52 protein-coding genes (1 of these 52 running past the window's edge) are annotated in these 55,937 nt (G+C 73.0%); 18 read left to right on the forward strand and 34 right to left on the reverse strand.

Going from position 1 to position 55,937, the window contains the following annotated elements; all coding sequences use genetic code 11:
- Positions 1-33 precede the first annotated feature (33 nt).
- The 7 genes from ACFVVA_RS23590 to ACFVVA_RS23620 form a co-directional block, all read right to left on the reverse strand.
- The gene (locus ACFVVA_RS23590; protein ID WP_387692311.1) at positions 34-1,026 is read right to left on the reverse strand and encodes a hypothetical protein; all 993 of its coding nucleotides are present in this window, start codon (positions 1,024-1,026) and stop codon (positions 34-36) included.
- Positions 1,023-2,558, reverse strand: coding sequence for a phenylacetate--CoA ligase family protein (locus ACFVVA_RS23595; RefSeq protein ID WP_387692313.1), 1,536 nt, complete (start codon positions 2,556-2,558; stop codon positions 1,023-1,025). Before ACFVVA_RS23595 ends, ACFVVA_RS23590 begins: the two co-directional genes overlap by 4 nt.
- Positions 2,559-2,872: 314 nt before the next feature.
- Complete coding sequence (locus tag ACFVVA_RS23600) at positions 2,873-3,883, reverse strand: 3-oxoacyl-ACP synthase III family protein (RefSeq protein ID WP_387692315.1); 1,011 nt, start codon at positions 3,881-3,883, stop codon at positions 2,873-2,875.
- 199 nt (positions 3,884-4,082) lie between these two features.
- Complete coding sequence (locus ACFVVA_RS23605; RefSeq protein ID WP_387692317.1) at positions 4,083-5,195, reverse strand: hypothetical protein; 1,113 nt, start codon at positions 5,193-5,195, stop codon at positions 4,083-4,085.
- Positions 5,196-5,295: 100 nt separating this feature from the next.
- Entirely contained in the window at positions 5,296-5,727 is a 432-nt protein-coding gene (locus ACFVVA_RS23610; protein ID WP_387692319.1) for an SRPBCC family protein, read from the reverse strand.
- Positions 5,728-5,769: 42 nt separating this feature from the next.
- Positions 5,770-6,780, reverse strand: a complete 1,011-nt coding sequence (locus ACFVVA_RS23615) for an aldo/keto reductase (RefSeq protein ID WP_387692320.1) — start codon at positions 6,778-6,780, stop codon at positions 5,770-5,772.
- A 269-nt stretch (positions 6,781-7,049) separates the two neighbouring features.
- The gene (locus ACFVVA_RS23620; protein ID WP_387692322.1) at positions 7,050-8,603 is read right to left on the reverse strand and encodes an alkaline phosphatase family protein; all 1,554 of its coding nucleotides are present in this window, start codon (positions 8,601-8,603) and stop codon (positions 7,050-7,052) included.
- Between the two features lie 198 nt (positions 8,604-8,801).
- On the opposite strand from ACFVVA_RS23620, the gene ACFVVA_RS23625 reads away from it, so the two are divergent.
- A complete protein-coding gene (locus ACFVVA_RS23625) occupies positions 8,802-9,614 on the forward strand; it encodes a GntR family transcriptional regulator (protein ID WP_387692324.1) in 813 nt (270 codons plus the stop codon).
- 93 nt (positions 9,615-9,707) lie between these two features.
- Here ACFVVA_RS23625 and ACFVVA_RS23630 read toward each other — a convergent pair whose 3' ends face one another.
- The gene (locus ACFVVA_RS23630) at positions 9,708-10,229 is read right to left on the reverse strand and encodes a hypothetical protein (protein ID WP_387692326.1); all 522 of its coding nucleotides are present in this window, start codon (positions 10,227-10,229) and stop codon (positions 9,708-9,710) included.
- 325 nt (positions 10,230-10,554) lie between these two features.
- On the opposite strand from ACFVVA_RS23630, the gene ACFVVA_RS23635 reads away from it, so the two are divergent.
- A complete protein-coding gene (locus tag ACFVVA_RS23635; protein ID WP_387692329.1) occupies positions 10,555-11,586 on the forward strand; it encodes a helix-turn-helix domain-containing protein in 1,032 nt (343 codons plus the stop codon).
- Between the two features lie 448 nt (positions 11,587-12,034).
- Here ACFVVA_RS23635 and ACFVVA_RS23640 read toward each other — a convergent pair whose 3' ends face one another.
- Together ACFVVA_RS23640 and ACFVVA_RS23645 are read right to left on the reverse strand one after the other, a co-directional pair.
- Entirely contained in the window at positions 12,035-12,838 is an 804-nt protein-coding gene (locus tag ACFVVA_RS23640) for a hypothetical protein (protein ID WP_387692330.1), read from the reverse strand.
- Between the two features lie 59 nt (positions 12,839-12,897).
- Positions 12,898-13,962 (reverse strand): DUF4232 domain-containing protein, encoded by a 1,065-nt coding sequence (locus tag ACFVVA_RS23645; protein WP_387692332.1) that lies wholly within the window; start codon positions 13,960-13,962, stop codon positions 12,898-12,900.
- Between the two features lie 237 nt (positions 13,963-14,199).
- Here ACFVVA_RS23645 and ACFVVA_RS23650 point away from each other — a divergent pair, with 237 nt between their 5' ends.
- Positions 14,200-14,841: a hypothetical protein gene (locus ACFVVA_RS23650; RefSeq protein WP_387692334.1), complete on the forward strand. Its 642-nt coding sequence runs from the start codon at positions 14,200-14,202 to the stop codon at positions 14,839-14,841.
- A 131-nt stretch (positions 14,842-14,972) separates the two neighbouring features.
- On the opposite strand, the gene ACFVVA_RS23655 is transcribed toward ACFVVA_RS23650, so the two are convergent.
- The gene (locus ACFVVA_RS23655) at positions 14,973-16,991 is read right to left on the reverse strand and encodes a ricin-type beta-trefoil lectin domain protein (RefSeq protein WP_387692336.1); all 2,019 of its coding nucleotides are present in this window, start codon (positions 16,989-16,991) and stop codon (positions 14,973-14,975) included.
- A gap of 196 nt (positions 16,992-17,187) precedes the next feature.
- Between ACFVVA_RS23655 and ACFVVA_RS23660 the strand changes: the two genes are divergently transcribed.
- On the forward strand, positions 17,188-17,394 hold the full coding sequence (locus ACFVVA_RS23660) for a DivIVA domain-containing protein (protein WP_387692339.1): 207 nt from the start codon (positions 17,188-17,190) through the stop codon (positions 17,392-17,394).
- Between the two features lie 139 nt (positions 17,395-17,533).
- On the opposite strand, the gene ACFVVA_RS23665 is transcribed toward ACFVVA_RS23660, so the two are convergent.
- From ACFVVA_RS23665 to ACFVVA_RS23700, 8 genes are all read right to left on the reverse strand, one after another.
- Entirely contained in the window at positions 17,534-17,857 is a 324-nt protein-coding gene (locus ACFVVA_RS23665; RefSeq protein ID WP_387692341.1) for an NUDIX hydrolase, read from the reverse strand.
- Positions 17,785-18,078: a hypothetical protein gene (locus ACFVVA_RS23670; protein WP_387692343.1), complete on the reverse strand. Its 294-nt coding sequence runs from the start codon at positions 18,076-18,078 to the stop codon at positions 17,785-17,787. Before ACFVVA_RS23670 ends, ACFVVA_RS23665 begins: the two co-directional genes overlap by 73 nt.
- Positions 18,079-18,178: 100 nt before the next feature.
- Complete coding sequence (gene tgmC, locus ACFVVA_RS23675) at positions 18,179-19,321, reverse strand: ATP-grasp peptide maturase system methyltransferase (RefSeq protein ID WP_387692345.1); 1,143 nt, start codon at positions 19,319-19,321, stop codon at positions 18,179-18,181.
- Positions 19,318-20,043: a class I SAM-dependent methyltransferase gene (locus tag ACFVVA_RS23680; RefSeq protein ID WP_387692347.1), complete on the reverse strand. Its 726-nt coding sequence runs from the start codon at positions 20,041-20,043 to the stop codon at positions 19,318-19,320. Before ACFVVA_RS23680 ends, tgmC begins: the two co-directional genes overlap by 4 nt.
- 107 nt (positions 20,044-20,150) lie before the next feature.
- Positions 20,151-20,606, reverse strand: coding sequence for a hypothetical protein (locus tag ACFVVA_RS23685; protein ID WP_387692349.1), 456 nt, complete (start codon positions 20,604-20,606; stop codon positions 20,151-20,153).
- A gap of 117 nt (positions 20,607-20,723) precedes the next feature.
- Positions 20,724-21,572, reverse strand: a complete 849-nt coding sequence (locus tag ACFVVA_RS23690) for a helix-turn-helix domain-containing protein (protein ID WP_387692350.1) — start codon at positions 21,570-21,572, stop codon at positions 20,724-20,726.
- Between the two features lie 28 nt (positions 21,573-21,600).
- Positions 21,601-22,125, reverse strand: coding sequence for a DUF6879 family protein (locus ACFVVA_RS23695; RefSeq protein WP_387692352.1), 525 nt, complete (start codon positions 22,123-22,125; stop codon positions 21,601-21,603).
- A complete protein-coding gene (locus ACFVVA_RS23700; RefSeq protein ID WP_387692354.1) occupies positions 22,097-22,339 on the reverse strand; it encodes a hypothetical protein in 243 nt (80 codons plus the stop codon). Before ACFVVA_RS23700 ends, ACFVVA_RS23695 begins: the two co-directional genes overlap by 29 nt.
- 496 nt (positions 22,340-22,835) lie before the next feature.
- Between ACFVVA_RS23700 and ACFVVA_RS23705 the strand changes: the two genes are divergently transcribed.
- Positions 22,836-23,711, forward strand: a complete 876-nt coding sequence (locus ACFVVA_RS23705) for a hypothetical protein (protein WP_387692356.1) — start codon at positions 22,836-22,838, stop codon at positions 23,709-23,711.
- Positions 23,712-23,725: 14 nt separating this feature from the next.
- On the opposite strand, the gene ACFVVA_RS23710 is transcribed toward ACFVVA_RS23705, so the two are convergent.
- From ACFVVA_RS23710 to ACFVVA_RS23725, 4 genes are all read right to left on the reverse strand, one after another.
- Positions 23,726-24,598, reverse strand: a complete 873-nt coding sequence (locus ACFVVA_RS23710) for a TIR domain-containing protein (RefSeq protein WP_387692544.1) — start codon at positions 24,596-24,598, stop codon at positions 23,726-23,728.
- A 47-nt stretch (positions 24,599-24,645) separates the two neighbouring features.
- A complete protein-coding gene (locus ACFVVA_RS23715) occupies positions 24,646-25,203 on the reverse strand; it encodes a hypothetical protein (protein ID WP_387692358.1) in 558 nt (185 codons plus the stop codon).
- Between the two features lie 878 nt (positions 25,204-26,081).
- The gene (locus tag ACFVVA_RS23720; protein ID WP_387692359.1) at positions 26,082-26,324 is read right to left on the reverse strand and encodes a hypothetical protein; all 243 of its coding nucleotides are present in this window, start codon (positions 26,322-26,324) and stop codon (positions 26,082-26,084) included.
- Positions 26,324-26,686, reverse strand: a complete 363-nt coding sequence (locus ACFVVA_RS23725) for an ATP-binding protein (protein WP_387692361.1) — start codon at positions 26,684-26,686, stop codon at positions 26,324-26,326. The genes ACFVVA_RS23720 and ACFVVA_RS23725 overlap by 1 nt, the downstream gene beginning before the upstream one ends.
- 269 nt (positions 26,687-26,955) lie before the next feature.
- On the opposite strand from ACFVVA_RS23725, the gene ACFVVA_RS23730 reads away from it, so the two are divergent.
- The 3 genes from ACFVVA_RS23730 to ACFVVA_RS23740 all read left to right on the forward strand — a co-directional run bounded on the left by ACFVVA_RS23730 (position 26,956) and on the right by ACFVVA_RS23740 (position 28,645).
- Positions 26,956-27,819, forward strand: coding sequence for a helix-turn-helix domain-containing protein (locus ACFVVA_RS23730; protein ID WP_387692363.1), 864 nt, complete (start codon positions 26,956-26,958; stop codon positions 27,817-27,819).
- Entirely contained in the window at positions 27,812-28,003 is a 192-nt protein-coding gene (locus ACFVVA_RS23735; protein WP_387692365.1) for a DUF397 domain-containing protein, read from the forward strand. The genes ACFVVA_RS23730 and ACFVVA_RS23735 overlap by 8 nt, the downstream gene beginning before the upstream one ends.
- A gap of 297 nt (positions 28,004-28,300) precedes the next feature.
- A complete protein-coding gene (locus ACFVVA_RS23740; RefSeq protein ID WP_359906200.1) occupies positions 28,301-28,645 on the forward strand; it encodes a hypothetical protein in 345 nt (114 codons plus the stop codon).
- A gap of 66 nt (positions 28,646-28,711) precedes the next feature.
- On the opposite strand, the gene ACFVVA_RS23745 is transcribed toward ACFVVA_RS23740, so the two are convergent.
- From ACFVVA_RS23745 to ACFVVA_RS23775, 7 genes are all read right to left on the reverse strand, one after another.
- Entirely contained in the window at positions 28,712-29,842 is a 1,131-nt protein-coding gene (locus tag ACFVVA_RS23745) for a hypothetical protein (protein ID WP_387692367.1), read from the reverse strand.
- Complete coding sequence (locus tag ACFVVA_RS23750) at positions 29,839-30,492, reverse strand: GAP family protein (protein WP_359906195.1); 654 nt, start codon at positions 30,490-30,492, stop codon at positions 29,839-29,841. Before ACFVVA_RS23750 ends, ACFVVA_RS23745 begins: the two co-directional genes overlap by 4 nt.
- Positions 30,493-31,039: 547 nt before the next feature.
- Positions 31,040-32,149 (reverse strand): o-succinylbenzoate synthase, encoded by a 1,110-nt coding sequence (menC, locus tag ACFVVA_RS23755; RefSeq protein ID WP_387692369.1) that lies wholly within the window; start codon positions 32,147-32,149, stop codon positions 31,040-31,042.
- On the reverse strand, positions 32,146-33,012 hold the full coding sequence (locus ACFVVA_RS23760) for a GNAT family N-acetyltransferase (RefSeq protein ID WP_387692371.1): 867 nt from the start codon (positions 33,010-33,012) through the stop codon (positions 32,146-32,148). Before ACFVVA_RS23760 ends, menC begins: the two co-directional genes overlap by 4 nt.
- Positions 33,009-34,607 carry a PucR family transcriptional regulator gene (locus ACFVVA_RS23765; RefSeq protein WP_387692373.1) on the reverse strand — a complete coding sequence of 533 codons (1,599 nt, stop codon included), beginning with the start codon at positions 34,605-34,607 and terminating at the stop codon, positions 33,009-33,011. The genes ACFVVA_RS23760 and ACFVVA_RS23765 overlap by 4 nt, the downstream gene beginning before the upstream one ends.
- Positions 34,604-36,172, reverse strand: a complete 1,569-nt coding sequence (locus ACFVVA_RS23770; RefSeq protein ID WP_387692375.1) for a serine hydrolase domain-containing protein — start codon at positions 36,170-36,172, stop codon at positions 34,604-34,606. The genes ACFVVA_RS23765 and ACFVVA_RS23770 overlap by 4 nt, the downstream gene beginning before the upstream one ends.
- Before the next feature lie 342 nt (positions 36,173-36,514).
- Positions 36,515-37,570 carry an alpha/beta fold hydrolase gene (locus ACFVVA_RS23775; RefSeq protein WP_387692377.1) on the reverse strand — a complete coding sequence of 352 codons (1,056 nt, stop codon included), beginning with the start codon at positions 37,568-37,570 and terminating at the stop codon, positions 36,515-36,517.
- Positions 37,571-37,852: 282 nt separating this feature from the next.
- On the opposite strand from ACFVVA_RS23775, the gene ACFVVA_RS23780 reads away from it, so the two are divergent.
- A complete protein-coding gene (locus ACFVVA_RS23780) occupies positions 37,853-38,239 on the forward strand; it encodes a recombinase family protein (protein WP_387692379.1) in 387 nt (128 codons plus the stop codon).
- A gap of 218 nt (positions 38,240-38,457) precedes the next feature.
- Entirely contained in the window at positions 38,458-41,379 is a 2,922-nt protein-coding gene (locus ACFVVA_RS23785; protein ID WP_387692381.1) for an ATP-binding protein, read from the forward strand.
- A 119-nt stretch (positions 41,380-41,498) separates the two neighbouring features.
- Here the strand turns inward: ACFVVA_RS23785 and ACFVVA_RS23790 are convergent, their stop codons facing one another.
- Positions 41,499-41,669, reverse strand: a complete 171-nt coding sequence (locus ACFVVA_RS23790; protein ID WP_359915435.1) for a hypothetical protein — start codon at positions 41,667-41,669, stop codon at positions 41,499-41,501.
- A gap of 273 nt (positions 41,670-41,942) precedes the next feature.
- On the opposite strand from ACFVVA_RS23790, the gene ACFVVA_RS23795 reads away from it, so the two are divergent.
- A complete protein-coding gene (locus ACFVVA_RS23795; RefSeq protein WP_387692383.1) occupies positions 41,943-44,318 on the forward strand; it encodes an LPXTG cell wall anchor domain-containing protein in 2,376 nt (791 codons plus the stop codon).
- Positions 44,319-44,418: 100 nt separating this feature from the next.
- On the opposite strand, the gene ACFVVA_RS23800 is transcribed toward ACFVVA_RS23795, so the two are convergent.
- The 3 genes from ACFVVA_RS23800 to ACFVVA_RS23810 form a co-directional block, all read right to left on the reverse strand.
- A complete protein-coding gene (locus ACFVVA_RS23800) occupies positions 44,419-46,368 on the reverse strand; it encodes a glycerophosphodiester phosphodiesterase family protein (RefSeq protein WP_387692385.1) in 1,950 nt (649 codons plus the stop codon).
- Between the two features lie 275 nt (positions 46,369-46,643).
- Positions 46,644-47,741, reverse strand: a complete 1,098-nt coding sequence (locus ACFVVA_RS23805; RefSeq protein WP_387692387.1) for a chemotaxis protein — start codon at positions 47,739-47,741, stop codon at positions 46,644-46,646.
- A gap of 347 nt (positions 47,742-48,088) precedes the next feature.
- Positions 48,089-48,679: a lytic polysaccharide monooxygenase gene (locus ACFVVA_RS23810; protein WP_387692389.1), complete on the reverse strand. Its 591-nt coding sequence runs from the start codon at positions 48,677-48,679 to the stop codon at positions 48,089-48,091.
- Positions 48,680-49,045: 366 nt separating this feature from the next.
- Here ACFVVA_RS23810 and ACFVVA_RS23815 point away from each other — a divergent pair, with 366 nt between their 5' ends.
- The 7 genes from ACFVVA_RS23815 to ACFVVA_RS23845 form a co-directional block, all read left to right on the forward strand.
- The gene (locus ACFVVA_RS23815; RefSeq protein ID WP_387692391.1) at positions 49,046-49,513 is read left to right on the forward strand and encodes a MarR family winged helix-turn-helix transcriptional regulator; all 468 of its coding nucleotides are present in this window, start codon (positions 49,046-49,048) and stop codon (positions 49,511-49,513) included.
- A 256-nt stretch (positions 49,514-49,769) separates the two neighbouring features.
- A complete protein-coding gene (locus ACFVVA_RS23820; RefSeq protein ID WP_387692393.1) occupies positions 49,770-50,972 on the forward strand; it encodes an MFS transporter in 1,203 nt (400 codons plus the stop codon).
- Positions 50,973-51,024: 52 nt separating this feature from the next.
- Positions 51,025-51,450, forward strand: a complete 426-nt coding sequence (locus tag ACFVVA_RS23825; protein WP_387692395.1) for a heme-binding protein — start codon at positions 51,025-51,027, stop codon at positions 51,448-51,450.
- A gap of 62 nt (positions 51,451-51,512) precedes the next feature.
- Positions 51,513-52,349, forward strand: coding sequence for an aldo/keto reductase (locus ACFVVA_RS23830; protein ID WP_387692397.1), 837 nt, complete (start codon positions 51,513-51,515; stop codon positions 52,347-52,349).
- 94 nt (positions 52,350-52,443) lie between these two features.
- The gene (locus tag ACFVVA_RS23835) at positions 52,444-53,451 is read left to right on the forward strand and encodes a TIGR03571 family LLM class oxidoreductase (protein WP_387692399.1); all 1,008 of its coding nucleotides are present in this window, start codon (positions 52,444-52,446) and stop codon (positions 53,449-53,451) included.
- 179 nt (positions 53,452-53,630) lie between these two features.
- Positions 53,631-55,640 carry an NHL repeat-containing protein gene (locus tag ACFVVA_RS23840; protein ID WP_387692401.1) on the forward strand — a complete coding sequence of 670 codons (2,010 nt, stop codon included), beginning with the start codon at positions 53,631-53,633 and terminating at the stop codon, positions 55,638-55,640.
- 159 nt (positions 55,641-55,799) lie between these two features.
- Positions 55,800-55,937, forward strand: the start of a protein-coding gene (locus ACFVVA_RS23845; protein ID WP_387692403.1) for an MMPL family transporter. 2,085 nt of this gene lie beyond the right edge of the window; the window shows 138 of its 2,223 coding nt (coding positions 1-138); its start codon is at positions 55,800-55,802; its stop codon lies off the right edge, out of view.

Here is a 55,937-nt window from a genome sequence, read left to right on the forward strand (position 1 = left end):
AGGACCGCATGGTTCAACTTGATCGTCACATCGTCAAATGATGCCGCCCGTAACACTGCTGGTCACATCGCCGCCGCAATCACGCACCAGGTCGTAAGTGCCCGGGGGTGTGCCCTCGGGGAGGGGGGCGGCGAGGGCGGCGTCCGGCTCGGTGCCGGAGCGGGCGGGGAGCGGGAGCGGGTGGCCCTCGCGCCATTGGGCGGTGGTCCGCTCGCCGCCCGAGCGGCGCCGCCAGTACAGGTGCTGGGCGACGATGAGCGGGCCCAGCGCGGTGAGCAGCGGGAATCCGGTGGTGAGCCAGCCGAGGGCGAAGCAGGCGCTGACGGCGCTGGTGGTCAGCAGGCCGAGGAGGGCGGCGACGGCGGCGGCGGTGCGGCCGTGGGCCTTGGCGGCGACCAGCGGGTACAGGACGAGCAGCAGCAGGTCGCCGAGGCCGACGGCGACGGGGGCCGGGCCGCCGGTGAGGGCGAGCATCGGGGCGAAGGGGCGGTCCTGGACCTGTTCGAAGAAGCGGGCGGTGGTGTCGGTGAGGGTGGTGGCGGTGAGGTCGTAGGCGGTGAGGACGGCGGCCAGGGCGGCGGTGTGGACGGAGCGCAGGCCGCTCTGGGTCCAGAGGTTGGCGACGCCGACGACGGCGGCGGCGATCATCAGGTCGCTGCCGGCCCGGGCGGCGCCGGGGTGGCCGGTGAGGGCGGCGAGCGTGGTGGCGGCGGTGGCGGTGAGGGCGGCGGCCCAGGACCAGGGGGTGGCGCGCAGCCGGGTGGCGGCGAGCAGCGGGGCGAGGGTGAACTGGACGGCCAGGCAGCCGACGAGGCCGAAGACGGCGGAGACGGCGGCGCCGGGCAGGGCGGTGTAGAGCAGCGGGGCGAGGACGACGCCGGCGCACAGGACGGCGATGTCGCCGCCGGTGTAGACGCCGACCGGGGGGCGGGGCATCCGGATCCGGGCGAGGTACCAGGCGGCCAGGGCCAGTTCGGCGGCGACGGCGGCGCTCAGTGCGGCCAGGGCGGCGGGGCTGACGGTCATGCGGTTCCTCCCGCGGCCGGGGCCGTCGACGGTGCCGGGGGCGCCGGTGGTGTGCCGGGGGCGCCGGGGCCGGCGGTGTCGGGAGTGTCGAGGGTGTCGAAGGTGTGCTCGCGCAGGTCGGCGCGCAGGGGCGCGGTGGGCGGCATGGCGGCGCGGTCCTCGTACAGCACGATGTCGGACAGCCGCAGGCCGGCGGCGTGGGCGCGCTCCTCCAGGCGGCCGCGCAGGGCGGTGGCGGGCAGGCGGTCGACCAGCAGGTGCAGGCGGGCGGGTCCGTGGGGGCCGTCGGGGCCTTCGGTGAGGGCGTGGCGGGCGGGCAGCGGGACCTCCGGTTCGGCCTCGACCAGGTCGAGCACCTCGCGGGTGGTGACGGTGCGGCTGAGCGGCCCGTTCCAGCGGCCGAGGATCTCGGAGGTGGCGGGGAGGTGGGCGAGTTCGCAGGTGGGCGGCTCGGCGGGGAGGCGGACGAGGTCGCCGGTGGCGTAGCGCAGCAGCAGGGTGCAGTCGCGGTAGGGCACGTAGGGGGTGTGCACGACGGTGCCGGTGGCGCCGGGGGCGGTGGGTTGCCAGGTGAGCGGGTCGAGGACTTCGAGGTGCCCGAACTCGGTGGTGTGGTGGAGGTGGCCCCGGGTGCAGGGGGTGGCGCCGGAGGGCAGGATCTCGGTCATCAGGTAGGCGGAGGTGGCGGTGGCTCCGAACACCTCCTCGGCGCGGCGGCGCAGGGGCGCGGAGAGCACCTCGCCGCCGACGCTGATCGACCGCAGGCCGAAGTCGGTGCTGCGCCACTTGCGTTGTTCGGCTTCCTGGACGAGGGCGGCCAGGTAGGAGGCGGAGGTGGTCAGGTGGGTGATCCGGGGGTCCTTGCCGGGCAGGCCGAGCGGGGCGGCGAGGCGGTCGAGGGCCACGGCGGGGCCGACGGTGCCGAACTGGACGAACCCGGCGCCGGCGCGGGTGGCCGACTCCTCGGCGTTGACCAGCGGCAGGGTGGCGCGGGAGCAGCCGGCGTAGGCGACGGTGTGGCGGGGGCGCAGGCCGAGGCCGAGCACGGCGGAGATGGTGCTGAAGGCGACGGCGCACTCGAGTTCGGCGCGGGAGAACCACACCGCGGTGGGGGTGCCGCTGGTGCCGGTGGTGAGCGCCATCAGGACGGGGGTGGCGGCGTCCGAGACGAAGGCGGCGGGCAGGGCGCGCAGCGCCTGTTTGGGGGTGACGGGGACGCGCGACCAGTCCTCGGGCTCCAACCGGGCCGGGTCGAGGTCGAGTTCGGCGAACTGCCGGCGGTAGTGGGCGGTGTGCCGGGCCGCGGCGCGGGCGGTGGCGCGCAGGCTGCGCCGGGCCACCTCGCGCCGCACCTGCGGGTCGACGTGTCCGGCCCGGCCGGGCAGCAGGGCGGAGTCCTCGCCGGGCTCGCCGAACTCGGCGATGGTGGCGACCAGGTCCCGCGCGAGGCGTTCCAGGTCGTTCGGACGTATTCGACGGTTCGTCAGGATTGCTGCGCCGTAACGCAGTTGGCTCAGCGCGGTCGCGAACAAGCGGACTCCCCAGGCCAGGGTCGGACGGTACGCCACCCGGCCCCGGCCGGGGTCGATCGGATCAGGCCCCGATCAGGTCAGACCATGTGGAGGAACATGGCGGCGGTGAGGGTGCTGAAGGCGTACTTGAGGTAGTGCTTGACCATGATCGGTTCTCCCTCGTACGGGCCGGCCGGCCGCCCTGACCGGGCGCGGCAGCGGATGCCCGTGGCCGGTTCTGGTCGACGGGCAACGGCAGTATAGGGACGGTTCGGCCACCCGCAACAGCCTGTGTGCACGGCCAACCTTCCGGCTGTTCACGTCAGTTCGTGGTGTCAGCACTCCAGGAGGGTGCAGCTCCAGTGCATGCCGCGCCCCATGCCGGCCAGGGCGATCAGGTCGCCGTCGCCGAAGTGCCCGGACGCGCGGTGGTGATGGAGGTCGAGGAGGTGGTCCGCGGCCCCGAAGTGGCCCCTTTCCAGGGAGATTTCGAGGTTGGTGCGCTCCACCGGGACGCCGAGCCGGTCGGCCAGCTTCGTCAGCGTGCCGAGGTTGTCGTTGAGCAGCACCACCCTGGCCAGGTCCGGGACGGACGCGCCGATCCGCTTGCAGGCCCGGGCCACCACCTCGCGCACCCGCTCGCCCATCAGGCCGGCGAACTCCTGGAAGCGGTCGGTGTCGTAGTCGAAGAACTCCATCAGGCCCCAGGCGTCGCGGGCCGGCGGGGGCGTCCGGCCGCCGCGGAAGGGGTCGGCCGCCCCGCCCTGGTCCATCCGGAACAGGTCGACGTAGCGGCCGTCGCTGATCGTCTCGCTGGCCCGCCAGCGCAGTTCGGGGTGGCCGCGCCCGGCCACCGCGGCGCCGGCGCCGTCGGAGAACAGCAGCGAGTTGGTGTGCATCCGGTTCCAGTAGGGCTCGCACGTCCGGTTCGCCCCGACCACCAGCGCCCGCTGGTACTCGGGGTGGGTGGCGAAGCGGCCGGCGAGCAGGTCGAAGCAGGTGATGCCGCTGACGCAGCCCTGGCCGACGAGGACCGCCTCGGCACGGCGGGCGCCCAGCCGGTCCTGGAGGCTCGCGGCCGCGTCCCAGTACAGGTACTCGGGGATGTCGGTGATCGCGAGGACCACCAGGTCCAGCTCGGCGGGGTCGGTGCCCGCTTCGTCCAGGGCCGCCCGGGCGGCGTCGACGGCCAGGTCGGTGAGCCCGACCCCGGCCGGGCTGCGGTGGACGGCGCGGTAGCCGTACGCCAGGACGCGTTCGACGTCCTCGGTGTACTCCGACGCCACGTCCGCGACGGCGACGGGCTCCCCGAGGGCCGATCCGAACGACATCAGTCCGTAGTCCACGCCACTGCCCCTTCCGGCCGCGCGGCTCGCATGTCCGCGCACTGTTCGGCACCGGCAAGGTGCCGCTTCCGCCGCCGAGGGAGTTCGTCATCGAACTTCCGTTTCCCGGTCCGGCCCGACGCCCCGTCAGGCTATACAGCGCCGAGGAGCCCTGACCAGCACCGACACCGGCGCCCTCGCCGCCCGGGCGGACGACGGATCACGGCGCCGGCGGGATCCCGGCGTGCGCGAGGGCGAGATCGACCATGCGGTGCATGACGACGCCGGGAACGGCGGGATTCCGGGCGCCGGTCGCGGCCCCGCGCGGATCGAGCAGCAGCGCCACCAGGTCCTCCGGCGGCAGGGCCGGATTGGTCCGGGCGAGCCACCGCACGTCGCGGTCGTCGTCGGCGGTGAGCGCGGCGGCGGTGGCCGGGGCGAGCCGGCGGTGCCCTGCGGCGGCCCGGCGGACCACCGGGTCGGGGTCCGCGGCGGCCCGCTCGACGTCGGCGCAGGTGGTGGCGGGGTCGTCGAGCGCGGCGGCCCGCAGGCGCGGGTTCGGGTCGGCGGCGAGGCGCAGCAGGCCCTCGCGGGGGAAGTTGGGGTGGTTGCGCGGGCGGCCGGGGAAGGAGAAGGTGCCGTCCCACCACGCCGCCATGTCCAGGAGCATCCAGGGCGGGGCGTCGTCGCAGGACTCGGCCAGGAAGATCCGCACCACGCGGTCCTCGTCGCGGGCGAGGAGGTCGGCCACGTCGGCGGGCAGGCGCGGCGCCCTGGCGACGCTGCGGCGGACCAGCAGCTTCGGGGAGGCGGCGAGCAGGCGCATGGCCTCGGCATCGGCGTGCAGGGCGGTGACCCACCGCAGCTCCGCGCTCCCGCTGCCGGGGCCGATGTCGGGGGTCGCGGCGGCCGTCGCCGCCAGCTCGGCGGGGTCGGCGGGGTCGGCGGGCGGGAGGGCGTCGCCCGGCGACGGTTTCCGGGCGGCGCCGGCCAGTTCCGTGAACAGCCCGCGCAGGCCCGACCCGGGTGTGGCGGCGATGAGCCTGTCCCACTGCGCCGGTGTCAGTCGGCCGCTCTCCGCGACAGCGATCCGCACGCGTCGGCCGGGGTGGGCGATCGCGGCGTCCACGACCTCCTCGGGAAGGTCGTCGCGGTGCAGGACGTCGTGCGTGCCGGCGTCCAGGAGGCGCAGCAGCAGGTCGGCGGGCGCCGCGCGGTTGTGGCCGAGCCCGGACAGCCAGGCGAGGCCGGTCGCGCGCTCGACGTCGGTGGCGGAGGTGAGCGGGGCCCAAACGGGGCCGGGCGCGGCGGGCGGTGTCGGTCTCGGTGTCACCGGTCGGAGCCTACGCCCGCCGCCCGTACGGGCCCGCGGGGCCGGCAGCCCGGGCGGCCTCCGAGGGGTGGGGCCGCGGCGCCGGGGCGGGGTGCCCCGCTCAGCCCGCGAGGGCCTGGGCGAGGGTCTTGTCGAGGGCGTCGAGGCCGTCGGCGTAGATGCCGGCGAACAGGTCGACGACCTCCTGCTCGGTGGCGTTGTCGGGGTTGAAGCGGCCGGACCACTGGACCTCGGCGACGTCGTCACGGCCGGGGACGGCGTGGACGCGGATGGTGGAGACGTAGCCGGTGACCGGGAAGGGGGCCCGGAGGATGGCGTAGCTGTACTGCCGCTCGGTCTCGTTGAAGTCCACGAGGCGCTCGACGATGACGTCGCCCTCGGGGTTCTTCAGGCTGCGGACCCGGCCGCCCTCGGACGCGGTGCTCTCGGGGATGTAGGGGAGCCAGTCGGGCAGGGCGTCGAAGCCGCCGATGAGGTTCCAGACCTGGCCGGGCGAGGCGGGGACGATGCGGCTGACGGAGGTGGAGGCCATGATCGTTTCTCCTGTACTGCGGTGGGGGTGCGGGGTGGAGGTTCAGGCGCCGTTGGGCAGCGGGGCGGCCGGGCTGACGAGGCCGGCGGCGCGCAGCTCCTGCCAGAACGCGGCCGGGACGGTCTCGTTCAGCGCGGCGAGGTCCTCGGCGATGCGGCTGGGCCTGGTGGCGCCGGGGACGACGGCGGCGGTCACCGGGTGGGCGAGGGAGAACTGCAGGGCGGCGGCCTTGATGGACACGCCGTGCCGGGCGGCGGCGGCCTTGAGGCGGGCGACCTTCTCGATGATGTGCGCCGGGGCGGCCTGGTACTCGAAGTGGGCGCCGCCGGCGAGGATGCCGGAGCTGTAGGGGCCGCCGACGACCATGTCGACGTTCTGCTCCTGCGCCATCGGGAGCAGGCGCTGCAGCGCGTACTCGTGGTCGAGCAGGGTGTAGCGGCCGGCGAGGAGGAAGCCGTCGGGCCTGGGCTCGTCGAGGGCGAGGGTGAGCTCGATGGGCTCGGCCTTGTTGACGCCCAGGCCCCAGGCCTTGATGACGCCCTCGTCGCGCAGGCGGGACAGGACGCGGAAGGCGCCGGTGCGGGCCTCCTCGAACTTGGCCAGCCACTGGTCGCCGTGGAAGTCCTGGGCGATGTCGTGGACCCAGACGATGTCCAGCCGGTCGGTGCCCAGGCGCTTGAGGCTGTCCTCGATGGAGCGCTCGGTGGCCTCGGCGGTCCACACGTGGAGCATCTTGTTGGGGTTGCCGTGTTCGAACAGGCCGCCCTTCTCGCCGAGGTCGCGGTCGCCCTTCTCCAGCTCGTCGAGGACGACGCGGCCGACCTTGGTGGACAGCACGTAGGCGTCGCGGGGCTTGGCGGAGAGGACCTCGCCGAGGCGCTGCTCGGAGAGGCCGGCGCCGTAGAAGGGGGCGGTGTCGTAGTAGCGGATGCCGTGCTCCCAGGCCGCCTCGACGGTGGCGGCGGCCTCGGTGTCGGGGATCGCGCGGAACATGTTGCCGAGGGGGGCGGTGCCGAAGCCGAGCTTGCCGGGGAGGAGTTCCTTGAGGGACATGTCAGTGCCTTTGCGGAGCGGGCGGGGGTCCGTGGGGAGGGGGCACCCGCCGGGGGTTGCGCCTGCGCCGAGTGATTGGTGCAGACGCGCCTTACATGCAGGAACAATAGTTGCACACGCGCTGCAATGCAAGGGGTGGGCCGCTCCGGGGCGACGACGGGCCCGGGCGACGGGCAGCAGCGGGCCCGGGCAACGGGCGGGGGCGGGCTGGCACGGCCGCAGGCGGGGGCGGGGCCCGGCGCCCCTCCCCCGCCCGCGCGCCGTCCGGCTCAGGAGGCCGTGAAGGCGACCTGGTCGACGGTCCAGAAGGCGCTGTTCGTGCCGGTGTAGCGGAACTGGAAGCGGGCGGTGGTGGCGCCGGCGGGGATGGTGACGGGGAGGTTCTCGACGGTGTTGAGGTCGCTGCGGTAGGACTTCACCGGCTGCGGGGCGCCGTTGTCGAAGAGCACGTAGAGGTCGCCGGTCTGCGGCCCGTCGATCTTGTAGTTCGTCGCGAAGGACAGCACGCCGCGGCTCGCGCCGGAGACCGGGTAGGCGGGGCTGACCAGGGTGGAGTCGAACTGGCCGGCGCCGTGCGCCTTGTCGTCCCACTCGTCGGAGTCGGCGACGGCGAAGACGTTGCGGGCGCGCACATTGGTCTCGCGGGACTGGCCGAGCTGGGCGGCGGTCCAGAACTCGTCGGTGGCGAAGGTCCAGCCGCGCCACTCGGTGACGCCGCCCGTGGGCATGCGGGAGTTGTCGATGCTCCAGCCGGCAGGCGGGGTGTGGGTCCAGCCCTTCACCGCGGCCGGGATGCCGCTCTCGTCGGCGCGGGCCTGCAGGCCCGGGCGCAGCGCGTCGAAGGCGTCGGGGGCGATCTCGTCGATCGGGCGGCCGTCGAGCTGCCGGGCGGGGTCGACGGGGGCGCCCTCGTGCTTGAGGACGGTGGGGGCGATGTCGACCGGCTTGACGTCGTAGCGGCGCGAGCCGGGGGTGCAGCCGGCGCCACTGGCGATCAGGAAGGTCTGGCGCTCGTTGGCGCTGTTGCCGCCGTGGCCGCCGGCGTCGGTGTGGCCGTGGTCGGTGGTGACGAGGATCAGCCAGTCCTCCGCGGCGTACGTGGGGCGGGACTTGACGGCCTGGAGGACCTGTCCGACCAGGGCGTCGGCGGAGTGGAGGGCGGCCGCGTACTCGGGGCTGGCGCCGCCGTGGTTGTGGCCGGCCTCGTCGACCTGGTCGAAGTGCAGGAAGGTGGCGTCAGGGTTGCCGTGGGAGAGGTAGTCGACGGCGTCGGCGGCGGTCTTCGTGTCGTTCTCGCTCTCCTGCAGGCGCAGGTCGGCGCGGCCGTTGAAGACGTTGCCGGCGATGGGGTTCCAGGAGCCGATCACCAGGGTGGAGTTGGCGGGGTCGGCGTTCTCCAGGCGGGTGGCGAAGTCGGGGTACAGGTCGAAGCGGGAGCCGGTGAAGCTGTTGTCCTTCACCTGGTGCTTGTCGGGCCACACGCCGGTGGCGACGGTCGACCAGCCGGGGCCGGAGAGGGTGGGGGCCAGCGGGTTGGCGTAGAGGTTGCCGGTGGCGGTCATGCCGCCGGCCATCAGCGCCTTGAGGTTGGGGGCGTCGGCGGTGAGCAGCTTGTCGTAGCGGGTGCCGTCGACGCCGATGACGAGGGTCTTGGCCTGCTTGGTGCCGTTCGGCAGGCCCTGGTACGCACCGGCGGTGGCGGTCGCAGCGGCGGTGGCAGCGGTCGCGGCGGTGGCGGTCGGCACGATCAGCCCGGCGGCGGCGGTGGCGGCGGCGAGGGTGACGGCCAGGGCCGCGGTGCGGGTGGAGCGCGGGGTGCGCAACGGAGGACTCCCAACTGGTCGGCAGCACGGTGCAGTTGCACCGGGAGTGAGGATGGGTGGGGCGGGCGAGGACGGGCCCTCCGCGAATCCACGGTTGTATGAACAACCGCAGAAATTCAGACCAGACCCGTTATGCTTCCGTGATCACATACCCCGGGGCGGCCGCCCGGCCCGGACGGTGCTCGATAGGCTTGCGCGGTGAATCACCCCATCCCCAGGGCCGTCCCCGAGCCCGCCCGCGCCGGCGTCCCCGAGCACGGCCGGGTGCCCAAGTACTACCTGGTCAAGGCCCGCCTGGAGGAGCTGATCGCCGAGCTGGGCCCGGGCGGGCGGCTGCCCACCGAGGTCGATCTGGCGCAGCGTCACGGGGTGGCACGGGCGACGGTGCGCCAGGCGCTGCGCGAGCTGCTGCTGGAGGGCCGGTTGCGGCGGCAGGGCCGGGGCACGGTCGTGGCCGGGTCGAAGATCGAGCAGCCGCTGTCCCTGAGCAGCTACACCGAGGGCGTCTCGCGCCAGGGCCTGCGCCCGGGCCGCACCCTGATCGCCCTGGACCGGCTGCCCGCCGACGCGGCGATGGCCCGGCTGCTGGAGGTTCCCGAGGGCGAGCCGCTGTGGCACCTGGAGCGGGTGCTGCGCGCGGACGAGGAGCGCGTCGGACTGGAGTCCACGTACGTGCCGGTCGCCCGGGTGCCCGCGCTGGCGCGGGACTTCGACCCCGAGGGGTCCTTCTACGGCTATCTGCGCGAGCAGGGGGTGCGGCTCGGCGCCGCCGACGAGCGGATCGAGACGGTGCTGGCCAGCCCGCGCGAGGCCCTGCTGATCGGCACCCCGCCGGCGCTGCCGATGCTGCTGCTGCACCGCCGCAGCCTGGACGCGGCGGGGCGCCCACTGGAGCAGGTGCGCACCCTCTACCGCGGGGACCGGTTCAGTTTCACCCTCGCGCTGGGCGCCCCGGACGCCCCGAGCACCCTGGGAGCTCCGAAAGCCCCGGACGCCCCGGACGCGAGCTGACCATCCGGCGGCCGCGGGTCCGGCCGCCGCCGGCAGGGCGTGCGGGGCATGCAGGGCGTACGGGACATGCAGGGCGTACGAAACGTCCGGGTGTCAGCAGGTGCCGACGCGGCCGTTGTACGAGGACCAGACCGGCACCCAGGGGCTGTTGTTGTCGTGCGGGCGGTAGACGACGAAGTTGCCGTCGTTCTGCATGCGCGCCCAGTTGGCGCTGGGGTTGCAGCCGAGGGCGGTGCCGGACCACCACTTGGCCTTCTTGAAGGTGTCGTAGACGACGAAGTTGCCGTCGTACTGCATGATCACCTTGCCCGGGCCGCCGCTGTTGGTGCCGCTGGCCCACAGCGCGTAGCCGGTGTTGGTGTCGTACTCCACGAGGTTGCCGTCGTTCTGGTACAGCAGCCGGTAGTCGCCGTTGCCGGAGACGAGCGAGTCGCCGGGCAGCAGGCAGCTGCCCCAGTTCATGTGGTCCCAGCCGCTCGGGTTGCGCGAGCAGTTCCACTCGCTGTTGACGTCGGCGGAGGCGCTGGTGGCGGTCGTCAGTCCGGTGACCGAGGCCAGTGCCAGGGCGGCGCCGACCAGGGACAGGGCTCGCTTGACCGTTCCGGTGTTCCTCATCGTTCCCCTCGTTTCTGCTGCGGCGCGGTTCCCGACCGGCCGCGGCACGGTGTCGTGGACGGCTGTACGGACCCGGGGGCCCGCCCGCCGTCGTGCGGTGGGACCGGGGCCTCTCGACCCCTGCGTCCATGCCAACGGGATGCGGGCGGCGGCCGGTTCACCGGGATTCCCGCGGCCGGCCGCCGGACCGGGGGCCGGGCGGAGGCCACCGGGCCCGACCTTGTAGGTTTCGGTGTCACCGGCTGCAAGGAGCCGGTGACACCTGGTGGGGAGGGGAGCCCGGCCGGGCAGGAAGGGGACGGACCCCGGAAGGAAAGGGCGGACAGTGGCCACGAGCACGCAGAGCGTGTTCCGCAGCGAGGGCGTACCCGTGACGGAACGGTTCGACTGCTGGCGGGAGTTGGTCAGCCGCACCCGGGACAGCGAGGTGACCAGCGTCCACTGCGACGACTTCCGGGCGGAGATGCGGCGCCTGGAACTGGGCCCGGTGACCCTCCTGCGCAGCTCCTTCCAGCCGACCCGCTTCCACCGCACCGCGCGCCGGGTGCGGCGCTCGGACCCGGAGGTGTTCCACCTCACCCTGCTGCTCGACGGCGGCTTCACCCTGACCCGCGACACCGGGCGCACCGAGACCTTCGGGCCCGGCAACCTGCACATGCTCGACAGCTCCCACCCGTTCGACCTGCGGGCCTTCGGCTCCCGCGCCGCCCGCTCCCCCGGGGACCTGCGGATCGAGGCCGTCGGCGTCGACTTCCCCTCCGCCCTGCTTCCGGTGCCGCCGCACCGGCTGGAGGACCTGCTGGGCCGCGGCTTCTCCTCCCGGGAGGGCACCTGCGCGCTGCTCTCGGACTTCCTGCTCAACCTCGACCGGCAGGCCGCCCTCCTGGGCCCCGCCGACGCCCCCCGCCTGGGCGGCGTCGTGATCGACCTGGTGGCCGCCTGGCTCGCCCGGGAGGTGGACGCCGAGGCCGCCGTGCCCGACGACAGCCGGCAGCGGGCCCTGGTCGAGCACGTCCGGGCCTTCATCGGACGCAACCTGCACGACCCCGAGCTGACGCCCGCCGTGATCGCCGCCGCCCACCACATCTCCGTCAGCTACCTGCACCGCCTCTTCGGCCGGGAGTCCGGCGGCGAGACCGTCGCCGCCTTCATCCGCCGCCGCCGGCTGGAGCGGGCCCGCCGCGAACTGGCCGACCCCGCGCTGCGCGCCCTGCCCGTCCACGCCGTCGCCACCCGCTGCGGCCTGCCCCGCGCCGCCGAGTTCAGCCGCGCCTTCAAGGCCGCGTACGGCCTCTCCCCCCGCGAGCACCGCCACCGCGCCCTGACCGGGAGCGGGGGCGGGGTCGGGGGCGGGTAGCCGTACGGGCGGCGGGCAGCCGTACGCGGGCGGCGCGGCCCGTACGGGCCGGGCCGACGGGCGCGAAAACCCCGCATCGTGAGCACCAGGTGCGCACGAGCGGGCGGGAATCCCGGATCAGTGCACGCAATGCCAAGGACTGTCCACTCAGCGCCAACACGGCGGGGGTGACGCCCTGGCATCCTCCCTGAGGGACACCGCGCAGCGGAACGTCGAGTTCCGTTCCGCGCCGGCGGCCCGGCACGCCACGGGGGAGCGTGCCGGGCCGCCGGGTCCCGCACCGCCCGGCCCGCCCGGCCGGCCGGCCGTCGGCGGGCTCAGCGGGCTCAGCGGGCTCAGCCGGCCATCGGACCCAGCGACTCGGCGACTCGGCGAGTCAGCGAGTCAGCGACTCGGCGAGTCAGCGAGTCAGCGACTCGGCGACTCAGCGAGTCAGCGACTCGGCGACTCAGCGGCCGGACTCGTGGGCGAAGACGGCCTGGGCGACCGCCTTCTGCAGCGGGCTCAGGTGCTTGTCGACGAGGGTCTGGTAGTCACCGGCACGGCCGTCGGCCCACTGGCCCAGGCCCGCGACCATGGCCCGGCCGGCGCCGGAGAACGCCTGCACCATGCCGCTGTCCGGGGGCAGGGTGGTCAGGCCCGAGGCGGGCGGCGGGGCCTGGGCGCCGACCTGGTAGTCGTCGAAGGCCATGCTGAGGGTGGTGACCAGGTGGACGGTGTCCTTGGGGTCGGCCATGGTGAAGACGGCCAGGTTGTACTGGTTCTTGGCGCTGTCGGTGTACAGGGCGATCTGCTCGCCCAGGCAGCCCTTGGAGGCGCGGATCATCCCGATCAGCCGCGGGCCGACCGAGTCCGGTTCGACGCAGGACTTCATGACGGTCGATCCGACCCTGGTGTAGACCTCGCCGCCGGCCGCCGTCACCTGGGCGGGGAACAGCTGGTCGAGCGGCAGCAGGGAGGCGTCCGGGGTGGCGGAGGCCCGGGCCGCGGCGGCGGAAGCCGTGACGGAAACGGACGCCGAAGCCGACACCGACGCCGACGCGGAAACGGACAGGGACGGGGACTCGGAAACGGACGGGGCCGCGGACGGGGCCGCCGATCCCCCGCCCTCCTCGCCGGAGGGCCGCAGCAGGGTGAAGGCGCCGACGGTCACCGCGGCGGCGGCGAGGGCGAAGGCGAGGTTGCGCGGCCAGACCCGCTGGGGGCGGGGCGAGGAGTCGTCGGGCCGCTGGTCAGGATCGGTGGGGAACATACCGCCGTACCGTAGTGATCTTGATTGCGGCGCTTGACGACGGTTCGATCACAGTGCGGTCACGGTGCCGGGCGCGGTGACGGCGTGTCGTTCGTGTCCTCCCTGGTCCAGGCCCCGGCGCCGAGGCGCCCGGTGGTGCCGAGGTCGAGTTCCGGGACGACCGTGACGGGGGCCGCGTCGGGGGTGGCGCGCACCCGTACGTACGGGGCGTTGAGCGGCTCCCCGGCACCGGCCTCGGTGGTGTTGCGCCACACCAGGGTGGTGCGGGCGCCCTCCCCCGGGCGCAGGGCGATCTTCCGCGGCGGGTCGTCGGCGCCGGTGCCGGAGGCGATCTCGGCGCCGCCGCGCAGGATCCGCACGCCGTCGAGGGGCTTGTGGTCGAGGTCGAGCGGCTGCACCTGCGGGTAGCCGTCGAGGGTGACGACGGCGGTGCCGCAGTTGCGCAGGTGCAGGCCGACCACGCGCAGGCCCATGGCGGCGTCGCCCTCGTCGGCGTACAGCCGCAGGCCGGTGGGCGGGCAGGGGCCGCCGGCGCCGGGCGCCTCGACGGTGGGCACGCTGCGGACCTTGAGGAGCTCCGGCTTCGGCGGGCGGGGGTTGCCGGGCGGTCCCGGGGTGGGCGCACCCGGGCGGGAACCCGGCCCGGTCGGGCCGGGCGCGGTCAGGTCGATCCGCCCCTTCTCGGTGGCGCCGGGGGCGAGCCCGGTGACGGTCCGGGTGAGGTTCCCTCCCCCACCCGACCCGGGGCTGCCGAACACCGCCGCGCCGCGGCTCGGATCGGGGCCGTTGAACACCACGGTGTAGTCGTAGGGTTCGCTGTTCGGGTTGGTCACCTCGTACTCGAAGCAGGTGCGGCCGACGGCGGTGATCCGCACCCCGCCCTGGGCGAGCGCCGTCGGCTGCGCCGCGCCGGGCACGCCCGGCGTCGGGGTGCCGCACGCCCCGGGGCTGCCGGAGGCCTCCGGCCCGCCGCCGGAGGCCGCGGTCGTCGCGGTGCCGCCGGAGGCCGCGGTGCCGCAGCCCGCGAGCAGCAGGGCGGCGGTGGCGGCGGCCACGGCCGACGCGGCGGGCCCGCCGGGGTGACGGACCGTCAGTCGGCGGCGGGGCGAGGAGGTCTGGCGCATCCGCCGAGTCGATCATGCCCCGCGCCGGACGGCAGTGAGCCGCGTCACTTCGCGTGCAACAGCCCTGCCACGGTCCGTGTCGGCCTGCGTGTCGGCCTTCGCGCCGGGTGACGGCCCGCCGTCCTTTCCAGTGACTTGTCCGCCCGCCCCGGCCGTTTCCGTTTGGCGTGTCCACGCCGCCGGAATCCCTGTGCCTCAAGAGGGCCGCGAGGCCCCGCACCGAAGGGAACCGCCAGCGTGCACCACATCATCCGGAAACTCGCCCTGCTCACCGCCGCCACCGCGACGACGGCCACCGCGGCCGTCCTCCCCGCCCCGCCCGCGCACGCCGCGCCCCGGCTGTTCGGCCCCGCGGAGTTCGGCATCAGCTTCACGCCGGACGGCGACCCCGGCCAGTGCGGCGGACGCCAGGGCGAACAGTGGCACCTCAACGGCGACTGGTCCGACGAGATCCGGCTCGACACCGACGACCGCCCCGGCGGCTGCCGGCTCGCGTTCGGCATCTACGATCCGCAGAACCAGCTGGGCTCCGCCTCCTTCCGGTACGCCTTCCAGTCCTCCCCCGGCACCGCCCCGGGGCAGTGCGGCAACGAGGGCGACTACCGGATCCCGACCTCGTCGACGGCCCGCACCTTCGGCCCGGCGATCCGCATCGACACGGACAGCCGTCAGGGCGGGTGCACGCTCACCTTCCTCGTGTCGAACACCGCGTCCGCCACCCTCGACATCCGGTACTCCGGGGACGGCGACGTCAGCCAGTGCGGGGGCGCCCTCCCGAACGACGTCCGCACCGCCTCCCCGGACCATCCGGTGGCACTCGCCATCGACACCGACAACCGCCCCGGCGGCTGCCGGCTGCAGCTCCGGATGAACGTCTAGCCACCGGCGGCCCGAACGCCCGGTCCCTCGCCCGCCCACCCGCCGAGCGGATGGGCGGGTGGGCGGGCCTGCCGGTTCGAAGAGTCGGGTGCGGCCGGGTGCCGTCCGTCAGGGCCGCCGAGGGTTGCCGTTCAGAGGAGCTGGAAGGACCACTCCTGCTTCCAGCCGCCTTCACAGCTCCACACCCCGAGCTGCTTGAAGTCGGAGTCGTGGGCGAGGCAGTCGTCGTCGCCGATCCGGACCTGGTACTTGCCGTTGCCGAGGCCGACGAACTCCCACTTCTGGTTGGAGGTGTCGCCCCACGCCTGCTGCTCGGCGACATAGGTCTCCGGGTTCTCGGTGAGGTTGAACCCGAGGTCGTTGACGATCCGGTAGCGGTCCCCGCCCAGCGGCTTGATGGTCCACTTGGACCCCTTCGCCCCCAGGATCCCGCCCACGATCGGCGAGCCCCAGCTCGCGGTCTCGTCGGGTGCCGTCGCGCCCAGCCCATTGGCGAGCCTCAGGAACAGCGGCCGCTCGGTCGGGACGTCGGAGGACGGCTTCGGGTCCGGCTTCGGCTTCGGCTTGGGGTCCGGCTTCGTCGGCGTGGTCGGGTCGGTGGGGCCGGTCGGGTCGGTCGGAGTGATCACGCCGCCGGACGTGGACTCGAGCACCCATCCCTGATGCCAGTCCTGCTTGCACGTCCACACGCCGAGCTGCTTGAAGTCGGCGTCGTGGGCGAGGCAGTCGTCGTCGGAGATCCGGATCTGGTACTTGCCGTTGCCGATTCCGGCGAGCTCCCACCTCTGCCGGGAGGAGTTGCTCCACGGCTGGAGTTCGGCCGTGTAGGCGCCGTTCTCGGTGAGTTCCAGCCCGTACGAGCTGGTGATCCGGTAACGACCGCCGCCCACCGGGGCGACCTTCCACTTGGACTCGTTGCCGCCCCGGAGCCCGGCGACGACCGGGGCGCCGGCGGAGCCGCTGGCCGGGACGGCGCCCAGGCCGTTGTCGAGCTTCAGGTACACCTCGGCGCCTTTGCCGGTGCCGCCGCCGGGCGTGGGCGGGCTGGTGGTCGGCGGGGTGCCGCCCCAGGCCCAGTTCTGGTTGGGCGCGTCCCGCCGGTCCTCGGAGCCGCAGGCCCAGGCCGCCACCGTGCTGCCGTTGGCGGTCCGGCCGCTGAAGTCGTCGATGCAGACGTCCTTGGACCGGTCGTCCTGGTCCGTCATGTGCCGGAAACCGCCGCTGGGCGACATGTTCCAGCGCTGACCGGGGATCTCCAGGCAGTCCCAGACCTGGAGCCTGGTCCCGTTCGCGGTCTTGTCGGCCTCCAGGTCGAGGCACTTGCCGTTGGCCGCCTGGAGTTTGTAACCGTTGTAGGTCCACTTCTGGGCGTCGCCGCCGTTGCACTCCCACATCTGCACGGGGGTGCCGTTCGCGGTGCCGTTGCCGCTGACGTCCAGGCAGGCGTGGTAGCCGGGGCCGCTGGAGTCGGGGGTGAGGCTGCCGGTCCTGGTGCCGTAGCCGGACCGGGCGGGGAAGTGGACGGTGCGCACGTCGCCGTCGCACTTGTAGGGCCGCGCGGTGCCGGACCGGCAGGTCCACGGCTCCTTCTTGACGGTGTCACCGTCGTTGCCGATGAACGCCCAGTTCAGGTAGCCGCCGTCGCCCCGGTTGCGGAAGGTCGAGTCCCCCTGGAAGACCCAGATCCGGAACACGTCGTAGCCGGACGGTTCCTTCTTCTCCTTGTCCATGAAGTGGTTGAGCTTGTAGGTGGTGTCGAGCAGCACCCCCTTCATGTCGGCCTTGTACTCGTTCCTGAACCACTCGGTGTCGTACAGGTCGGTGCCCACGGTCTTGAACACCATGACGTTGAATCCGGGGAACTTCGCACTCAACTTCGTCGCGGTGCTCTGGGTGAACTCCGCGTTGTCCAGCTTGTTGAGGTTGGCGGCGTTGTGCATGAGCTTGATCATGTCGAAGGCGGAGTTGATCAACGCGGTCATGCAGTTGCCGCCGCCCGGCGTGGCCGGGGTTCCGCAGGTCTTGTCCACGGGGGCGGCCGCGGGGGCGGCCGCAGGCGCCGCCTGGGCCTGCACGGTCAGGCCGGAGACCACGGCGACCGCGGCGACTCCGCAGGCCAGGGCGCGTTTCAGGCGGGACAGGGGTTGCACGTCAGAACCATCCTTCTTCTCGGGGAAGTTGGATGCTAAGCAGCGGAATTCTCCGTCCCACGGTTCCTGACGCAATCCATATGACAAGATCAAGAAGCCTGACGCCATTCACGCGCCAACCGGTCCGGCGGGCCCTGCGGACCGGGCTCGACCCCAGTGGCCTGCCTCGGGCAGGCCGGATCGGAGGACCCGCAAGGTGTCGACATCACCGGATTTCCGCGGCTTCGACCTGGTACGGCGCGGCTACGACCGCGAGCAGGTCGACCGCTATCTCCGCGCCCTGTCCGAAGCCGGTTCACCGCCGCCGCGGCCGGAGTTCCGGATCAGGTGGCGCGGCTACGACCGCGAGCAGGTCGACGCACGCATCGCGGACCTCCTGCGCGGCAGGAGCGGCAGCGCGTAGCCCACGCAACGAGCCCGGCGCAGGAAGTCGGACCGGCCGACTTCCTGCGCCATGGGATGTCCGGCACCCCGGCCGCGCCGGGACCACCGCAACCGGCCGGTCGGTGCGAGTCGACGGCAGTTGAGGTCCCGCCCGAGCGCTACAGCGCGGCCAGGACTCGGGCCCGCAGGGTCTCGTCGGCGATGCTCTCGACGGGCCGCCAGGCGTACCCGGTGACCTCTTCCTCCTGCAGGGTGACTGGCACCGCGCCGCCGGTCCGGAAGAGGAACCGCACGTCGATGTGCCGGTGCTCCGGTTCGCCCTTGGCGGGGTTCTCCGGGATGGTGTGCACGTCGATGTGAAGGGGGCCGTCGGCGGCGAACCCCTCGGCGCTGACACCGGTCTCCTCGGTCAGCTCCCGCAGGGCCGCGCCGACCAGCGTGGTGTCCTCGGGCTCCAGGTGCCCGCCCGGGGGGGGACCCACGTGTCCAGGACACGGTGGTGGATGAACAGAACCTCCCGCTTGTCGTTGACCAGGAGGGCCCCGGCGGTGACGTGGCCCCGGAACTCCTTCCGGCTGGTCACGTCCGCGTCGCCGCCGGAGGCCAGCAGCCCCCGGGCGACGGCGAGGTTCGCCTCGTCCTCGGGGAAGCGGGAGAGGTACGCCGTGAGCGTGGTGCTGATGTGGTCTGCCGTGATGGCCAAGGGATCTCACCTGTTGTAGAAGTCGAGCCACGTAGCCGCGATGGCTTCGTGAGCCTTGAACGTGAAGTAGCGCCGGGTCCTCTCGTACCTCGCACCCGGCTCAGACAGGAAGGTCCCAGCCCGGTCCGTCCTCGGTGCCGAGCCAGACGCGCTGTGCGGCCGCCGACACGGTGATCCCGAAACCGTCCTGGTGCGGCTCACCGGCCGCCTGCCAGCACCGGACCGCGCGCTCGACCCGGTCCCACAGGCGGACGGGCCCGCGCTGCGTCACGGTCCACCCGCCGCCGGGGCCGGGTGCCGTCCGTGCCTGCGATCCGGTGGACAGGTCCCAGAGGATCTGCCGGGCCCCCACACCCATGCGGACGGCTGCGGGCGCGGCGAGTTGGGCCACCCAGCCGCCCGTCCAGCTGTCGAGTGTCGCCGGGTCGATGAGGGTCGGGGACTCGTCGCCGGGCAGCAGGTCCAGCGTTGGACGGGGCGGCCGGTCGTGCGGGCGGGCGATCATGAAGCTGGTCTGGTCGGTGAGGAACCGGCCGGTGGCCTCGCCGGGTCCGGTGACGTCGAGCAGCGCGAGGGCGTTCGCGCAGCTCCACCCGGAGAGGGTGACCAGGATTCGACCGCCGGGCTTGACCTGGTGGAGCCATGGGAGGGGGATGTATCGAACCGAACAGGTGGCGATGAGCCGGTCGTACCGGCCCCCGTCCGGGTCGCCGCGCAGCCCGTCTCCGACGATCAGTCGAGGGGAGAACCCCGCGGTCCTGATCGCTGCCGCGGCTGCCGCGCCGACCGTCGGGTCGTACTCGACGCTGGTGAGGTTGGCGTCCCCGAGGCGGTGGGCGCCGAGTGCGGTCGAGTATCCGGTCCCTGTGCCGATCTCCAGCACGCGGTGCCCGGCCTCGGCGTCGAGTTGCTGCCACATGCGCAGCACCACGGACGGGAGGGTGGACGACGAGGACGGGATACCGGTCACGGCTTCCCCGGCCGTGTCCTCGGGCCCGATGCGGCCGTCGAGTTGGGTGACCAGCGTCCGGTCGTCGTAGATCCCCTCCAGCCATCCGGGCTCGCCCTCGCGGACGGGTCGGTAGCTGGTCGGAACGCTGCCGGCGACCGGGGCGAAGTGGGTTCCGACGAAGAGTTCCCGTGGAACGGCCCTCGCGGCGCTCTCCCACTCGCGTTCGGTCAGCGCGCCGTTCCCGGTGAGCCTGTCGGCCAGAGCGGCGCGGAGTTCAGCCGGTGTGCTCATGTGTCACGGCCTTTCTGGAGCGTGTAGGCCCTGACGAGCAGGGTGTCGGCCGAGCGTGCGCCCGAAGTGGCAGGGGGGAGCCGATCGATGCTGATCGCGGTGAACCCGGCCTCATCCAGCAACTTCGTCCAGACGTGCTCCTGGAGGACCCAGCGACGCATCGTCGTCGCAGTGCCGTCCGGGGTGCGGGCCGGGATGTCGGCGTGCCGGACGTCCGGCTCGGCGGGCGCTCCGCCGAGGTAGTGGCCCAGGGTGGAGGCGGCGAACAGCCCGCCGGGACGCAGGGCGCGGGCAGCGGCGGGCAGCAGCCGGCGGGGGTCGGCGAAGTCGAGGCCGCCGAAGACGGAGTAGAGGACGTCGTACGCATCCGGGTGCGCCTCCAAGTGCTCGACCACGCCGGCGCGCAGAGGGTGCAGGCGCGGCGCGAGGTGACCGTAGAGGTCGCAGGCCATCGCGTGCTGGGCGGGAGAGGCGTCGATGGCGTCGACCCGGGCCGGGGCGTGGTGGGCGACGAGGTGGGCGGCGTGTCGGGCGGCGCCCGCGCCGAGGTCGGCCAGGACGAGGCCGGTGATGTCACCCAGCATCTCGCTCCCCGGCCCGCCGTCCTGGGCCCAGACCCAGTGGAAGGAGCCGGGGACGGCCCGGTCCGCGTCGGCGCGGGTGCGGCCGTAGTGGTGCCAGAGGTCCGGCGCGGCGGCCTGGGCGGGTGAGGTGGTCGTCATCCGGGCCATCCTGGTGCCCGGCGCACCCGGGCGCAGGGATTCGCGCGAAGACCACCCGTCCGCGTGGCGGTGGCCCCGGCCGGGCCGGGACCACCGCAACCGACCGGTCAGTGCGAGTCGTTGCCGGGGTGGCAGGGGCTGCAGTTGGCGGCGTCGGCCCACAGCGACAGGTCCACGTCCCAGCCGTCGGCCGCGATGATCCGGGCGGTGCGCAGCACCGTACCGTCGTCCTTGAACTCGACGGCCGGCACGTGGTGCAGGAAGTGGCCGTCGTTGTGGGTCCGGCACAGCTCGGCGTAGGCGACGGTGTCCAGGATGATCGTGTGGACGCCGATGTCCACCAGCGCGCTGGGGCCGAGGCTCAAGCGCTCGCCACGGTGGGCCATCGCGGTCAGCAGGTAGGCGTAGCCCTGGCCGAGGACGCGGGCGGCCATGACGGAGTCGTACGGGTAGTCGCGCATCAGCAGGCCGATCTGCTTTTCCCACAGATCGGCGGGGATGTGGTCGCGCACGTTCCGGAGCGGTCCGACGGTCGGGTCGGTGGGCGCAACTGCGGTTGCCATGGTTCCTCCGACTGCTGTTGGGGCACCTGGTGGCGCCGGGCACTACCCGGCGGCCCTGTGAAAGCTACGGACCAACCCCTGTGACACTCAAGGAAGTTGCAAAAACTTGCGGCCGCTTCACCTCAGCGTGTCGATCGCGGCGGTGATCAGCTCACGGGCCGCGCCGCCGTGCACAGCCAACCCGGCAAAGCGGGCGAACGTCCGCGCGTAGAGGGCGAGGTCGCTGGGTGCGGTCACGGTGACCTGGGCCGACAACAGCTCCACCCCCGCCTGCCGATCGTCGAAGAGGTTGAAGGTCTCCGTCGGCCACATGGTGCGGGCGGCTGTGAACGGGATGATGCCCAGCGACACCGACGGCATCGACATGGCCCGCAGCAGGTGGCCGAGTTGGCTGGCCATCACCTCGTCGTCGCCGATCCGGTATCGCAGGACGGACTCCTCGATGACCGCGACGAAGCGGCGCCCTCCCTCGAGGACGATTCTGGAACGGGCGAGCCGGGCCTCGACTGCGGCCTCCACGTCGTCCGGGGTATGACGGACATCGGCCACGGTGCGCAGCAGGGCGTCTGCGTACTCCCGCGTCTGCAGGACGCCGGGGACGACCCGGGAGGAGTAGGCGCGGAAATGGCGGGTGCGGGTGTAGAGCGGCACCCGGGCTTCCTGCGCCTGGCGCAGGCCCGTACGGGTGATGCGTCGCCACTCGACGTACAGGGAGTCCACCGCCCGGTTGGAGGCAATCAGGTCGGGCGCCTGGTCGTCGACTCCGCAGGCCTCGCACCAGGCGCGGATATCGGAGTCCGACGGGGCGACCTTGGCGTTGAGGATGCGAGAGGTCTTCGCCGGGTGCCAACCGCAGCGGGCCGACAGTTCCCCACCCTTCAGCCCGGCGTCGCGCATCAACTCGCCAAGGCGTGCGGCGAGGGCCCTGCGGGCGGCCTGGACGCTGGAGGACGGGGAGATCGACATGATGCTGCCGCGGCCGGTCTTGGCGTGGTCAGACAGTGTAGTTCTCGTGCGGCACGGCCCGTTCCCAGGCCGCCTCGAACGCGGTGGCGCACAGCAGGGCCACCGCCCGGTCGTCGCTGAACGACGGCCCGGCGGACTCCCCATCACCGGTGAAGTGGTTGAACCGCACCGACTCGCTGTCGAACAGCCAGAAGTCATTGCCCGGCAAGGCGATGTGCGAGGCCTGCCGCCGGGGCAGCCACCGGATCTGCTCGCCCGCGGCGATGTTGGTGAAGGTGCCGGAGTGCTCGAACCTGATGTACTCCGACACCGGCTCGGACACAATCCGCACGCGCCGGACCTCGACGCCCCGGGCGACGGTCTCCTCGATCAGCGTCAGCCACGGGCGCCACCAGGACGTACGGTCGTCAGGGTCGTGGCGGAAGCCGTCCCGCCACGCCGCGAAGGGCCCGGTCTCCTTGGCCACACTGTAGGAGTCGCGCATCTCCAAGTGGACCGCGCTGGAGCGGGCGGCGGCCAGTTGCTCAGCGAACGTCGGTACCTTCGGCGGCATCGCACGCCTTCCTCAAAATCGGCGCCATCCGCGCCGGCAGCCGGACCACATCCTCCGAATCGGGGATGCTGCCGGTCTCCAGACACTTGGCGCGCAGCTTCTCGGCGGCCTTCCAGCCCTGCACGACGATCTCGTCAGCTTCGTCGTCGTACCAGACGGTCGGGCACTCGTCGTCCCCCGTGTTGGGGTCAATCCCGATCAACCGTAGTGCCACGCCGGCCCCCTCTTGCCAGTGGATTGCTCTGACTTGCTCGACAATTCCCCGCCGAGCGACCACCGTCAAGACTCCCGCCGCACGCAGCGACCGCCGGCCCGATCAGCGTCCCCAATGGCGTTGGCGAGCACCGTGTTCGGGTACCCCAGCGTAGAGATGGTCACGGCGCGCCTTCCCTTGGTTGGGATGGTGCAGCGAACGAGGCCGCGAGAGATCGCCGGTCCCAGGCCAAGATGTCGGCGGAGCGACTCGCGCTCGGGGCGCGTCTCCCATCAGTCTGTCCGCAGCGCTGTGTCGATCCTGGGCAAGCCCCATGGTGCGGGTCCCTTCGGCGCTATACCTGAACTCCAGTCGGAGGTGGCTCCCAATCCCACCAAGCGGACCTTACCGTGCCGAGTTGGGCATCGACGATATTAAGATAGCGACTTATTGAGCAAAATTGATCACTTTTGATCAAAAATGGGGAGTTCAAAGCTGGCGACCTTACGATCAGAGGATGACTATCGCCATTGAAGGGTCAGAGGAGCCGGAGGAGAACCCCGTCTCGCGAATCATCAAGGTGACCCCCGATATTGCCGGAACTTTTCTGTCCCGGAATTCGGTCAACCGACGCCTGGACGTGGGGCGAGTGAGAGCCCTGGCAGAGGCCATTCTCCGCGGCGAATGGAAGTTGACTCATCAGGGAATCGCCTTCGACAAGGACGGCGTACTTATCGACGGCCAGCATCGCCTCCATGCGATCATCGAGGCCAACACTCCTGTGGAGATGTTTGTTTTCAATGGACTGTCAAATGACATTTTTCCGGTTCTCGACACCGGGAGGAGTCGGAGTGCAGCGGATACGCTGTTGTCGACGGGCGCGAAGTACCGGACCCTGCTTTCCGCTACCATCCGTCACGTACTTCTCTTCAAGATGATTCCGAACGACCCTTGGAGTGGCGCCCGGGCTTACGTATCGAACGACCGGATCCTGGCCGCGTACAACGAGGATAAAGACAGGTACGGGGAGGCCGTGAGCATCGGCCGCGAGCTTTCCAAGCACCTTTTCGCGAGCCAGACGGCGGTGGCGGTAGGATATTTCGTGACCACCGAGGTAGCACCTGCTGCAGAACTCGACGAATGGATCTCTGGCCTCAAGTCGGGCGCGAGTCTGGACCCTGGCGATGCGAGACTTGCTCTGCGAGAGGTTCCGAAGGAAACGCCGAGGCGGAGCTCCTCCAAGCGCAGGATGGGAATGCGGGACCAGGTGGCAATCTATATCAAGGCATGGAACGCCTGGGTTGAACCAGAGAAGGCCGGAGAATTGCGCCTTCGACGCTTGGGAAAGAGGGAGAAGATGCCACTGCCGGTCGAGGTAAAATTCGAGCGCTAGGAACATATTTTTTATCACGGGAGGAGGCTGCGAATGATCACATTCCCGGCCTCCCCCAGTACGACTACCTCTCGCCCCAACGATTTTGCGACCCGCTCGACAAAATCGCGTGAAATCAACTGCGATGACCCTCCTGAACTTTGCGCGACAATGACTACGCTGTCGGCCTCCCAGGAGGAGCGTACGGCCTCCCAGCCGATCTTTGCGAATGAGGAGGCAATGAACTTCTCTTCGCTGATCCGGCGAATTTCCCGAGGAGAACGCCGCGGCGCCCCGTCTGCCTGTAGCGTGCATCTCTCGATCTCTGCCATACGGTGATCGAGCTGTCGGGCAATAAGGAGGATCTCCTCAGTCATGTCGGCCTCGGATCGCTCGACCGTTTTCGACGGGCTATCCCGCGACGAAAGTGCGCTGATGTTCCTCATGTTGCCCTCGAGCTCTGGCCAACTTCTCCGGAAGGCGCGCTCCAATCTTTCACGCGGGATTGCCAGGCCATTCGAAGCTTCATTGATGTCAAAAAGGAGCTTCTGCACATCATCCTTGCTATCTCCGGTGATGGCCTGGAACTGACTGAGAGGACTGATGAGGTCGGTAGCCTTCATGCCGATCAGGAACGGGACCACATAGCCTCCATCGACCTGCTTAGAAAGGGCCCCAGCCTCAAAGTTGATCCAAGTGGAAGCTTGATTCTCAGGGGTTGTGCAGATAATACCAAAATTTGTCTCAGAAAGCTCGTCGGTGATCTCTCGAACTCCTCTCCTCCCTGCAGAGATATCCAGACTGGAGAGCCACGGATTGATGTATTGAAGAACATCTGGCAGCCAGGACCAAAGGGCTTCGGCAGTTCTTTTAGAGCGCTCCCCGGACCAGCTCAGAAATACCTTGATAGAAGCCTCCTTCTATTTTGTTCAACATACTGTCGGTCAAATTATGCTCAACCAGACTCGCGTGCCGCCTTGAGCAGAAGCGCCTGTTCCGCCTTGAGCGATCCATATGACTCGCGAATATAGGAAAGAAATCCGTTTCCTGGATGGCGAATCAGGGTAGATTTGCTTGGACTGGCGGCTTCCCAGTTCGCCAGGAGGGCGTTATAGGTCGCTGCATGCGCGCAAAACTCCAGGACCACGGGCGGCATTTCTCCCCCGATGATCAGATCACCCCGAGTGGTGACAATCTCTCGCATCCTCTGGGCCGTCGGGGCAAACACCGATTCTACCCATGTATGCCACCGTGTCTCCTCTAGTTCTGGCAGCGGAATCTCGTCCAGGCCGGAACCAACGGGTAAAATGTAGCATTTGCGATACTCGCTCCACGCCTTCTCGTTTGTTTCCGCGAGAATGAGAAGTGGGCCATAGAGGTCTTTTAATTGACTGCTCACCCGGTCGATTTGCGCCTTCCTTAGAGATCTGCGGACTTCTCCTTGGTGATTCAGCCAGTAGGCCATTACGGCAATCAGAATGCTGGCACAGGCAGTTACCATTGCTGCGATCATCGGAGTCTCCATGGCGCCGCTTCGCTTGGTATTGAAGCATGGCACAGGAGATCTCGCCAGCTTGCGAACAGAGATAATCCGACGGGCAGGTGAAAGTCGTGAATAATTATTCAATAGGATTTCCCGACTACTATTGCGATCTTGCCCGCCTGTCGCAATGATGGCCAACAGTCCACAAAATATCTCAAATCATCCCGAAGGTGCCGATCCGCCAAGGGGTGCCCCCGCTGCCCGGTCCGGCCTCACCACTACGCCGGGAGCAGCTCTCTCGGGGCCACCGTCAGGCCACGCGGCGCGGAGGGCAGGGCTGCTATCGGGTCCTTGGCCGCACCGAGGACTGGGTACTGCCGTCCGCGCTATGCCGCAGCGGACGAGAACGCCTCCAGCCCATCCAACACCTGCTGGGACGTTCCGACGAGCCCACCGCCTGACACTCCGTCCGGCGGCCGTGGTTGATGGGCGCCGGCTGAATTCCCGACGTCCGGCGGGGCCCCTTCCTCACCGTATCCGGACCTCTTGCATGTGTCGCAGAGCGTGCGGGGAGGCGCAAGGAGCTCGGCATGATCAACTGGCCGGGGCGCGAACCCGTGACAGGCCGCGAGGCTGATCACAATATGCAGCTGGCGGGCAGGGACCCTGAACGCGCCGCATCGGCCTTCGCGCGTTCAGGGCTCATTAAAGAGCCGCTGGCGGGAACAAGAAGTGAGCCTTTCGGGGCCCGGAGCAGTGCCGCAGCCCCCGGCGCGTGGGCGGCGGGGGCCGGCGGGGTCAGGCGTCCTCGTCGGGCGGGGTCGTGCGGAGGGCGTTGACGACGCCCAGGGCCACGATGGAGACCGCGACGGCGAGGAGGACGGCGAAGGCCGTCCCGATCAGGAACTTCACGAGAAGTCCCGCTCCGCGTCGAGGAGCAGGACGAGGAGGTTCAACAGCGTCGAGGCCGGCGCGGTGTTGAAGCGGACAAGGACGCGGCCGTCGATGGTCCGGTCGGTGCCGGCCGAGGGGAAGATCAGGCCGAACTTCCGCCCCCGGTCCTGGACTTCGGCGAGGAGCGTGTTGATGTGGGCGTCGGTGTAGTGCCGGATCCGGGGGTCGGTCGGCAGCATCGGGTGACGGCGGGCCATCACGCGGCGCCGTCCAGCTCGAACCAGACGGATTTGGCACGCTCGTGGGGGTCGACTCCCCAGCGGTGGGTGAGGCCCTCGACCAACTGCAGACCCCGGCCGGACTCGGCGAGCAGGGAGAGCGGCGGGGTGGTGGGGAGGATCGGGCTCCCGTCCGTGACGGAGACCCGCAGGGAACCGTTGATGGAGATGATCTCGACGAGCGGGGCGGGGGTGTCCCCGTGCCGCCAGGCGTTGACGAGCAGCTCGCAGAGGGCGAGCTGCGCGTCGGAGATGACGGACGGGGACCAGCCGACGCGGGTCATGCTGTTGTGGAGGGTCTGACGGGCGATGGCGATGGTGGGGGTGTTGATGTGACGCATGGGAGTTCTCCCGAGGCGTGAGTGAGGGAGGAACCGGCGGAACATGTGTCGCCGTGAGCCAGGCCGTTGGAGAAGGACTTGGCTGCTCTGCGGTGCTTGCTAGCAGGCGTTACTGACGATCCGTCGGATCGGTGTGAGATCGACCGTAGCGCACCATCTCCTGAGTTTTTAGGCTCACACCTAAAAATTCGCTCTATCGTGTGGCTCGCAGATGGACCTGTACGTCGCCAGCGCGGCACACTGGCCCCAGCACCGGCCGAAAGGACGCCATGCCCCTTCGCTCCAACCCGACCCTCCGTCAACGGCGACTTGGCGCTGAGCTGCGGAGAATGCGGGAGCAAGCCGAGCTCGGCGGCAGCCAGCTCGCCCGCACCCTCGGCATCAGCCCTGGCCAGATGACGCAGATGGAGAAGGCGAAGATCGGCGTCAGCCCCGAGCGCCTGCGAACCCTGGCCTCGGCCTGCAACTGCGTCAACCAGCCGCTGATCAACGCTCTCGTTGACATGGCACTGGAGCGGGAGAAGGGATGGTGGGAAAAGTTCCGCGGCACCCTGACCATCGACTTCCTTGAGGTGGCCGAGCTTGAGAACCGAGCCAAGCGGCTGACAATCTGCACGACCACCTACATGCCCGGACTGTTGCAGACCAGCGACTACGCCTCGGCCGTGTTCGCACGGATCTTTCCTCCGCTGCCCCCACAAGACATCGACACCAGGACGGCCTTCCGAATCAAGCGGCAAGAGGTAGTTCGCTCAGGCGCGACTCCTCTCCAAGTGTTCATCCACGAGGCCGCACTGCGGATGCAGTTCGGCGGCCTCAAGGTCCTCATCGACCAGCTCGGTTCGCTGCTCGACGATTCCGAGCAGCCCGGCATCTCAGTTCGCGTCGTGCCCTTTGCCGTCGACACCTTCCCCGGTTCCGGCGAGAACCTCACGTTCGCCGAAGGCCCCGTCCCCGAGCTGGACACCATCCAGATGGACGTCACCCAAGGTGCACTCTTCTTCGACTCCCCGGCGGACCTGGCCAAGCACCGGGCGATCTTCTCTCGCCTGGACTCCACAGCACTCTCCGAAGAAGGATCACGCGACTTCATTCGATCCATCATGGAGGATGTGAACCGCACATATGCGTAGTCCAGAGTGGCAAAAGTCCAGCTACAGCGCCGCAAACAATGAGTGTGTGGAGGTCCGCACGGTCGCCGGGGCGATCGAACTCCGCGAGTCCGACGAGGGCCAGACCATCCTCCGCACCACCCCCACCGCCCTCGCCACCCTCCTCCACGGCCTCAAAGCCGGCGAATTCGACCACCACGCCTGACCGCCCCAACCCCGCAGCGCCCCTCGCCCACCCCGGGCGAGGGGCGCAACCACGGCACCGCGAAGGCAAAGGTCCCCAGCCAGGAAGGAGACGGAAAACAACAATGCCTGAGTCCACCTGGCAGAAGTACCGCTGCTCGTCGAAGCCCGGCGGCCGCCCGCCGCTCGAGCCCTTGCACAGCCGCAGCCTTCGCGCCGTTCGCACCCCTTCACGCCGGTGACGATTCGCGCACATCCCATTACGTTTGGCAGTGATCGCGGGATGCGCCCGGCACCCCTGCGCACAGGAGGTCTCATCATGCGACGACTCGTCACAACGCTCGGCACTCTCATCGCTGCAGGGACGTTGGCCGTGGCCGTCCCCACGTCCGCCCAGGCCGCCACGGGCACCTTGACGTTCTACAACGTGATCTTCCCTGATGGGTCGGGCCTTGGCCCGGGCGTGCCGTACGTCGACCCGCCTGCAGGCTGCTACGAAGTGCCGAGGGAGGCGCAGGGGCCGTTGTCGGGCGTGAACAACGCGACAGACAGCGCGGTCCGCTTCTACTGGCGGGAGGACTGCACCAGCCTGCTGTTCAACGTCCCCGCCGGCCGTTCGGTCAGGTTCAACTCGCACCCCCGCTCCTTCATGGTCGAGAGGTAGCCGAGGCTCCCGGCCGCCCCGACCCGCAGTGCCCCTCGCCCACTCGGGGCGAGGGGCGCCGGGCGCTCAATGCCTCCGGGGCAGTCGCCCCAGGAGGCCGTGGCCGCGCGTGGTCTGCCAGCGCGAGCGCGCCTGGCGCAGCACGGTGTCCCACTGCTGGCGGATCTCGTCGTCCGGCGGGCGTTCGCCGCGTCCGATCCTGTCGAGTTCGTCCCGCACCTCCCGGCCGAGCGCCGCCGAGGCCACGGTGGCGAGCATTGCCCCGAACAGGGCGGAGAGCATGGCGAAGACCGCCCCGATCGCGCCGTAGCGGTCCGTGGAGGCGTTGAAGAGGCGCGGCAGGTAGACGCCCATGGCCAGGGAGTAGCCGGACAGCAGGACCGCCGCGATGCACGCGAACGGTACGAGGTCGAGCCGGGGGATCCGGCCTGCGGACAGCAGCCGGCCGCCCCAGATGAGGAAGGCCGCTGTCAGCGGTGCCTCCACGACGTCCGCCACCAGTCCCAGCGGCCCGCGGTCGAGGGTGGCGTGGACCCAGCTGCTCAGCGCGGCGTACCCGGCGAGCAGCGCGATCCATTTGAGGCCGTTCACGGTGTTGCGGACGCTCAGCGGTTCCAGCTCCCAGTCCTGTTCGAACAGGCGCTGGGCGGCCCGCGCGAAGCTCAGCACCGAGACGAGGAGGAAGGCGATCCCGAAGAGCCCCGTGGCGCCCCAGTCGTTGGACGCGGAGAGCATGTCTCGCACGGCTTCGGCGCCGCCCCCGGTGAGGCCGTAGCGGTCGATGACGCGCTGGGCGACGTCCTTGCCGCCGAGGCGGACGACGAGGGCTCCGCAGACGATGGCCAGTGGCACCAGGGCGGTGAGCGCGGCGGAGGCCAGGGCCATGGAGCGGTCGAAGCCCACGAGTCGCTGGAAGCGGCTGACCACGCGCAGCGCGAACGCCGGGCGGAGCCAGAAGGTCGCCGTCCTGAGAACGGTCTCGCGGTTGATCCGTGTCGTTTGGCCCTCCGGGGTGCGGCGGTGGTGCGGCCTCGGCGAGGGACGCCGGGGCAGCTCGGCGCGCGAGTCCGTACGGCCCTTCGGGTCGGTACGGCGGATCGTCGCCGGAGTGATCCTCGCGCGGCGGGGCCCGGCCGGGCGCGGCAACCCGCCGGGCGAGTGCCGCCGTCCGCCCGTGCGGGGCGGTGGTCCGGTCACAGCGCGGTGGCGCCCTCGGCGATCAGGAGTGCGCCGATCACGGCCAGGACCAGTGCGGTGACGGTGCTGTTGTGGGTCTCCAGCCACGTCCGCACTCTGCCCAACGGGGCCAGGACACGTTCCCCCGCGGCGATGTGGAGCAGCAGGGGGAGCGCGACGGTGAGGGCGGCGATCGCGGTGAACGCTGCCAGGGCGGCGACGGTGGGGGCCGCTTCCAGTTCGGCGGAGCCGATCGTCAGTCCCGCCGCCCCCGAGAGCAGGACGACCTTCGGGTTGGCCGCCGACAGCAGCAGCCCCAGCCGCAGGGCCTTGGCCGGGGTGGCGTCCGTCAGGGCCCTCATCCAGGCCGGGGTCGCCTTGTCCCCTCGGGAGCGCCACTGCCGGGCGGCGAGGAGCAGGAGGACCGCGCCGAGGCCCACTTTGGTCCACGAGGCCCAGGTGGGGGTCTCCTCGCGGGCCTCGACGACGGCGGCGAGCGCGGCGAGCGCGGATGCCGCCGCGAGGATTCCGGCCGTCCAGCCGGTCAGGAAGGCCGCGGCGGTGGGTCTGGGCCGCGGCGTGAACAGCAGCAGGATCGCGGGAACGACCGGAAACGGAGACAGCGCGATTCCCAGCGCGAGCGGTGTCACCTCGCCCATCACGGTGCCCACCGGATGCCCCTTCCGTGGTTGGTGGGGTGTTCGGTCATGCGGCCGACCGTCCCCTCGGCCCGCTGGAGCAGGGCGAGGTCGACGCGCCGCCGAGCAGCAGCACGCCTCCCTCGGTGAGGATGCGCGGGAAGCCTCCCCGCGGGGAGGGGTCGGGAAGGTCGCCGACGCCGAGCATGATGCCAAGGTACCCGCAGGCGGCGGCGAGGAGCGGCAGGCTGCGTCGGCCTCCAGGCGGGCCCGGAGGGCCGGCCACGAGGGCGCCAGCGCCTCGTGCCAGAACCGCGCCATCTCGTCGGCGAGGCGGAGCGCGAAGTGGTCCTCCCCGCGGTCGAGGGCCCGCAGGAGCTGCCTGGGCGGCGGGTGGCTGGAGCCGGGCCCCCAGGCGGATCCGGATCACGAACGCCCCCCTTTCGCCAGCCCCTTCGAAAGAAATCGAATCATTCGACCGGTCAATCGGCTTGGCGTTTCCTGGATTCACCGCAGGACCGGCCTTGAGAGGAATCCAGGGCCCGGGCCCGCGCGGCGGTGCCCGAGGCCCTGCGACTGGTCAGACGGTGAGGAGTTCCGTGGAGGTGGTGGCGGCTTGCAGGGCGTCGGGGTCGGGGACGATGCCGATCCCCGGGCCGGTGGGGACGGTCAGACGGCCGTCGTGGAGGACGAAGGGGTCGGTGATGTCGCGGGTGTAGTAGCGGGCCGAGGCCGAGATGTCGCCGGGCAGGGTGAAGCCCGGGAGCGCGGCCAGCGCCAGGTTGGCCGCCCGCCCCAGCCCGGTCTCCAGCATGCCGCCGCACCACACCGGTACGCCGTTCGCCAGGCACAGGTCGTGGATCCGGCGGGCTTCCAGGTACCCGCCGACCCGGCCGGGTTTGATGTTCACGATCGAGCACGCCTCCTGCCGGATGGCGGTGGCCGCGTCCCGGGCGGAGGTGATCGACTCGTCCAGGCAGATCGGGGTGTCCATGCGGGCCGCCAGCCGGGTGTGCGAGAGCAGGTCGTCGTGGGCGAACGGCTGCTCGATCAGCGTCAGCCCGTAGGCGTCGAGCCGGCGCAGGTGGGGCTGGTCCGCCGGACCGTAGGCGGTGTTGGCGTCCACCTGCAGGGCGATGTCCGGGCCGAACGTCTCCCGGACCGCTCGCAGCGGCTCGATGTCCCAGCCCGGTTCGATCTTCAGCTTGATCCGGGCGTAGCCGGCGCGGAGGTAGCCGTCGACGGCGCTGATCAGCTCGTCGACGGTGTCCGTGATGCCGACCGAGACGCCGACCGCGAGCTCGGTGCGCGTCGCCCCGAAGTACTGGGCGAGGCTGATGCCGGCGGTCCGCAGTTCGGCGTCCAGTACCGCCATCTCGACGGCCGCCCTGGCCATCGGATTGCCTCTGACCGGCCGGAGCAGCTCGGGTACCAGTGCCGCGGTCAGCCCGGGGGCCCGGGACAACCGGGGCAGCAGGAACTCGCGTACCACTTCCCGGGCCCCGGCCAGGTACTCGGCGCTGTACGTCGGATCGTCGTCGGCCACGCACTCGCCCCAGCCGACGGCTCCGTCGGCCGTGGTGACCTTGACCAGCAGCGAGTTCCGGTGTTCCTGGGTTCCCAGTGCGGTCCGGAACGGCGCGACCAGGGGCAGGGCCACCTCGCGCAACTCCACCTGCTGCAGCTTCATTCCGATGTTTCCTTCCGTCGCAGGACGTACCAGCCGGACCGGTCGAACCCGTCGATCCGGTAGCCGTTCTCCAGGGCGCCGCCGAGTGCCTGGCGCATCGCGGACCGCCAGCGCCGGGCGGCGGCCGGATCCGTTCGCCGCAGGGACTCCGCGTCCACGGGGGTGACACAGCGCAGTACGCCGCCGGTCGCGGCGCGCGGTACGGGCTCGCCGTTGCCGTCCGCTTCGAGCACGGGTTCCGCCGCGGCCGGGTCCGGCAGCGGTGCCGGTGCGTGCGGCGTCCCGTGCACCGGCCAGCTGACGAACAGCCGGTCGGATTCGTCGCCGTCGTTGATGCCGTCGGCCAACGGCCCGTAGAAGTCGGGCAGGTACGCCTCCGCGACCGCCCCGAGCCGCCGCAGGTTGAAGTGGGCGTTGCGGCGGATCAGCGGGTCGTACGTCCACGAGATCGACGACAGGCCCGCCCGGGCGGCCCACTCCCGCTGGTGCGACTTCATCGCCGCGCCGATCCCGCGCCCGTGCATTCCCGGCAGCACGCCGGCCACGTGCGAGTGCAGGCTGTCCCCGATGGTGCGGAATCCGGCGGTCACGCCGACCATCGCCGTCCCGAGGTACGCCGCCGCGACGTAGCCGCCGGTGTGGGCGAGCGCGCACATCACGTCCAGGGCCAGCGGTGGCTCGGCGGTGTCCGGGGTGTTCCACACGGTGCGCAGCACCGCGTCGGCCTGCTGGAGTTCGGGGACGGTCCGGAGCGACCGGATTCGGACGTCCGCCCGTTCCGCGCCGGCGGAAGGAGAATCGACCGTGCGACGAGTCTGCTCGGCGGGCCGCTCCGGGCCGTTGGCGTCCGTGCCCGGGTTCACCTGGCCTCCTTCGTGCCGATGTCCGGCAGCCGTAGCCGCAGTTGCAGCGCCAGTGCCAGCCGCAGGTCCGGGTCGTCGATGTCGATCAGCTCGGCCAGCCGGCGCAACCGGTGCCGCAGCGTGTTGGGGTGCAGCGTCATGGCCTCGGCGACCCGTGGCACGTCGTAGTGCCCGGCGATCCAGCAGCGCAGTGTCTTCTCGTACTCCGTTCCGTGCCGGGCGTCGTGGTCGAGCACCGTCGACAGGGGCTCCCCGTGCAGGGCCGGACGGTACCGTAGCGCCTCGTGGACGTCCCGCAGGAATATCGGGGCGGCCAGCTCGTCGTGCCGTCCGATCTCCGTCCTGCCGAACGGTCCGCACACCACGTCGAGCGCCTGCCTGGCCTGGCTCAGCCCGGTCGGGACGTCGGCGAGGCCGGGGAGGGTGCGGCTGATCCCCGCCCGCCAGCCGCCGCCCAGGGTGTCGCCCGCCCGGGCCAGCACCGTCGCGATGATCAGCCGGATCACGGGCGCGTCGGACGCCGTGTCGACCACCGCCACGGCCTGGCCGTCCAGCGCTCCGGCGGCGGCTCCCAGCCGGTAGGCGGAGAGTCCCATCCGCAGCAGGTCGCCGACGTATTCGGCGGCGGAGTCCGGCGAGACGCCTCGCGCGTGACCGGCCGGGTCGCCGGGGCGGCCGATCACCAGCACGGTCGCCGGGGCGTCGAAGCGTATCCCGAACGAGTCGGCGAGCTCCCGGGTCGCTCCCAGGCCGCGGAGCAGCCAGCCCAGGCGCTCGGCTCGTTGCCGGCGTTCGGCGTCCGCCGCGAGGCTGACCCGGGCCAGGTGGGGCGCGGCCAGCCGCGCGCCCTCGGCGAGGACGTCCGCCGCCTCCTCCGTCAGGGGTTCATCGCCTTGGAGCACCCAGATGGTGCCCAGCGCCTCGCCACCGTCCCGGATGGCGATGGCGAGGCGTGGCCGGTACTCCTTCGGCTCGTAGCTCCAGACCGCGGTGTCGGAGCGCAGGACGGCGGCGTACTCCTCGGCGTGGGTCGGGTGGTCCGGCACCCGGCGGCCGAGGATGCCGTCCCGGCGCGGGTCGTCGACCAGTTGGCCCGGGACCGTGGAGTAGGCCAGCACGCGCATGGACAGGTCCTCGATCGCCACCGCGCCGCCGGCGCGCACGGCGATGTCGTTGGCGAGGGCGAACAGGTCGGTGGACCGGTGCCTGTTCGGCTCGAACACCGGGCTCGTGATCGCGCGCAGCGCGTCGATCAGGGTGTAGAGCTGCCCCCAGGAGATCTCGGCGCTGCGCTCCAGGAGCGCCACTCCGGTCCGTTCGGCCACCTGTGTCAGCGCTGCCGTGTCCGTGGTGCCGGCTCGCATGACCACCGCCTTGGCGTGGTGCTCGGCTGCCCGCTCCAGGACGTCGGCGGTCAGTCGGCCGGGTACCAGGACGATCGCGTCGGTCAGCCCTGTTCCGGGGGCGTCGGTGTCATGGATCGTGGGCGCCCCGACGGCGACCGCCCGGCCTCGCGGCAGTGCGAGCGGCCGTAGGAGGTCGGTTCCCAGGCTGTCGAGCACGACCCCGAGGGTGATCCCGGTGGGGGCTGTCATCGCCGCTCCGGAAGTCCCAGGGGGGCGGTGTCGTCGGGCTGCCGGAGGAAGCGCATCCGGTGGACACCGTGCGTGCTGATCAGGAGGTCGTCGCCGCTGGGGCGCAGGCTGATCAGGCCGCCCGCGCGGAACGCGCCGTCCGGTGCCGGTTCGATCGTCCCGACGAACTCCAGGCCGAGTTCGAGCGTGCCGTCCCGGGTGACCGTCGCCAGGACACCGAGTTCCGGACTGCGGTAGACGGCCGGTGGCAGTGTGGCACCGGCAGTCGCGGGGGGACAGCGCCGGTACTCCGTGGCGCGGCCGGGGCGGTACACCGATCCGATCCTGATCGTGCCGGACGACGCCCGCAGCCAGAGGCCGGCGCTGTCCTCCAGGCCCTGCCAGCTGCCGTCGACGGCCGGGGCGAACTCGCCGGCGGACGGCGCGTCGTGGATGCGGATCCGGCCGTTGCCCACGGCGTCGATCCGGAGGGTGAGGCCGGATCGCGGATCCAGCCAGTCCCCCGTCAGCCGGGCGGCGGGCTCGGCGGCCACCGGGTCCGCCGTCAGCGCGACGGGATCGTCCTCGGGCAGCCCGACGGCCAGCCGGAGCACCCGGGTGGCCAGCTCCGCGGAGTCGATCGAGGAGTTGTTGCTCAGCAGCGCCACGCCGAGGCCGGCGTCCGGCATGAACAGCAGCTGGGACCGGTACCCGGGGACACCGCCGGCATGGCCGAACGCCGGCCGGCCCGCGATCGTCGTGTGGTAGAGACCCAGCGCGTACGGCCACTCCTGCCCGTCCCCGGAGTCGACCTGCCGCGACAGCCCGTCGCGGATGTCGGCGCCCAGGACCCGGCCGTCCTGCAGGAACCCGAACCACGGCGCCAGGTCGGCGACGCTGGTGGCCAGGCCGCCGTCGCCGACCGCGGACTCCTCGGTGTCGGCGCGCCGGACGGCACCGCGGGTGACGTCGTACCCGTAGGCGAATCGCGGCAACGGCTCCCGGCTGTCCTCGCGGAACACGGTCTCGTTCATGCCCAGCGGTGTGAACATCCGGTCCGTGGTGAACTCCCCCAGGGTGCGACCGGTGAGCCGCCGCACGAGCGAGGCGACCAGGACGTACCCGGTGTTGGAGTAGGAGAACGCGGTCCCCGGTTCGAAGTCGACCTCGGTCAGCCCTGCCACGAAGGCCAGCGTCTGGTCCTGGGTGATCCTCGTCAGCGGGCGGCCGGCGATCGTCGCCAGGGCCAGCCAGTCCCGCAGACCTCCCGTGTGCCGCAGACATTGACCGACGGTCACCGGCACCGCCAACTTCAGCTCGGGCAGGTGCGTGCGGATGTCGTCGTCCAGCGACAGTCGCCCGTCCCGGCACAGCAGCAACGCCGCCGCGGCGGTGAACTGCTTGCTCATGGAGGCGATGTCGAACCGTGTGCGGGTGTCGACCGGCGTCTCGAACTCCACGCTCGCCAGCCCCGCGGACGCCTGGTGGATCAGCTTCCCGTCGGTGTAGATCCCGACGGACAGTCCCGGGTCACCCGGGCGTACCGCCGAGCCCACGACCTCGGACAGTGTTGTTGAGATGGCCATGCGCCCCAGACTCTCAGCCGGGACTGCCCGGAGGGTTTGTCCTGGCAGGCAAAGTCCGCTCGCCCAACGTTGGCCGAAAGGACATGCCCGTACGCCTCCTGACGTCAGGAGCACTCCTTTGTCGCGCACGTTCCGGACACGCCGTCGACGACGCCGGGCGCGCCGGTCGTCCAGTGGCCCTGCACCGGCGGCTCCGAGCAGCGGTGGACGACTTCCGGGTGACGGCCGCGCGGCCGGCCGCCGGCGCCCGGTGACCGACGTCTCGCGGCTTCTCCCCCACGAAGCCGCGAGACCCTCCCCGCCCGTCGCACCCGCGCGGCGCGGCCGCCGAACCGTCCGCGCTCAGAGCCGGTCGGCGTCGAGGACGGCCTGCACGAAGGCCTCGGGCGCCTCCTGGGGGACGTTGTGGCCGACCTCGGGCAGGCTCCGGTGGAGGTAGGGGCCGGTGAAGTAGTCGCGGTAGCCGGCGCCGTCGCCGGGGGCGGTGAACGGGTCGCGGCCCGCGTCCAGGGTCACGGTCGGCACGGCGATCCGGGGCCGGGCGGCGAGGCGGCGCTCCAGCCGGTCGTAGCGGTGCTCGCCCTCCGCCAGGCCCAGCCGCCAGCGGTAGTTGTGGATGACGATCGCCGCGTAGTCGGGGTTGTCGAAGGCGGCGGCGGTGCGGTCGAAGACGGCGTCGTCGAAGGCCCAGGTCGGCGAGACCTGCCGCCAGACCAGGCGGCACAGCTCGCGGCGCTTGTCCCGGTCCTCCATGGCACGCCGTCCTCGTTCGGTGGCGAAGTAGAACTGGTACCACCAGGTGTGCTCGGCGGCGGGCACCAGCGGCTCCTTCTGCATCTCGACGTCGGTGACGAGGTAGCCGCTGACCGAGACCAGCGCCTCGACCCGCTCGGGCCACAGCGCGGCGATGATGTCGGCGGTGCGCGAGCCCCAGTCGAAGCCCGCCAGCACCGCCCGCCGGATGCCCAGCGCGTCCATCAGGGCGAGCACGTCCAGGGCGACCGCGGCCTGCTGGGCGTTGCGCATCGTCCGCCCGGACAGGAAGCGGGTGGTGCCGTGGCCGCGCAGGTACGGGACGACGACCCGGTAGCCCCGGGCGGCGAGCAGCGGGGCGACGTCGACGTAGCTGTGGATGTCGTACGGCCAGCCGTGCAGGCAGACGACGACCGGGCCGTCGGCCGGGCCGTCCTCGGCGTAGCCGACGTCGAGCAGGCCGGCCCGGACCTGGGCCAGGCGGGCGAAGCCGGTCCGGGCGGCGGGGCCGGGGGCGCCGACGGGGGCGGCGGCCCGGGCCTGGGCCTGGGCCTGGGCCTGGGGCAGGGTCTGGGCGGCCAGGGACAGCGCGGTGGTGCCCGCGCCGAGTCCGACGGCCCTGGTGAAGGTGCGCCTGTCGATCATGCCGGGTTCCTCCTTGGTGCGAACGTGCCGTTCATTCCAGCCTCTTGACACCACGTCAACGTTCTGGACCGCCTCGGCGCGCCGCCCGGGGCCCCCGGGGCCGCTGGGAACGCGAGCGCCGCCCGGGGCCCGCGGGGCCTGCGGGGCGGGGCGGTGACCTGTTCGGCGGTCGCACGATTGGGTGGCGACCGCTATTGATCCCGCACTGTTCACCGGGGCCTGCTGGAGTGGACGGGCGCCCCACTCCCGTCGCACTCCTCACCCACCGGGCAGGTGAACGACATGACCGACCGCCCCCCGCACCCCGGCCTCCCGGCCCGGCCCGCGCTGTACCTCCGCTGTTACCCCGCCGACGCGGCGGGGCTGGAGTACCAGCGCGCGGTGCTGGAGCGTCTGGCCCGCTACCGCGGCCTGCCGGTACCCTCCGCCTTCCTGGACGACGGGGTGCGCTCCGGCGACCCGCACCCCGCCCTGGAGCGGCTGCTGGAGCGGGCCGAGCAGGGCTGGGTGAACGTGGTGCTGGTGCCGGGGCCGTTCGTCTTCTCGCTCGACGACCGCAGTGCCCGGGCGACCGTGCGCCGGCTGGAGGCGCTGGGCTGCGCGGTACTCGAACTGCCCGGCCCGGACGTCCCGCCGCAGCACCCGCCGGTCCGGGCCCGGACCGCCTGAACACGCCGCCCGCACCATCCGTACACGCACGGACACACCGCCCGCACCGCAGGAACACACCCCGGGAACGCACCACGGAAACGCACCGCACCGCCCGCACCACCCGCACCGCGAGGGCGCCCCGGCGGGTACCGCCGCAAGCCGTCACGGCATGATGTGCCCATGGCCTTCGCACCCCTCCTCGGCGAGCGCCGCGCCCCCGAACCGACCGGACGGCCGTGAGTCGGCCCGTCGAGCCGGGATCGCCCGGCGCCGGTTTCGTGTTCGTGGGGCGCCGGCCCGAACTGGACCGCCTGACCGACGCGATGCTCCGCCCGCCCGCCGTGGTCCTGGTCGAGGGCGAGGCCGGCCTGGGCAAGTCCCGCCTGGTGGCCGAGGCCGCGGCCGGTGCCGCGGCGGCGGGCCGCCTGGTGCTGACCGGCTTCTGCCATCCGCTGCGCGAGCCGCTGGCCTTCGGCCCGGTGGTGGACGCGCTGCGCGGCGTCGGCCCGTTCCTGCCGCCCGCCGACCGCATCCCGGCCAGTGCCGGGGCGCTGCGCCCGCTGCTGCCCGACCTCGCCGACCGGCTGCCGCCGCTGCCCGCGGCCGCCGGCGAGGGGACGCCGGGGCTGCGGCTGCTGGTCCAGGCGGTGCGCGCCCTGCTCGGCGCGCTCGGCGAGACGGTGCTGGTCGTGGAGGACCTGCACTGGGTGGACGACGCCACCCGCGAGCTGCTCCTGCTGCTGGCCCGGGACGTGCCGGCGGGGCTGGCCCTGGTGCTCACCTACCGGGCCGAGGACCTGGCGCCGGACACCCCCGCCCTGGGCGCGGCCTACCGGCGCCCGGCCGGGGTGGGCGGTGCGCTGATCCGGCTGGCCCCGCTCGCCGAGGCCGAGGTCGACGAGCTGGCCCGGGCGGCGCTGGGCCCGCGTGCGACGGCGGCGCTCACCCGGGTGCTGTTCGACCGCAGCGAGGGCCTGCCGCTGGTCGCCGAGGAGGACCTGATCACGCTGGGCGAGCGGCGCGGTGCCGGCGCGCTGACCAACGCCGCGGACCTGGCCGCCGACCTGGAGCAGTCCGAGGTGCCGCGCGGCCTGCGCGACGCGGTGACCGAGCGGCTCGCGGCGCTGTCCCCGGAGGCCTCCGCGATCGCCTCGGCGGCCGCGGTGCTGGGCGTGCCGGCCGGGGAGGAGCTGCTGGCCGCCGTGGCCGGCCTCGACCCGCAGGCCGCGGCGGACGGCCTCACCGAGGCGCTGCGGGCAGCGGTGCTCAACGAGAAGCCGCTGGCCCGCTACGGGTTCCGGCACGTCCTGGCGCAGCAGGTGGCCTACCGCCGGCTGCCGGGGCCGCGGCGCGGCGCACTGCACCGGCGGGCGGTGGCGGCGCTGGGCGCGCGCGAGCCGAGGCCGCTGGTGCAGATCGCCCACCACACGCTGGCGCTCGGCGACCGGGCGGCCTGGCAGGAGGTGGCCGAGGCGGCCGCCGACCAGGCGGTGGCGCTCGGGGACAGCGGCAGTGCCGGCGCGCTGCTGCGCCGGCTGCTGGACGAGCCCGACCTCGATCCGCGGCGGCGCGGGCGGGCCGCGCTGGCGCTGGCGCGGATCGCCGCCGACGGCGTGGATTCGGTGGCCAGCGCGGCGACGCTGACCGCGATCATCGCCGATCCGCGGCTGCCGGTGCCCGACCGCGGCGAGATCCGGCTGTCGCTGGGCTTCCTGATGGCCGTTCACGGCGGGGACCGGGCCGGTTTCGACCGGATGGAGGAGTCCCTCGACGAGCTGGAGCAGCGCCCGGGCCGGGCGGCCCGGGCGATGGTGGCGCTGGCCATGAACGAGCGCGACGGCGCCGGCGAGCGCGCCCGGCAGTGGCTGGAGCGGGCCGATCGGACGCTGGCCGCGAACCCGGACGAGGAGGTGGCCGCCGCGGTACGGGCCACCCGGCTGACGTTCCTGGCGCGCGAGGGCGACCCCGCGGTGTGGGAGCAACTGGACGCGCTGCCGCGCAGCTCGCGGCGGCCGGAGATCGTCCGGCAGACCGCCCGTGCGCTGTACAACGCGGGTGAGATCGCCGTGGAGCTGGGCCACGACCGGCGGGCGGCACAACTGTTGGAGGAGAGCCGGCGTCTGGCCCGTCGGGCGGCGATCCCCTATCTGGAGTGCTACAGCCGGATCGCGCTGGTGCGGCTGGAGGGTCTGGCCGGGCGGTGGGACGGGCTGGAGGAGCGGCTGGCCGCGCTGGGCGCGGAGTTCCCGGACCTCGCGATGGCCGGGGTCGAGCAGGCCCTGCTGCGGGGCCGGCTGGCGGCCGCGCGCGGCCGGCTCGCGGAGGCGCGCGCCCACTTCACGGAGGCGGGCCCGTACGGGGAGCGGGAGTCGCAGGTGACCGGGGCGCTGCGGGCGGCGGCGGGGCTGGCGGGGCTGCAGCTGGCGGAGGGGGACGTCGCGCGGGCGGCGGCCACGCTGGTGCCGGCGCTGGACGCGCTGCGCCGGGCCGGGGCCTGGCCGCGGGCCGCCGAGTTGCTGCCGGTGGCGGTCGAGGTGCTGCTGGCGGCGGGCGACGCGGCGGGTGCGGCGGAGCTGGTCGAGCAGGCGCGGGCGCATCTGGAGGGGCGGGACGCGCCGGCGGCCCGGGCGGCGCTGGCCTTCGCCGGCGGTCTGCTGCTGGCCGGTACGGATCCGGCGGGCGTCGGCGGGGATCCGGCGGGCGCGGGCGCGGAGTTCGAGCGCTCGGCCGGGCTGTGGCAGCGGATCGGGCGCCCGTACGAGCAGGCGCGGGCCGAGGAGCGGGCGGCGACCGTGGCGGCGGGGGGCGACCGGGCGGCGGCCGGGGAGCGGATCGCCGCCGCCGAGCGGGCCTATCTGGCGCTGGGCGCGGCCTCGGACGCGGCCCGCTGCCAGCGGCTGCGGCGGGAGCTGGGCCTGGGCCGGGCGGCCTCGCCGGGGCGGCGCGGCTACGGCGAGCGGCTGTCCCCGCGCGAGCGTCAGGTCGCGGCGCTGGCCGCCCAGGGCGCGGCGAACCAGGACATCGCCCGGGCGCTGTTCCTGTCGACCCGTACGGTCGAGCACCACGTGGCGAGTGCGCTGCGCAAGCTCGGGGTGGGCCGGGCGGGGCTGGGCGAGGCGCTGGCCGCCGCGGACGGGGCCCCGGAGGGCACCGGCTGAGAGAGGGGGAAAAGGGGGTCCCGCCCGCTCCCTCAAGGGGCGGGACCCGGTCCGGGGTCGGCCGTGCCGGTGGTGTCCGGCTCCGGGGTCGGCCGTGCCGGTGGTGTCCGGCTCCGGGGTCAGCCGTGCCGGTGGTGTCCGGCGCGTTCGACGAGCCGGGAGAGCCGGGCCAGCCGGGCCAGGCCGGGCCGGCGCAGGCCGCTGCTGCGGCGGGCGGGCAGGACCAGCCCGGGGTCGGGGGCGGTGAAGTGGGTGTCGGCGTAGAGCCGGAGACGTTCGCGGCGGGTCATGGGGCGACCTCCGGGGGTGAGGGTCGTCGGTGTGGGGCGGGCTCCAGGAAACCGGCTGGGCGGGGGCGGGAACAATGCGTACCGCTACCCAATCCCCCGTACCGAATTCTGGGTACCGGCCGTTCGCGCAGCTCGGACGGGCCGTCAAGCGCTGTTGCCCCACCCGGGTGAAAGAGCCGTCCGGCAGGCATCGGCACCCGTCCGCGCAGGTACGTGGTTCTGCTGTTCGTGTCACCTCCCGACAGCGAGGTTCCCGTGTCACCTGTCCGACGAGTGCGTCCGCGCCCGCCGCACGTCCTGTCCGCGTTGCTGGCGGTGGTGCTCGGTGCGGGTGCCGCCGCCCTGAGCGTTCCGGCCCCGGCGGCCTCGGCGGGGCCGCCGGAGGCCGTGCGGGCCCTGCCGGCGGCGAACGCGGCGGCGCAGCCCGCGGCGAAGGCGGAGGGCAGGGCGGCGCGGCCGAAGCCGCGCGGGGCCGGGACGCAGCGCCCGATCGGCCCGGACCCGGTGGTCGACCTGCTGGCGCACGGCAATCTCACGATGGCCTCCAACTCGGTGCTGACCTGCGACGACAGCGACGGCACGGTCTGCTCTGACACCGAGGGGTCGAACAACGGCCGGACCAAGTTCGTCAAGGTCGACCCGAACGCGCCGGGCCCCAACGCCTCCTCGGCGCAGCTGCTGCTGCCGGCCGGGGCGAACGTCCTGTCGGCGCGCCTGTACTGGCAGTTCAACCCGACCAACACCAGCACCGCGGGCGGCACGTCCGGGGACATCAACCTGGGCAACCGGGTCTCCTGGAAGGTCCCGGGCGCGAGCGGCTACCAGCAGGTGACCGCGGACACCTACGACTGGTTCGACCAGATGGTGGGCGGCAACCCGCCGGAGCCGCTGCTGGCCGGCGGGGCGGTCAAGGACGTGACGGCGGAGGTCCGGGCGGCCGGTCCGGGCAGCTACACCGTCGCCGACATCCAGGCGTGCGCCGGCCGGTCCTCCGCGCAGAACTTCGGCGGCAACAACGTGGGCTGCTGGGGCGGCTGGTCACTCGTCGTCGCGTACGAGGACGCGGCGGAGCCGCTGCGCTACCTCCAGGTCTGGGACGGCTACCAGCTGCTGCGCGACCCCAACAACTCGACGACCCTCACCCTGGGCGGCATCCGCACCCCCGCCACCCAGGCCCCGCGGGCCGTCATGGGGATCACGGTGGGCGACGGTGACGCGCCGATCGCCGGGGACTCCCTGGCCGTCGGCTCCACGCCCACCGACCTGGTCCTGGTGCCGATGCCCGGCCCCACGGGGGTCGGCACGGACAACGCGTTCACCAGCCGGATCGACCATGTCGCGACGGACGGCACCGGCACCAACATCACCACCCGCGACCCCGACCCGGTCAACAACTACGGCTACGACGCCCGGATGATCGACGTGACCGGCAAGATCCCGGCCGGCAGCGAGCAGGCGCTGGTCCGCATCAGCGGCGCCGGCGACGCCCTGGAACCGCAGGCCGCCTGGCTGGCCCTGGACGCCCTCGAACCCGACCTGCGGATCACCAAGGCCAACACCCCGCCCGGCAGCCCCGACGACAACCCGCCCGGGCTGGTCGGCCCCGGCGGGACGATCACCTACACCTTCGCGGTGGCCAACCGGCGCCAGGACGGCACCAGCACCGACCTCGACACCGCGACCGGCGTCACCGTGACCGACACGATCCCGGCCGGCACCACCTTCGTCCCCGCCTCCAACCCGGCCTGCCAGGCCGCCGGGCAGACCGTCACCTGCACCGTCCCCGACCTGCCCCCGGGCGCCGAGGCCGACGTCGCCTTCCAGGTCACCGTCGACGCCTCCACCGCCGTCGGCACCCACCTCGACGACACGGCCACGCTCCACTTCCGGGGCAGCCAGACCCAGCGGGCCCAGGAGCGCACCAGCAACACCGTGCGCAACACCGTCGCCGCCGTGCCCGGCTACACGATCGTCAAGACGGCCGACCCGACCACCGCCAAGCCCGGCGACACCGTCCACTACCGGATCCAGGCCACCAACACCAGCCGGACCGACGCCCCCGGGGTGACCCTCACCGACGACCTGTCGGGCGTGCTGAACTCCGCCGCGTACAACAACGACGCCACCGCGGACCGCGGTCAGGTCCAGTTCGCGGGCACCGCGCTGACCTGGAGCGGGGACCTGCCCGTCGGGGCCACCGTGACCATCAACTACTCCGTCACCGTGCGCTCCCCGCTGGCCGCCGACGCGGTCCTGCGCAACACCGTCTCCTCCGGCACGTACGACAACAACTGCTCGCAGGGCTCGACGGACGCGCGCTGCCGCGCCGAGGTCCCGGTCACCGTCCCCAGCCCCAGCCCGAGCCCGAGCCCGACGTCGTCGCCGAGCCCGACCCACAGCCCGAGCCCCAGCCCGAGCCCCGGCCCGACCGCGAGCCCCTCGCCGCATCCGACCCACAGCCCGACCCACAGCCCGGGCCACAGCCCGACCCACGTCCCCCCGCCCGACCACGGCCACGGCGGCCAGCTGCCCGAGACCGGTAGCAACGCGGCCCGGCTGCTGCCCGTCGTCGGCCTCACCGCGCTCGGCGCCGTCGCCGCGGGCGCGCTCCTGCTGATCCGCGCCCGCCGCACCCGTCGCAGCCGCTGAGCCCCGTCACGACCGCACTGCCCCGGCCGCGCCCACGCCTCGCGTGGGCGCGGCCCCGCGTTGCCGGGCCGTCACCGGGAGCGCCCCCGACGGGGCGAGGTCAGCCGCGCGGGGCGGTGTCCAGGGCGCGGGCGTCGGCGGCGATCAGGCGGGCGCGGTCGGCGGGGACGGTGCGCCCGGCCTGGTCGTCGGCCCACTGGGCGAGCGGCCGGTACTGGCCCTGGCCGAGCATCACGGTCAGGGTGGCGACGGCGTTGCGGTCGGCGCCGGAGGTGAGCACCAGGGCGGCCAGGCCGGTGGGGGTGGCGGCGAGGGTGAACTCGGTGGTGGTCTCGGCGCGACCGCCGGGGCCGGTGGCCTCGGCGCGCAGGGTGTGCCTGCCGAGCGGGAGGGCGGCGGTGTCCAGGGCGGTGCCGGGCGCCAGCTCCTTGCCGTCCAGGGTGAGGCGGACGGTGTCGGCGCCGGTGGCCCGGACGGCGGTCACCGGCTGCTGGGCGCGGTCCAGGGTGGTGCCGGCGGCCGGGGAGGTGATCGCCACGGTGGGCGCGACGGGGCTTACGGGGTTGCCGCCCTGGAGCCAGGCGCTGTTCCAACCGGCCAGCTCCGCCGGGCGGTTGGTGATGACGCCGTCGACGCCGGCGGCCTCCAGGGCCTTCCAGCGGGTGGCCGAGTCGACCGTCCAGACGTTGACCGCGACGCCGGCGGCGTGCAGGTCCTTCACCACGGCCGGGCGTGCGGCGAGGCCGCCGTCGGAGGGGTTGTAGGCGGACAGGCCGAGGTCCTTGGCGACGGCCACCGGGTCGGCGTCGAGGTCGCCGCGCAGCAGGCCCAGGGGCAGTTCGGGGGCCAGTTCGCGGGTGTACCGCAGGGCGTCGACCTCGAAGCTCTGGACGAAGACCCGGGCGGTCATCCTCTGGTCGCGCACCTCCTGGACGATCCGGGCGACCTCGTCGCGGCTGTGCTTGCCCTTGATCTCCAGCAGCAGGCTGCCGCCGCGGGTGCGCAGGTCCTCCAGCTGGGCGGCCAGGGTGGGGATGCGGGCGCCGGCGTAGACGGGGCCGAACCAGGAGCCGGCGTCCAGGGTGTCGAGCTGGGCGGCGGTCAGGTCGCGGATGCGGCCCTTGCCGTCGGTGGTGCGGTCGACGGTGTCGTCGTGCAGGACGTAGGGGACGCCGTCCTTGCTGGGCTGGACGTCGTTCTCGATCCACTCGGCGCCGCCGCGGCGGGCGATCTCGTCGGAGACCAGGGTGTTCTCAGGGGCGGCGGAGGAGGCGCCGCGGTGGGCGAAGACGGTCAGCGGGGAGCCGGCCGGGCGCAGCCGGCCGCCGGGGGCGAGGGCGGTGACCTTGAGGTCGTCGAAGGAGACCTTGGCGCCGTTGACGACCAGGGCCTGGCCGCCGTCGGCGCTGCGGGCGACCTGGGTGGTGCGCATGGCCTCCTTGCCGTCGAAGATCCAGCGGGCGGTGGTGCCGTGGACCTCGACGGCGATGCGCACGTCGCGGCCGGTGCCGGCGGCGGTGGGGGCCGCGGCGGTGTCGGTGACGCTCCAGGCGTTGGCGGGGGTGCGCTGGGCGAATTCGAGGCCGTTGGCGGCGGTGGTGCCGGTGCGCATGGTGGCGATGGACCAGGGGGTGGCGCCGGAGGCGGGGACGTCGAGGCCCAGGGCGGTCCAGCGGGCGCCGTCCTGGACGGTCTCGAAGCGGGCGGTGGCCTCGATGCGGAAGTCGTCCAGGTGGCGGCCGAAGGTGATCCGGCTCTGCTGGCCGGAGTTGGCGGAGGTGCCGACCAGGCGGCCGCCCTCGACCTTCCAGTCGCCCTCGACGGCGGCCCAGCCGGCGGGCAGGGCGGGGGCGGTGAAGGTCTCGTCGACGACGACCTCGCCGGGGGCCGGGGCGGCGCCGGCCGCGGCCGCGGCCGCGGCGGGGGCTGCTTCGGCGGAGACGGCGCTGGGGGCGTTCAGGGCGACGGCGGTGAGGCCGAGCGAGGCGGCGACGGCGGCGGCGAGCAGGCCGGTGCGGCGGCCCGCGCGGGGGCGGTGACTCTGTGTCATGCGCGGCAGGCTAGGGGCGCTTGCCGAACCGGGCGTCACGAGTCCGAAAACCGTTCGTGACCATTGCGCGTGCGGTTCGCGAAGGTGGCGCGTTCCTTGCCCCGTTCGGCCGGTTCGTTTCCGTACGGGCGCGGTGGGCGGGTGCGGCGGGCAAAGGTGCGGCGGGTACGCGGTGGGGGTGGGCCGGGTCGGACGGTCGCCCTGTGCGACGGTCCCGGGCGCGCCGCGGCCGCCCGCCGGGGGTGATCGGACGGGCGGCCGCGGTCGAGGGCGGGTCAGTAGCGCAGGACGGCGGCGATCCGGTCGCTGTCGGCGAGGGTGCCGTCGGGGACGAAGCCGACCTGGCCGCCGGTGTCCAGGGTGCGCTCGATCACCTCGTCGACGATGTCCTCGCGGGCGCCGGGCTGGTCGGCCTCGGCGGGCACGAGGTGCTCGCCCTCGTCGCGCACGGTGGCACGGTAGTTCTCCTCGACCACCAGGCGGGCGACCCGGCCCTCGCCGACGGTCCGCCAGACCTCGTCCAGGCCGGCCGCGAACTGCTGGGCGCCGCGGGCCTTGTCGAGCTGGGCGAGGTGCTCGGCGACCTCCTGGTCGGCGTGGGCGCGCACGGCGGGTTCGACCACCTTGCGCACGGTCTCGGCGTCGGCCTGGGCCAGGCCGCCGTGCGGGAGCTGCGCGGTGGACTCCTTGGCGATCGGGCCGACGGCGTCCAGCAGGGCGAGCGCGGCGGCCTCGCCGACCACGTACAGCGGGCGGGGGGCGGCGGCCAGCAGCTTGCCGACCTCGGTGTCGGCCTGGCGCAGGAAGGTCTTGGTCGCCTCGTCGCGGAAGGTGCTGGGCGTGTCGCCGATCTGCTCCTGGCGCTCGGGGTCGGGGTTGTCGAAGACGCGCACCAGCGGGAAGCCGCGGCCCTTCTCCTCGGCGACCCGCTCCTCGGTGCCGCCCCAGAGCACCACCTTGTCGGCGGCGACCGCGAGCACCCAGAACGGGCGCTCGGCGGCGTGCGCGGCGACCAGGTTGCGGGTGAGGAAGGTGTCGGACAGGACCACCCGGGCGGGGGCGGTGCGCCCGAGTGACCAGACCTGGTGCTCGCCGGGGGCGGCGAAGATCGCCAGGCCGTCCTCGGCGTGCACCAGGTCGACCTCCGCGAGGGCCCGGTCGAGCTGTTCCAACACGTCGATCCGGTCGGCGCGGGAGACCTCCGGGTCCGCCTGGACGCGCTCCTTCGCCTCGGCCAGCAGGTTGCGCAGCCGGACCGGGTCCTGGGTGTTGTCCGGCTCCCGGCGGTGCGTGGGCATCAGGATCGACACCACCGGATAGGGCCGCGGCCGGCGCAGCTCGGCGAGGACGGCGGGGCTGAGGTCGGGGCGCATGGAGACCCTTTCCGAAGGCGGTCGGCCTTCTTTCGTGGACGCGCGAAGCCTGGCACTGCTGCCAAATGTCGTCAATGTACCTATTTACGGCTTCTGCGGCGCGCGAGCACGGCCCGGGCGGGGTCTCCGGCGCGGGCGGGGGTCTGCGGTGCGGGCGGGGGTCTGCGGTGCGTCGGGCGGGGGTCGGGCCCGGGGCCTGCGGTGCGATCGGGCGGCCCGCCGGCGCCGTCCGGAGTCGGGCGGCGGCGTCGGCGGGACGCGGTCGGGCGCGGTGGGGCCCGGTCGGGCACGGTTTCGGGCCCGGTGCGACGCGACCGGTCAGGGCCGTCGGGACGGCCCGGGGACGGTCAGAACTGGACGTCGGTGCAGGAGTAGAAGGCGTTGCCGGTGTCGGCGATCTCCCAGACGGCGACGATCACCTGGTGGCCGGTGCGGCCGGTGGGCAGGGTCCCGGTGTGGGTGGTGGTGGCGGCGGGCTGGCGGCCGTTGTAGGGGACGGTCAGGAACGGGGTCAGGTCCAGGGCGGACCGGGTGATCGGCTGGCTCGCGCTGTAGCCGGGCTTGGTCAGGTAGTACTTGAAGTTCGTGGTGGAGTGCCGGGCCTCGATCTCCCAGGTGAAGGTGAGCTGCTGGCCCGCCGTCACCTTGGTGGTCGGCCAGGCGCCGCCCCTGGGGTTGTCCAGCGGGGCCCAGCGGGCGTCCCCGCCGGCGCAGATGGTGCCGTCCGCCGGGCCGCGGCTCGGGAAGCCCTTGGGGCCCTCGACGCTCTGCGGCTCCCACTGGATGTCGCCGCAGTCCCACGGGACGGCGTTGGCGCCGCAGAGCGCGGAACGGCTCGGCGGCAGGTTGATGAAGCCGTGCGACTGGGCCGGCAGGGCCGCCGCGATCGGCAGGGCGATCGCGGCCGCGGCGGCGGCGATCAGATGGCGCTTGCGCATGGTGCTCCTCCGTGGGGGTGGATGGAGTGTGCGCCCGGCGCGGGGCGTGCGCGTGCGCGTGGGGGTGCGCACGGCGGTCTGCCCGAGACATGGCATGCCCGCGCCAGACCGGTTGCCCGACACCGTAGGAGCTGGCTTCCCCTCGCGTCAATGGTCTGAACCATTTACGCCAAAGCCTTGCGAACACTGGGCACCGCCCGACACTCCTCGCCCCGACACCCCGACCGGACCCACCCGGGCCCATCCCGGGCCCATCCCGGGCCTGCGCGGGAAGATTATTTGCACAAGCGCTATACAAGCCCTAGCCGATATTTCAGTTCATGGCTTATCCTGGACCCAGCCACATCTGCAAGGAGGCCAGGCCCCATGACCGCCACGGACCCCGCGCTCACCGCCCTCGCCAGCGGCTGGAACGCCCTGTCCCTCCTGCACGGCCGGATCGAGTCCCACATCGAACGCGCCCTGCAGGCCGAGCACGACCTGAGCGTGCGCGAGTACTCGCTGCTCGACGTGCTCAGCCGCCAGCACGACGACGAGGGCGGGCACCTGCAGATGAAGCAGGTCGCCGACGCGGTCGTGCTCAGCCAGAGCGCCACCACCCGCCTGGTCACCCGACTGGAGGACCGCGGCCTGCTGTCGCGCTACCTGTGCCCGACCGACCGCCGCGGCATCTACACCAACGTGAGCGAGGACGGGCTGAAGCTCCTGGAGCGGGCCCGGCCGACCAACGACGCCGCCCTGCGCGAGGCCCTCGACGAGGCCGCCCGCAACCCCGAGCTGACCTCACTGGTCCGCGCGGTCGAGGCCGTGGACGCCGCCTCGCCCGCCCGCTGACCCCGGCCGGCCCCGCACCGCCGCTCCCCCGGGCCCGGCCCGTCCGAACCGCACCCACGGTTCGGACGGGCCGGGCCCGGTCGCGTTTCCCGCCCGCCCCACCCCGTTGCACATGCAACCCGCGGCGTATGCAACCCGTGGCGCATGCAACCGATGGCGAATGCCCCATACCCTCGCTTGCACTTATCGCGCGTCTGCAACTATTGTTTAAGCACGCAAGGCGCTAGCTCAAGCAATCACAGAAGGGTTCGGGCCCATGCCTCTCGCTCTCATCGCCCTGGCCATCGGCGCATTCGGGATCGGGACCACCGAGTTCGTGATCATGGGACTCCTGCCCCAGATCGCCGGCGACTACGGCGTCTCCATCCCCAACGCGGGCCTGCTGGTCACCGGCTACGCCCTCGGCGTGGTCGTCGGCGCCCCGCTGATGACCGCCCTCGGCACCCGGATCAGCCGCAAGACCATGCTCATGCTGCTGATGGGCCTGTTCACGGCCGGGAACCTGCTCTCCGCGTTCGCCCCGTCCTTCCCCGTGATGCTGGCCGGGCGCATCGTGACCTCGCTCGCCCACGGCGCCTTCTTCGGCATCGGCTCCGTCGTCGCCGCCGACCTGGTCGCCCCGCAGAAGAAGGCCGGCGCCATCGCCACCATGTTCACCGGGCTGACCGTCGCCAACATCGTCGGCGTGCCGCTGGGCACCTTCATCGGCCAGGCCGTCGGCTGGCGCACCACCTTCGCCGGCGTCGCCGCGCTCGGCGTGCTCGGCCTGCTCGGCATCGCCCGGCTCGTCCCCGCCATGCCCCGCGCCGAGGGCGCCCGCCTGCGCCGCGAGCTCACCGCCTTCCGCAACCCGCAGGTGCTGCTCGCGATGGCGATGACCGTGCTCGGCTTCGGCGGCGTCTTCGCCGCGATCACCTACATCGCCCCGATGATGACCAACGTCACCGGCTACGCCGAGGGCTCCGTCACCTGGCTGCTGGTGCTGTTCGGCGTCGGCATGTTCCTCGGCAACCTGCTGGGCGGACGCTACGCCGACCGCAAGCTGATGCCGATGCTCTACACCACCCTCGGCGGGCTCGCCGTGGTGCTGGCGCTGTTCACCTTCACCGCCCACAACAAGGTCGCCGCCGCCGTCACCGTCCTGCTGGTCGGGGCCCTCGGCTTCGCCACCGTCCCCCCGCTCCAGAAGCGGGTCCTGGACCACGCCCACGGCGCCCCCACCCTGGCCTCCGCCGTCAACATCGGCGCCTTCAACCTCGGCAACGCGCTGGCCGCCTGGCTCGGCGGCATGGTCATCAGCGCCGGTCTCGGCTACACCGCCCCGAACTGGGTCGGCGCCGTCCTCGCCGGCGCGGCCCTGCTGCTGGCCTTCTGGTCCGCCGCCCTGGAGCGCCGTGACCGCACCCGTGCGGCCGTCGCGGCGAGCGCGGCTCCCCGCCACGCCGCCCTGCACCACTGACCATCGACTGACCATCGACCCGACCCGCCCCACCACCGGAAGAAGCACCACCATGAGCACCACCACCGCCGTCGCCCCGCTCACCACCGCCGACGCCGAACTCCTCGTCGACGCCGCCCGGACCGCCGCCGAGGCCGCGGGCGTGACCGTCAGCGTCACCGTCCTGGACGCGGGCGGCCACCTGCTCGCCTTCCGCCGCGACGACCGCGCCGTGCTGATCTCCGGCGAGACCAGCACCCGCAAGGCCTACACCGCCCTCCAGCTGAACGCCCCGACCGCCGACCTGGTCGACCTGGTCAAGCCCGACGGGCCGTTCCACTCCCTGCCCACCGCGCTGGACCGCCCGCTGCTGTTCATCGCCGGCGGCATCCCCGTCCACCGCGACGGCCGGCCGATCGGCGCCATCGGCGTCGGCGGCGGCGCCCCCGAGCAGGACCACTCCTTCGCCGCCGCCGCACTCGCCCGACTCGCCCGGTGAGCACCGCCGCCCGGACCCTCCGCTCCGCCCCCACCGACCGCACCGCCTGAAGGAGACAGCGCATGACCACCCCCGACATCCCCACCGTGAAGCTGAACAACGGCGTCGAGATCCCCCAGCTCGGCTTCGGCGTCTTCCAGGTCCCCGACGAGCAGACCACCGCCGCCGTCGCCTCCGCCCTGGAGGCCGGCTACCGCAGCATCGACACCGCCGCCATCTACGGCAACGAGACCGGCGTCGGCCGCGCCCTGGCCGCCTCCGGCGTGGCCCGCGAGGACCTGTTCGTCACCACCAAGCTGTGGAACGCCGACCAGGGCTACGACGCCACCCTGCGCGCCTTCGACGCCAGCCTCGCCAAGCTCGGCCTGGACCACGTCGACCTCTACCTGATCCACTGGCCCACCCCGGCCCGCGACCTCTACCCCGACTCCTGGCGCGCCCTGGAGCGCCTCGCCGAGGAGGGCCGCATCCGCGCCGCCGGCGTGTCCAACTTCCAGCCCGCCCACCTCCAGCGCCTGCTGGACCACAGCTCGCTGGTGCCCGCCGTCAACCAGGTCGAGCTGCACCCCGGCCTCCAGCAGGCCGAGCTGCGCGCCTTCCACGCCCGGCACGGCATCGCCACCGAGGCCTGGAGCCCGCTCGCCCAGGGCGCCGTCCTGGACGACCCGGCGATCACCGCGATCGCCGCGCGCACGGGCAAGTCCCCCGCCCAGGTCGTGCTGCGCTGGCACCTGCAGCTCGGCAACATCGTCATCCCCAAGTCGGTCACCCCGGCCCGCATCCGGCAGAACCTCGACGTCTTCGGCTTCGAGCTGACCGAGCAGGACATGGCCGCGATCGCCGCCGGCGACCGCGACCTGCGCACCGGCCCGCACCCGGACCAGTTCAACGCGAGCTGACCCCGCCCCGACTCCCGTCCCGGGCGGTCGCACCGCCGCCCGGGACGGGCCCCGGCCACCACCCCGGCCGCCGGTCACCCCGAAGGACCCCGCCATGGCACTCCCCCACCCCGCCCTCGCCCGACTCGCCCCCGCCGACGGCCGGCTGACCATCGGCCTGGAACTGCCCCTGGACAACGACTGGGGCCAGGACCGCGGCCGGGCCGACCGCGCGGCCGGCCGCCCCTTCGGCGTCCCCGACCTCACCGAGCACGCCCGCCTCGCCCGACTCGCCGACCGCCTCGGCTTCGCCGCCCTGTGGGTGCGCGACGTCCCGCTCCACGACCCCGTCCAGTTCGGCGACGCCGGCAGCGTCTTCGAGACCTTCACCCACCTCGGCCACCTCGCCGCCCTCACCCGGGACGCGGTCCTCGCCACCGGCGCGGTCGTCCTGCCGCTGCGCGAGCCGCTGCTGGTCGCCAAGGCCGCCGCCACCGTCGACGTGCTCTCCGGCGGCCGTCTGCTGCTCGGCCTGGCCAGCGGCGACCGCCCCGTGGAGTACCCGCTGTTCGACCGCGACTTCCACGGCCGCGGCGATGCCTTCCGCACCGGCGTCGAGACCCTGCGCGCCGCCTGGCGCCCCGGCCCGCTGGAGCTGCCCGCCGCCGGCCTCGGCGCCGAACGGCAGCTGGCGGTCCTGCCCGGGCCCGTCCACCCCGCGGGCATCCCGATCGCCGTCGCCGGCGGCGCCCAGCAGAGCCCCGAGTGGATCGCCGAGCACGCCGACGCCTCCCTCAACTACCCGCGCGACCTCGGCGCGCTGCGCCTGCGGATGCGCCAGTGGCGCGACCTCGCCGGCGACAAGCCCTACCTGACGCCGATGGTGCTCACCCTCGCCGAGGACCCGGCCGCCGCGCCGCATCCCGTCCGCCTCGGCCTCAGCACCGGGCGCACCGCCCTGATCGAGCACCTGGAGCTGATGTCCGAACTCGGCGTCGCCCACGTCTCCTTCAACCTGCGCCCCAACGACCGCCCCGTCGACGAGCTGCTGCAGGAGCTCGCCGAGGAGGTTCTGCCCCGCTTCGCCGCCCCCGCCGCCGTTCCGGCCGGGCGGCACGGCTGAACCGGGCACCGGCCCGCTCCGGATCGCACCGGCCCGCACCGGGTCGCGCCGGATCGCCCGTACCGGGCAATTTCCGCCGCGTCCCGCGGCCGGATGCGCCCGGGCGGGGCGCCGGTGTGGCAGGCAGGGGGGCGACGGTCCAGCGGCCGTCGTCCCCCTACGGCCGAACGGAGCCCCCCATGCGCCGACGCCGCGGCGTCCTGCTGACCGCCGCCCTCCTGGCCCAGCTCGCCGCCGGACCCTCCCACGCGGCGGCCCCCGCCCCGCACGGCGGGGAGCCGGCCGGCCAGCGCGGGGTGGTGCGCAGCGGTGACGCCCCGCTGGGCGGCGCCGAGGTGACGCTCTACCGGGCCGGGGACGGCGCCGGCGCCGCGCCCCGGGTGCTGGCCCGCACCCGCAGCGCGCGGGACGGGCGCTTCGTCCTGGACTACCGCCGCCCCGGGGACCCGCACGCCGTGCTGTACGTGCTCGCCGATCTGCCCGGGCCCGCCGGCGCGCGGGGCGGGGACGGGCAGGGCCCGCCGAAGGGGCCGGTGACGCTGGCCGCCGTGCTGAGCGGGGCGCAGGCCCCGCCCGAACTCGTCGTCAACGAGCGCACCACGGTGGCCGTCGCCTACGCCCTGGCCCGTTTCACCGGCCCGCGGGGCGTGGCCGGCCCCCGTCCGGGGCTGCAGAACGCCGCCGGGATCGCCCACAACCTGGCCGACACCGGTACCGGCGGCATCGCCGCGACGCTCGCCGACCCGCCCAACGGCGCCCTCACCTCGACCCTGGCCGAGTTCAACACGCTCGCCAACCTGCTCGCGGCCTGCGTCACCGGCGACGCCTGCGAGCAGTTGTTCGACCTGGCCCGGCGCCCCGGCCGCGCACGGCCCCGCGACACCCTGCGGGCCGCGGTGGACATCGCCCACGACCCCGGGCACAACGCCGCCGGGCTCTTCGCCCTCGCCGACTCCACCCCCCGCTACCGGCCGGCCCTGCCCGCCGCCCCCGAGGCCTGGACCGTGGCCCTGCGCTACGGCGGCAACGGGCGGGAGATCGACGGGCCGGGCAACATCGCCTTCGACGCCGACGGCAACGCCTGGGTCAGCAACAACTACCGCTACGACGCCGATCCCGCCGTCCCGGTCTGCGGCGGCGAGAGCGTCCTGAAGTTCACCCCCACCGGTCGGGACGCCCCCGGCGCCCCCTACCGCGGCGGCGGCCTGTACGGTGCGGGCTTCGGGGTCGCCGTGGATGCCCGGGGCTCCGCCTGGGTCGCCAACTTCGGTTTCCAGGGCCGTGGTTGCCCGATCGACCCGACCCCGCTGGAGCGCAGCGTCTCGCAGTTCGCCCCGGACGGCACCGTGCTCTCCCCGCCCGAGGGCTGGCGGGGCGGCGGCATCGTCCAGCCGCAGGGCCTGGCCGCCGACCGCTCGGGCACCGTGTGGGTGGCCAACTGCGGCGCGGACAGCGTGGCCCGAATCCCCGACGGTGACGCGACCCGGGCCCGGGAGGTGCCCACTCCGGCCCTGCACAAGCCCTTCGGTGCCGCCGTCGATCCCGCCGGGCGGCTGTGGGTCAGCGGGAACGGCAGCGACAGTGTGCAGGTCCTGGCCCCGGACGGCACCGTGGAGCGGGCCGTGACCGGCGGCGGCCTGCGGCGGCCGCTGGGCGTCGCCACCGACAGCCGGGGCAACGCCTGGGTCTCCAACAGCGGCATCCTGCCGGTGCCCTGCGGCGACGGCACCGCGGGCGATCTTGCGGACGCCGCCGTGGCGGGCGACGCCGGTCCGCGCCCGGGCGCCTCGGTGACCCTGATCCGGTCCGACGGGACGCCGGCCCCCGAACCCTTCACCGGCGGCGGCCTGTTCCTGCCCTGGGGCGTGGCCGTCGACGGCGACGACACCGTGTGGGTCGCCAACTTCGGCGGCCACCGCGTCGCCCGGCTGTGCGGCGTCGACCTCTCCGCCTGCCCGCCCGGCTTCACGACGGGGCAGCCGATCTCGCCGCCCGACACCGGCTACCCGAGCGACGGGCTGGAACGCAACACCGGCCTGCGGATCGACCCGTCGGGCAATGTGTGGCTGGCCAACAACTGGCGCACCGTGCCCGTGCAGACCAATCCCGGCGGCCACGAACTGGTCCTCCTGGTCGGCGCCGCCGCCCCCGTCGCGACCCCGGACCTCGGCGGCCCCGGCCGGCCCTGACCGTCCCCCGCCGCCCCCGCGGCTCCGGCCGCCGCCGCGATCGCGGCGGTTCCCGGGGCCGTAGGGGCGACTACCCGCCGGTACCGGTGGGCGGCGCGGGGCGGCCGGGAAGACTGCGCCGATCGGCGCACCGCCGTGCAGGAGACCCGGGAGCCTTCCATGCCGCCGTCCGCCCGTCCCGCCCCCTCGCCGGCCGCCGCGGCGCCGGCCCGGCGCTCGGCGCTGCGCCGCCTGGGCGAGTGGTGCGCGCGCCACTCGCTGATCGTCATCGTGCTGTGGCTGATCGCCCTGGCCGGC

Source organism: Kitasatospora sp. NPDC058048, from assembly GCF_042885555.1.
Lineage (GTDB): Bacteria > Actinomycetota > Actinomycetes > Streptomycetales > Streptomycetaceae > Kitasatospora > Kitasatospora lactacystinica.

What these genes read in the sequence shown, in the direction of transcription:
- ACFVVA_RS23770 (WP_387692375.1), bottom strand. Translation starts at nt 36,172, where the DNA reads ATGGCCATCTCAACAACACTGTCCGAGGTCGTGGGCTCGGCGGTACGC.
- ACFVVA_RS23765 (WP_387692373.1), bottom strand. Translation starts at nt 34,607, where the DNA reads ATGACAGCCCCCACCGGGATCACCCTCGGGGTCGTGCTCGACAGCCTG.
- ACFVVA_RS23690 (WP_387692350.1), bottom strand. Translation starts at nt 21,572, where the DNA reads ATGTCGATCTCCCCGTCCTCCAGCGTCCAGGCCGCCCGCAGGGCCCTC.
- ACFVVA_RS23590 (WP_387692311.1), bottom strand. Translation starts at nt 1,026, where the DNA reads ATGACCGTCAGCCCCGCCGCCCTGGCCGCACTGAGCGCCGCCGTCGCC.
- ACFVVA_RS23815 (WP_387692391.1), top strand. Translation starts at nt 49,046, where the DNA reads ATGACCGCCACGGACCCCGCGCTCACCGCCCTCGCCAGCGGCTGGAAC.
- ACFVVA_RS23835 (WP_387692399.1), top strand. Translation starts at nt 52,444, where the DNA reads ATGGCACTCCCCCACCCCGCCCTCGCCCGACTCGCCCCCGCCGACGGC.
- ACFVVA_RS23775 (WP_387692377.1), bottom strand. Translation starts at nt 37,570, where the DNA reads ATGATCGACAGGCGCACCTTCACCAGGGCCGTCGGACTCGGCGCGGGC.
- ACFVVA_RS23680 (WP_387692347.1), bottom strand. Translation starts at nt 20,043, where the DNA reads ATGACGACCACCTCACCCGCCCAGGCCGCCGCGCCGGACCTCTGGCAC.
- ACFVVA_RS23825 (WP_387692395.1), top strand. Translation starts at nt 51,025, where the DNA reads ATGAGCACCACCACCGCCGTCGCCCCGCTCACCACCGCCGACGCCGAA.
- menC (WP_387692369.1), bottom strand. Translation starts at nt 32,149, where the DNA reads ATGAAGCTGCAGCAGGTGGAGTTGCGCGAGGTGGCCCTGCCCCTGGTC.
- ACFVVA_RS23725 (WP_387692361.1), bottom strand. Translation starts at nt 26,686, where the DNA reads ATGCGTCACATCAACACCCCCACCATCGCCATCGCCCGTCAGACCCTC.
- ACFVVA_RS23685 (WP_387692349.1), bottom strand. Translation starts at nt 20,606, where the DNA reads ATGGCAACCGCAGTTGCGCCCACCGACCCGACCGTCGGACCGCTCCGG.
- ACFVVA_RS23820 (WP_387692393.1), top strand. Translation starts at nt 49,770, where the DNA reads ATGCCTCTCGCTCTCATCGCCCTGGCCATCGGCGCATTCGGGATCGGG.
- tgmC (WP_387692345.1), bottom strand. Translation starts at nt 19,321, where the DNA reads ATGAGCACACCGGCTGAACTCCGCGCCGCTCTGGCCGACAGGCTCACC.
- ACFVVA_RS23800 (WP_387692385.1), bottom strand. Translation starts at nt 46,368, where the DNA reads ATGACACAGAGTCACCGCCCCCGCGCGGGCCGCCGCACCGGCCTGCTC.
- ACFVVA_RS23740 (WP_359906200.1), top strand. Translation starts at nt 28,301, where the DNA reads ATGCGACGACTCGTCACAACGCTCGGCACTCTCATCGCTGCAGGGACG.
- ACFVVA_RS23630 (WP_387692326.1), bottom strand. Translation starts at nt 10,229, where the DNA reads ATGAGGAACACCGGAACGGTCAAGCGAGCCCTGTCCCTGGTCGGCGCC.
- ACFVVA_RS23615 (WP_387692320.1), bottom strand. Translation starts at nt 6,780, where the DNA reads ATGTCCCTCAAGGAACTCCTCCCCGGCAAGCTCGGCTTCGGCACCGCC.
- ACFVVA_RS23705 (WP_387692356.1), top strand. Translation starts at nt 22,836, where the DNA reads ATGACTATCGCCATTGAAGGGTCAGAGGAGCCGGAGGAGAACCCCGTC.
- ACFVVA_RS23805 (WP_387692387.1), bottom strand. Translation starts at nt 47,741, where the DNA reads ATGCGCCCCGACCTCAGCCCCGCCGTCCTCGCCGAGCTGCGCCGGCCG.
- ACFVVA_RS23730 (WP_387692363.1), top strand. Translation starts at nt 26,956, where the DNA reads ATGCCCCTTCGCTCCAACCCGACCCTCCGTCAACGGCGACTTGGCGCT.
- ACFVVA_RS23840 (WP_387692401.1), top strand. Translation starts at nt 53,631, where the DNA reads ATGCGCCGACGCCGCGGCGTCCTGCTGACCGCCGCCCTCCTGGCCCAG.
- ACFVVA_RS23780 (WP_387692379.1), top strand. Translation starts at nt 37,853, where the DNA reads ATGACCGACCGCCCCCCGCACCCCGGCCTCCCGGCCCGGCCCGCGCTG.
- ACFVVA_RS23715 (WP_387692358.1), bottom strand. Translation starts at nt 25,203, where the DNA reads ATGATCGCAGCAATGGTAACTGCCTGTGCCAGCATTCTGATTGCCGTA.
- ACFVVA_RS23645 (WP_387692332.1), bottom strand. Translation starts at nt 13,962, where the DNA reads ATGCGCCAGACCTCCTCGCCCCGCCGCCGACTGACGGTCCGTCACCCC.
- ACFVVA_RS23695 (WP_387692352.1), bottom strand. Translation starts at nt 22,125, where the DNA reads ATGCCGCCGAAGGTACCGACGTTCGCTGAGCAACTGGCCGCCGCCCGC.
- ACFVVA_RS23810 (WP_387692389.1), bottom strand. Translation starts at nt 48,679, where the DNA reads ATGCGCAAGCGCCATCTGATCGCCGCCGCCGCGGCCGCGATCGCCCTG.
- ACFVVA_RS23790 (WP_359915435.1), bottom strand. Translation starts at nt 41,669, where the DNA reads ATGACCCGCCGCGAACGTCTCCGGCTCTACGCCGACACCCACTTCACC.
- ACFVVA_RS23610 (WP_387692319.1), bottom strand. Translation starts at nt 5,727, where the DNA reads ATGGCCTCCACCTCCGTCAGCCGCATCGTCCCCGCCTCGCCCGGCCAG.
- ACFVVA_RS23640 (WP_387692330.1), bottom strand. Translation starts at nt 12,838, where the DNA reads ATGTTCCCCACCGATCCTGACCAGCGGCCCGACGACTCCTCGCCCCGC.
- ACFVVA_RS23735 (WP_387692365.1), top strand. Translation starts at nt 27,812, where the DNA reads ATGCGTAGTCCAGAGTGGCAAAAGTCCAGCTACAGCGCCGCAAACAAT.
- ACFVVA_RS23720 (WP_387692359.1), bottom strand. Translation starts at nt 26,324, where the DNA reads ATGGCCCGCCGTCACCCGATGCTGCCGACCGACCCCCGGATCCGGCAC.
- ACFVVA_RS23830 (WP_387692397.1), top strand. Translation starts at nt 51,513, where the DNA reads ATGACCACCCCCGACATCCCCACCGTGAAGCTGAACAACGGCGTCGAG.